Genomic DNA, 57,125 nt, shown 5'->3' with positions numbered 1-57,125 from the left:
CAAGGCGGCGCCGCCGTGCAGGATCGCAGCCTGGTCGGCACGCGCATCGAGCAGGCCGGCAAACCCGGTCACGAATTCGCGCAAGCGCCAGAGCTGCTTGCCAGCTGGATGGGGTGTGGACATGTCTTCCTTTCTCTAGGGCCTGTTCACATTAAATCTGCGAGTGCGAGAGGCCGCCAAGCGTTGGCTGCCTAGGCGCAGCGACGCGCCGTGGTGATGCCACGGCAAGGAGCTGCAACAACGGCAGGCGACGCTTGCCAGCCCGCCTTCTGGGGGCAACGCATCTCGCAGATTTAATGTGAACAGGCCCTAAAACGGATGTTGCGGCCTGCCGCGACCGGTCTGCGCCGGTTCAAAGCACGACTATAAATCATTTGCAGCGCTTTCCATGGGCCTGACAGTGTGTGTGCGCACAGCACTGCCGTCAACGAACCGCTGTGCATAACAATATGCGATGACCTCATCTTCAGCCTCTCCGTCATCACCGTCAGTGCGCGACCGCACCCAACTCACGGTGCGGGACTACAGACCGGTTCGTATGGACTTTTTACTATAAGTAATCCATACAAGGAGGACAGCATGAGCGAAACCAGACCCGAAGGCCTTCCGGCCCAGCACCAAACCCATCAACCGGGCAGCGAACAGGAGATGCAGCCGCGCCCGCACAGCGCACCGGCAGGCCAACCCGGACGGCGGCTCGCGGGCAAGGTCGCGCTCATCACGGGTGGCGACAGCGGTATCGGGCGCGCCGTGGCGCTGGCCTACGCGCGCGAAGGGGCAAGACTGGCCATCGTCTATCTCGATGAGGAAGAGGATGCGCGGCAGACACAGAAGGACATCCAGGCCATGGATGCCCCCTGCCTGCTGATCCCCGGCGACGTCGGTTCGCCCGATTTCTGCCGCAGCGCCGTGCGCGCCGTAATGGATGCCTACGGCCGCCTGGACGTGCTGGTCAACAATGCGGCCCAGCAGTACCCGGCACAGAGCATCGAACAGATCTCGGCCGAGCAGCTGGAGCACACCTTCCGCACCAACATCTTCTCGATGTTCTACCTGGTCAAGGAAGCCATGCCCTTCCTCACGCGGGGCGCGCGCATCATCAACACCACCTCGGTGACCGCTTATCGCGGCAGCAAGCACCTGGTGGACTATGCGGCCACCAAGGGGGCCATCGTGGCCTTCACGCGCTCACTGTCGCAGCAGCTGGCCCCGGCCGGCATCCACGTCAATGCGGTGGCACCGGGGCCGATCTGGACACCCCTGATTCCCGCCAGTTTCAGTGAGGAAGAAGTCGCCAGCTTCGGCAAGAACGTGCCGCTGGGGCGGCCGGGACAGCCCGATGAAGTGGCGCCGGCCTATGTCTTTCTGGCCACCGAAGGGGCCTCCTACATGACCGGGCAGGTGCTGCATCCCAATGGCGGGGAGATCGTCAATACCTGAGCATGTGTGCAGACATCACCAGGCTCAACCCATACAAGGAAAGCATCATGACCACCACACAGGACACCCGCACCGTCTTCGATACCGGCAATGTCGGGCAATCCAGCCAATCCCAAGCCGGACAGAGCCAGCAGATGGGCTCCGCATCCTCTTCCATGCTGACCTGCATGCAAGCTTGCCAGCAATGCCATGAAGCCTGTCGCAAGGCGGCCTTCGGCCTCAGCCCGGCGGCCGCCCAGGACCTGGCAGCGGACGATGTGCGCTTGTTGATGGAATGTGCCGAACTGTGCCAGCTCTCGGCGAACTGGCAATTGGCGGGCTCGCAATATTGCCGGCAGATCTGCACTGTCTGCGCCGAAGTCTGCCGCCAGTGCCAGGACCGCTGCAACGACAATGAGGGCATGCAGGAATGCGCGGCGGCCTGCCAGCGTTGCGCCGAGAGCTGCGCAGCCATGAGCAGCATGTAAGGTCGCCGGGCTCAGGAAAACCCCGATGGCGGCCATGTTGCCGCCAGCGCATGATGAGCTTGCCCCATGACTTCGCGCGAGCCCAATCATGCACAAGACCGCCCTGATCGCCACCACCCAGCCGGAAGTCAGCCGTGCGCTGACGGAATGGCTGGCCATCAACGACATCGACATCCAGATCGCCAGCAGCGGCAACGACGCCATCGAGCACATTGCCCTGGACCGCCCTGACGTGGTGCTGGCGCAACTGGCCATGGAAGGCATGAGCGGCCTGCGCCTGGCGCATTACCTCAAGGCGCAGGCGCAACTGGCCGACGTGCCGGTGATCCTGCTGTGCCGCGACGAGCGCGAGATGGATCTGGTCAAGGGGCAGTGGCCGGCCTTCCTGTGTGCAGGCTCGCTGCACCCCGCCCTCATCTCCGAATTGAAGCGCGAGCTGGTCAACTGAAGATCAAGCGACTGTCTTGGGCGCACGTCGGCGGCGCCACTGCGCTACGCCGAATCCTGTGCCCGCCACCGCCGCCAGCAACAGCGCTGCACTGAGGGCGCGATGCTGCGCCACCCAGCGACGGGTGGTGCGCCATGCCTGTAAGTACGGGAAGCGGGCCGCTGCGGCAAAATCCGGCTCCACACAATTCTGGCCGAAGTCGGCCGAGAACGGCACGGCCGCCCCTTCCTTCACGTAGCGCAGGTAGAGCTGTTCTGCGCGCGGCTGATCGTAATACACGAAATTCACCCCCTGGCACAGCACCGCCGCGAAGGCTTGTGAGCGCGCGGGCAAGGCATCGGCGGACTTCATGACGTAGTCCGCCGCGATATCCCGGTAATGGAAACGCTTGTAGGGCTTGGCTTCCGTGGCGGCATAGCGCTGGCGCTCGCCGTCGGTCACCAGCGGACCCGGGAGATCGGCCTTGGCCCTGGCTTGCGGGTTGTCCGGCAAGGGCTTGTCTTCGTTGCCATACATACCCATGCCGCGTCCGGCACCGCCCGGATAGCTGCCGCCGTAGACGGCATAGTCCGGTCCCTGTTCATAGCCCATGATCTCCATGCCCTGGCGCCGTGCAATCACGGCGGCCTCATACCAGCCTTGGGCGCGGCTGCTGGCGCGCCAGGCGTGCTTTCCACGGTCGAGCGCCTGGCCGTACTCGCGCGCCTTGGCGCGCATGCGCCAGCCGGCCGGGACTTCGCGACCCTCTGCATCGTAGGTACTCTGGATGAAGCGCTCATCGCGGTCATCCGGGAAGTAGGCCAGCGCGTCTTCCACACGCCCGTCGCGTACCAGGCGCCGCGCCAGCAGCTGGCGCAGGTTGTCTTCCACGGTGATGGGCGACAGGCCCACGGCCACCCAGCGCACCGACTGCGGCCCCCCGCCCTGCTTCTGCACCGCCTTGGCCACGGCTTCCGGTGCCGGCATGGGCGAGGCCGGGGCATGGGCATCGACGTAGGTTTTCAGTTCATCGGTGGTGAGCACGCGCTCGGCCACATAGGCCATGTCATTGGCGTAGGCATAGTCGCCGTAGTAGCCGCCGTGCGACTGTCGCGCACTTTCACTGGCGGCCTGGTGGAACTGCGCCAGGGCTTCCACGTACTGCCCTCGCGAGAGCGTCAGCACGCCCTGTTCGCCCATGAGCAAGCTGGCATTCGCCGGGTCCAGGCTGGCATCGTTGCGCGGGAAGGCTTGCGCAGCGCGCGCGTAGGCTTGCACGGCGGCGGCGGTGTCGCCACGACGCAGCGCCAGCTTGGCGCGCACCCACCAGGACAAGGCAGTCTCCTGCCGGTTCGCCAGCGTGGCAGCGAGGTCGTAGCGGCCGGTGCGATAGGCCAGCGCGGCCACGCGGTCGGCCCCTTCGATCTTTTCCAGGCCGCGCCGCTTGAGGGCATCGACCAGCGTCACCAGCACGCTGTTGGGCTTGACCTTGTGGCTGCGCGCCGCATCGGGATAGCCGGACGAACCGGAGTTGGGCGCGGACGGATCGTAGTAACTGTCGCCGTTGCCGCTGCCTTCGGCCAGGTCGCCCACGCGCGCCAGCGCATAGGCCACCAGCAGCCGCTGTGCGACCGGATCATCGATGAGCGCGGCGCTGGTGTCGGCGTGGCCCAGGCTCCATGCGGCCAGCGCCGTCAGGGAATCCCGGGCGCTGCTTGAGCCGCGTGCGGCCTGCTCTGCATACAAGCGAATGGCCTCTTTGAAATCGACCGGCGCGATGGTCTCGCCGCAATCGCGCCCTTCATTGAAATCGGACCAGTTGCAGGGACCGTTCTGCCCCACCAGCATCAGCCGCGCCTGCTCGCCGTAACTGGCCACGGCCAGCCCCAGCGGATCGGGCGCACCGCCCACGGCCAGCGCACGCGCCTTGGTGAAACTGGCGATGGCCTCGGCGCGGCGGCCCTCGATGGCGTGCAGGCGGCCCAGCATGAAGGCCGCCCACACCGCGCGTTCGCTGGCCTGTTGCGGCGGCAGCGCCAGCACCGCTTCAAAACGCTGGCGTGCCGCTGCCAGGGCGCTGGCGCGGAAGTCCTGGGCGCCGGCCGTGTAGAGACGAATGGCCGGTGGCAAGGCAGCACCGGCCGCATAGGCGGACTGGCCATCGGGCGCGGCGCGCATGGCCTGCAAAGCCGCCCACTGTGCGCCCTCCAGCTGCCCCTTCTCGATCATGCGCAGCGAGTGCGGATCGTCAGGCCGGCCCGCGGCCTGCTCGTAGCCGCTGCCTTCATCGGCTTGCAGCTTGTCGGCCGGGGTCACCAGATGGGCGGCTTCCCAGGCGAAGGAGTTGGCGGGCGTATTGCTGAGGGTACCGGCGCGGTCATCCAGCAACTGCAGCGGGAAATCCGGCCCGCAGGCCACCACCGTGGCCGCGCCCAACACCAGCAGGCTGCTGGCGGCGCAGGCGATTTTGGTCATGCGGCCCAGGCGGGGCAGGCTGCGCTGGCCCGTGGCGCGGGGGGCAGCGGCAGAAAACTTCATGTTGGTCATCAGGATCCCATTTCCAGTGTGAGTTCGGGGGCCGGCGTGCCGTCGGCACAGCGCAGCCATCCGATGGTGCGGCTGCTGCCGGCGCGCAGCAGGCCGGCTTGGCCCAGGCGCAGGTAGCGTCCCCGGGCATCGCTTTCGAGCGTGTAGCCATTGATGCCGTCACCGCTGCAGACGTTCCCTGAAGAGGCGGCGTCACGTGGCGCAAGGTTTACGCGCAATGGCAAGGGCAGGTCGACATTGCCGGCATTGTCGATACGGATATCGGCGGGAGCATTGCTCCCCTGCCCGGCGACCAGCTGCACGGCCAGGCCGCCCTTGAGCGGCTTGCGTTCCAGCACCGCCAGCCAGGTCGACAGACTCCAGGCGCGCCGATCATCCCCGGTCGGCAGGCGGAACCAGACCAGGCCGGCCAGTCCCGGCGGCGGCGCCGCTTCCACCTCGGCCACGAAGCGCGCCATCACCTGCGGTTCGGCCATCAGTTCGCGCCCCAGGCCACCGGCCAGGAGCGGACGTTCGCTTTCCACTGCGGCGACACGGCCCTGGGCATCCCAGCTCACGCGCGAGCCGTAGGCCGGCAGCGCCACGTGCCAGGGGCGGCGCGTCTGCGCGGCGTACTGGCGCATCCAGTCCCGGGCGCGCTCGCCATCGAAGAGACCCAGGCGCGGATCGAGCACGGCGTGTACCTGCAGCGTGGAGGCATCGGCCACCGCCAGCAGCGATGCCAGCTGCGGGCTGGCCAGCCAGGTCGGCAAGGCGGTCACGGTCAGGTCGGTCGGCGCAATGCGGGCCTTGAGGCTGCGCAGGAAGGCGGTGTATTCGGGCAGGCGCGCCGTGGCGCAGTCGTAGTCGATCTCCAGCGCAGCCGGTTGCAGGCCGCGCTGGCGCCAGGCGGCCAGCAGTGCGAGCAGATGGTCCTGGATCGCGGCGGCATCGAAGCGCGCCAGCTGGCCGTTGATGCGCACCGTCATGATCAACGGGCGACCGGTATTGGCCAGCGCCTCGGCATCCGGTGCGATATCGATCCAGCGGCCGGAGGCCCCCAGTTCGGCGGCCAGCACGTGCCAGCGCGCCACCTGGGCATTGGAGGCAGAGAGCGCCGTGCGCAGGGCCGGGGTCCACTGGCGCTGCCAGATGTAGACATCCTGGGAAAGCTTTTCGGCAGGCAGGGGATGGCGGGAACACGCCGCCAGCAGCAAGGCCAGCAGCATCCAGGTCAGGCACAGGCAACTGCGCCTGGCAAAGCGCGCGGGCAGGAAGACGAGGGGCATGGTCGACGCTGAGGGGAGTTCCGGTTGGCCGGCATTGTACGCGAGGCGAGGCACAAAAAAACCAGGCCCGGTACCTTGCGGTTACCGGGCCTGGTCAGCCTTGCTTTACGGGAGCGGTCAGGCCTTGTAGCCCTTGCTGCTCATCGGCACGAAGGCCAGCAGCACGCCCAGGATGGACAAGCCGATCACATACAGCGCCGGCCCCTGCGGATCGGCCTTGATCCACAGCGAGATCAGCACCGGCGTGAGGCCGCCGAAGACGGCATAGGCCATGTTGTAGGCGAAGGACAGGCCGGTAAAGCGCACCGGCGGCGGGAAAGCGCGGGTGGAGACGATGGGAGTGAGCGAGATGCTGCCCACGAACAGGCCCACCAGCGCATAGCCCCAGATCAGCGACTCGGGCGAACCCGGCAGCTGGCCGTAGAACCACCAGGTCGACAGGCCCAGGCCACCCCAGCCGATGATCATGCTGGCGCGGGTGCCGATGCGGTCGCACAGCCAGCCGATGGCCAGGCAGCCGATGGTCAGCATCAGGGTGCCGGCGCAGTTGGCCTGCATCACCAGCTTGGCCGGCAGGTGGTGCACGGTCTGCAGGTAGGACGGCGTCATCAGGATCACCACCACCACCGCGCCCGACAGGCACCAGGTCATGCCGGCGGTCAGGACGCTGGCGGCGCGGTGTTCGCGCAGCACGGTCTTGAGCGGCAGTTCATTGGACTCCTTGCGGCGCGCCGCCAGCTCGCGAAACACCGGGGTCTCTTCCAGGTAGCGGCGCAGGTACACCGACACCAGTCCGAACACGCCACCCAGGATGAAGGGAATGCGCCAGGCGTAGCCCGCCACTTCCTCCGGCGCGTAGACGCTGTTGATGAAAATGCCCATGAGCGAACCCAGCAGGATGCCGCCGGTGATGCCGGCGGTCAGCGAACCGACGCCGAAACTGTAGCGGTTGGCCGGTACGTGCTCGGCCACGAAGACCCAGGCGCCCGGCATTTCACCGCCGATGGCAGCGCCCTGCAGGGTGCGCATCAACAGCAGCAGGATGGGTGCGGCCACGCCGATGCTGGCATAGGTCGGCAAGAGGCCGATGACCAGGGTCGGCACCGCCATCAGGAAGATGGAGAGCGTGAACATGCGCTTGCGGCCGATCACGTCGCCGTAGTGGGCGATGATGATGCCGCCCACCGGACGCGCCAGGTAACCGGCGGCGAAGATGCCGAAGGTCTGCAGCATGCGCAGCCATTCCGGCATGTCGGCGGGGAAGAACAGCTTGCCGACCACCGCCGCGAAGAACACGTAGATGACGAAGTCGTAGAACTCCAGCGTGCCGCCCAGGGCGGACAGGCCCAGCGTGCGATAGTCGGAGGAAGTGAGCGGGCGGTGCTGGGACTCGTTCAGAGCCCCGGTAAATTCAGCAGATCGGGCGGAAGTGGTCATGATGGTTCACTAACGGCAAAGCGGGTCGACAGTCCGCCGCCAGCATCACCGGGACCAGGAGGTCCATGGCAATGCCGCAGCGGGCCGGGTGGCCTGCTTCAACTTGTTCGGTCGGGTGGCCGCAGAGGGCATGCCAGGAAACCACGGGGCATGTCTGCGAAGGACAGATTCAGCGGAAAACGTAAAGCGAAGAAATACGATTTAGCGTCGAAACTTGCTTAATGATACCCGAAAAGCGGCGAAGCTTCCGCAACGCAGCATTTCTTGCTGCCTTCATGCAGGGTGGCAGCATCCATGCTGGTTCGGAATGATATGAAGTTTCCTGACCTGGAAAAGCAAAGAAGCCCGCCCGGCAGCCACTGCTGCAAAGCGAGCTTCAAGGGAAGGTGAAGCAAAAGCGGGATTGCACCAGCGCCCTGCCCGCCCATGCGAGCCCGGGGCAGCGGCGCGGGTTCAGGATTCGAGCACGATATCGACCGCCGAGGAGCGGCGCAGCATCAGGAAACCTTCGCCGTAAATGTTGCGGATTTGCATGGGCGCTTCCTCCAGCGAGCGCAATTTCTGTCGCACGCGGTAGATCAGGGCATCGATGCGATGCGCATCGTATTCCTCCCCGCCCGAACGCAGCAGGTCGAACAGTTGCGTGTGCGAGACCGGATAGTTGGGGCTTTGCAGCAGCGCGGCCAGGGCGATGCTTTCCTTGTCGGTGAATTGCAGCGCCACCGAGCCATTGCTGGACAGGCGCCCCGAGCGGCGGTTGAAGGCCCACTTCTCCGACTGCGGCGAACTCTGGTGCGGCGCGGTCTTCATGCGGCGCGCCAGGGCGGTCAGCGTGGCCGAGACTTCTTCCAGCTTGACCGGTTTGACCAGGTAGTAATCGGCGCCGTCGCTCATGCAGCGCACCCGCTCCTCGCTGCGCGTAGCTGCCGTGAGGATGATGATGCCCATGGACGGGAAATTCTGCCGCAACGATGCCAGCTCGGGCAGCAGGCTGCCGTCTGGCAAGCCGATGTCGGATAACAGGATGTCGGGCTGACGACTCTTGAGGATATCCTTGGCCTGGCCCAGTGCCGAGCAGACCGAGATTTCGTAACCCAATTCCCCCACATGTGCGCTCAACGTATTACGCCAGTCGAGATCGCTTTCTACGATAAGTACTTTCATCACTCTTATGTTCCGGACGAAACCTGTTTTTATGACTGCCGGAGCATCCCCGCTCCCCGCCGGGAGGTGACCCCGGAACCATCTGCAGGCGCGGAAATGCTTTCCATAATCACAACGTTATACAGAAAATATCTGCGCATAAAATCATAAAAACTCGCAGATGCCTTACACCTGAAAACTCCACTGGGCGTGGCTTTGCGCGTGTTGGCGCAAGAGCCCCGTGACCGTTCCGAGGAGGTGGTCGACCGAACAGGGTTTGAGCAGGAAAGCGGCAATCGTTGGAATGCGCGCGCTGGCTGCCGGGAGGTGGGCGCTGATCAGCACCACCGGGATCTGGGAAAAACGTTCATGCGACTTGATGTAGCGCGCCAGCTCCATGCCGTCCATGCGCGGCATGCGCAGGTCGGTCAGCACCAGGCTGGGGGCCTGCTCCTGCATGAGCGCAATGGCATCCACACCATCGGCCGCCCCCTTGGCCTGCAGTCCGCCCTGCTGCAATATCCCGCACAGCATCTCGCGCGACTCGGCATGATCTTCCACGACCAGGACGGTCGGTGCCTTGCTGCTAGTTCCCATCACTTCTCCTCCTGCCCTCTATCCCGTACCTGATGTCACGGTGACTTGTCGTGATTGATGGTGATGGTTGGCGACAAAATGCGATATCAGGAAATTCCTGAAAGTTGGACAACATTGCGCTGGCGCAAGGCTGGTGCGCCCTGCACGCAACACAGGGGGCAGCCGGGCAAAAGCGAAGGGGGCGGCAGCACAAGTCCGCGCCCGGCCAAGGCTGAGCTTGGCCGGGCGCAATGTCAGGAAGAGGGAGGAATCAGGAACGCGGCGGCAGCAGGCGCGCAATCTCGGCCAGCAATTGCTCGAAGAAAACCGGCTTGCGCAGGAACAGGTTGTGACTGGATTGCGACAGATCGTGGCGCTCCGGGGCGCCGCTGCAGAGAATGATGGGCAGCGTGGCGCCGCCGGGCAGCGCGCGCAGGGCCGCACACAGCTCCAGCCCGTTCATCACCGGCATCATGCAGTCCGAGATGACCAGGTCGGGCCATTGCTGCTGCGCCTTGGCCAGCGCATCGGCGCCGTGCGCAGCCGTGACCACCCGATAGCCATGCAGCTCCAGCAGCATGGCATAGGTGTCGATGATATCAATCTCATCGTCGACGATCAGGAGCAGGGGCAGTGCCGCCTGCTGTGGGGGTGACACACCAGACATGGTCAACGTCCATCCGCAACCGGCGCGGCATGTGGGGTTACCAGCCCATCGATCTCGATGCCGGCATCCGAAATGTTCATCAGGCGGCTGGCGCCGTCGTAGCCGTTTTCCCGCAGCTTCATCACCGAGATCTGGCGGCGGTTGACGTTGTCCTGCACCACGTATTCCAGCAGCATCATGTTTTCGTACAGTTGCGAGGAATTGGGGTCGACCTGCGGCTGCGATTCGCGGAAATACGGCAGTTGTTCGGTGATGAAGGTGGTCACGCCGCGCGCGCGCAATTCATTGGTCAGCGCCACCAGGAAAGGCCGCATGCGCTGCTGCTGCACCACGATGCTGCGCAGGCCGTCCACGCCATCGATCAACAGACGGGTCACGCCGCGCCGCGTGATGTTGTCCAGCATGCGCTTGGCCAGGTCGTCGCACAGCATTTCCAGCGGCAGCTGCCACATCATCTGCAATGCGCCGCTGTCGATATGTTCGTCGAGCTGCATGCCGGCCTTGCGGGCCTTGGCCAGCAGGCGCTCGGGCGATTCGTAGAAGCCCAGGATCAGGCATTGCTGGCCGTCCTTCAAACCCTGTTCGATGAAGTGCAGCCCCATGAGGGTCTTGCCCACGCCGGGACTGCCCAGCAGACAGGTCAGCGAACCGCTGACTACGCCCCCGCCGATGCACTTGTCCCACGACGCAATGCCCACGCTGACATAGCGATCCGAGGTCCCCGGCACCTTGCCGGCGCGGGTGGCGGTGGCTTCGAAGCGGGGGAAGATTTCGACCCCGCTCTGGTTGATCTCGAAGACGTGCTTGCCCAGCAGGTGGTTGGCCCCGCGCAGCTTGAAGACCTTGATCTCGCGCACCAGCTGCATGCCGGACTCGAGCTGGCTCAGTTCGATGACGCCGTCGACCAGGGTGTTCTCGGACTCGGGCATGTTGCCTTCCACCGGCGAGAGCAGCAAGGTGGTGCAATTCATGGTGAACACCAGTGCATTCAGGGAATGCATGAACTCCGACAGGTTCAGGTCCGACGGCCCGGAATCGCGCACTGAACGGAAACCGTCGATGATCAGCATGGCCGGGCGATGGCGATTCAGTTCGGCGCTGATCAGGCGCAGCAGGCCGCGCAGTCCTTCGCTGGCCAGCGCGCCATAGCCGCTTAACAGCTGCATCTGGTCGCCGACCAGGTTTTCATCGAAGAAGTCAAAATTGCTCACATGATTGAGCATCTTGGCATGCGATTCGGCGATCAGCGTCAGGAGCATCACCTTGTTGCCGCTGCGCGCCTGCGCAAACCCGACCTGCGAAGCCAGCGTGGTCTTGCCGCTGCCCGCCAGCCCCTGGATCAGGTAGAGGCTGCCGGCCGGCAGGCCACCGCCCAGGATCTCATCGAAACCGGCGATACCGGTGCTGATCAACGAAATGCGACTGGGCCGCAGCGTCGACGGGGCGGCAGGTGGATGGGACGGCAGGTGATCGCTCATGTGGATGAAGGCCAGGTGTTTTTATTGTGCAAAGGTTTAGTGATTTTTCGACATTATACGATTGCCCACGGTATGACTAAGGTTGTCATACAGCGTAAAAGTTGCACCCTGGGGAGGTAAATACCGGCGCCGCGCGCAGCCTTGCAAGGCGGCACACCGCTGCACCAGCGAGCGCACTTCGGAATGATGGGGCAGATGCCTTGCTGCAACACCCTTCCTGCACCTCAAGGCAAACCCTGTTAACATGCGCACCGTTCATGCTGCAGCATCACGTCAGCGAACGGTCAGCAAACAGTGAGCAATACAGTCGCAACGAAGCACCAATACAGTACCGATACAGAAGCAATACCACCAGCAATACAGCTTAAAGACAGCTGCACGCATTCTCCACCACAATACGCATCGTCTTGGCCATCGAGGCCGCGGTCTTCGGCCCCTCCTCGCACCAGGCACATGCCAACGACGCCAATGAACCGATTTCCCCGCCAAGTCACCATGTCCCGGCGCAGCCTGCTGCTGACCGGGGTGAGCCTCTTGGGCAGCTACGTCGCCTTGTCCAGCCTGCCCTCCTGGGCCATCCCGCAAGCTGACAGCCCGCAACTGGCGCCCTTCATGCGCCTGTCCGCGCTGCTGGTCAACCACCGCCTGAATCCCGCCGTGGGTGCGCGCATGCTCGAAGTGGCCGCGCGCGAACATGCCGACCTGGACACCCTGATGCGCCAGCTGCTGGCCATCGCCGAACAGAAGCAGGCCCGCCGTGTGGAAGACTTCTTCGCCGACATCCCCGCCGGCGCGCAGCAGACGCTGGCCTACTGGATCATCTTCGCCTGGTATACCGGCTGCTCCTCACCCAAGCGCAATGCCACCGTCTTCACCTATGAAGAGGCGCTGACCTACCAGACCACGCTGGACGTGGTCGCCATTCCCTCCTACGGCATCAGCGGCCCCAACCGCTGGCGCCAGGCCACCGTGCCGCTGGCCGACATGCCGCGCTTCTGATCAACCTGGGACAATTTCATCGTATGAACAGCAACGACAAAGCCGACGTCGTCATCGTCGGCACCGGCGTGGTGGGCGTCCTGATCGCCGAACAACTGCTGGATGCAGGCATCCCCGTGCTCATGCTGGAGGCCGGCCCGCGCGTGGCACGTGCCGAGGTGGTGGAGAACTTCCGCAACCTGCCGCTGGCGCTCAAGGGCGATCCTTCCTCCTGCTATCCGCCGCGTCCGTGGGCACCGCATCCCATGCCCTCCAGCGAGAATCCGGACGACCACTACCTGGAACTCTCCGGTCCCGACAAATACGCCCAGACCTTCATCCGCTACGCCGGCGGCTCCACCTGGCACTGGGCCGGCACCTGCTGGCGCCTCACGCCGGAAGACATGCAGCTGCACACGCTCTACGGCGTGGGCCGCGACTGGGCCTTCGGCTACGACGTGCTGGAACCGTATTACACCCGCGTCGAACACAAGCTGGGCATCTGCGGCCCCTCCGACCCGGCCCTGCAATGGCCGCCGCAACGCTCGGCGCCCTACCCCATGCCGGCCCTGCCCTTCAGCCCGGGCGAGCAGCGCTTCACCGACGTGGTCAGGGAACTGGGTTACCACAACATCCCCACGGCCCAGGCGCGCAACAGCGGCATGCCCTACGATGAGCGCCCGGCCTGCTGCGCCAACAACAACTGCGTTCCGGTCTGTCCGGTCGGTGCCAAGTACGATGCCGCCACTGCGCTGGCGCGCCTCGAATCCAAGGGCGCGACCATCCTCACCGATGCCGTGGTGTACCGGGTCGAGACCGATGAGGCCAACCGCGTGAACGCGGTCAGCTATTTCGATGCCAACAAGGTCAGCCATCGCGTCACCGGCAAGATCTTCGTGCTGGCCTGCAACGGTATCGAAACCCCCAAGCTGCTGCTGATGTCGGCCAACAGCCGCAATCCGCACGGGCTGGCCAACAGCTCCGACCAGGTCGGCCGCAACATGATGGACCATCCGCAACTGACCATGACGCTCACGCTGTCCGAACCCTACTGGTCCGGTGTCGGCCCGGTGGTCAACAGCGGCATCATGGAAACCTCGCAGGGCAGCTTCCGTTCGGAACACGCGGGCGCCTACTTCCGCTACAACAATTTCGCGCGCAATCGTTTCGTCACGTTCGCCGCCTTGAAGAAGGGACTGGTCGGCCAGGCGCTGGACGAAGAAATCCGCCGCATGACCGCCTGCACCGCCGACGTCGTGCTGGCCCATGAAGTGCTGCCCGATCCGGAAAATCGGCTCACGCTGTCGGCCAAGAAGGACTGGCTGGGCCTGCCCCGTCCATCCATTCATTACGACGTGGGCGACTACACGCGCAAGTCGGCCGAGCAGTATTCGCTGCCGATCGGCCGCAAGATCGCGGCAGCGATGGGGGCGACCGACATCAAGGTCAGCCCCGCTTTTGCGCAGAGCAAGCACATCATGGGCGGCACCATCATGGGCATGGATGCGGCCAATTCGGTGGTCGATCCCGACTGCCGCGCGCACGATCACGACAACCTGTTCCTGCCCGGCGGCGGGGCCATGCCCAGCACCGCCTGCGGCAACAGCACCCTGAGCATGGCGGCACTGGGCCTGAAGGCGGCTGATGCCATCGTGCGCCAACTGCAGAAAGCCTGAGGACGAGCATGCGACCATTGAACCTCCTCGTCCTCGCCGCTGCCCTGCTGGCCACGTCTGCAATGGCGCAGACACCCGAGCCGGCGAGCGCGCCACCTGATGTACCCGCCGCAGCACAGGCCCCGACCGTCTCGCCCGAAGCGGCACTGATCGAGCGCGGCCGCTACCTGGCGGTGGCCTCCGACTGCATCGCCTGCCACACCGCGCCGCGCGGCAAACCCATGGCCGGTGGCCTGGCCATCGCCTCGCCGGTCGGTGAGATCATCGCCACCAACATCACGCCCTCCAAGTCGCACGGCATCGGCAACTACAGCGAAGCGCAATTCGCCGCCGCCCTGCGGCGCGGCGTGCGCGCCGATGGCGCCAACCTGTATCCGGCCATGCCGTACACGGCGTATGCCGCATTGAGCGATACGGACGTGCATGCGCTGTATGCGTATTTCATGAAGGGCGTGGCACCGGTCGATACCCCGACGCGCGAGACCTCCCTGCCCTTCCCGATGAATATCCGGGCGTCGATGAAAGTGTGGAATGCGCTGTTCCTGAAGGAACAGCCGCTGGCCCCGGCCCCGCAGCGTTCTGCGCAATGGCTGCGCGGACGCTACCTGGCCGAAGGCCCGGCGCATTGCAGCAGCTGCCATACACCACGCGGCTTCCTGATGCAGGAGAAAACCAATCTCGCGCTCTCCGGTGCCCAGGTCGGTCCCTGGTATGCGCCCAACATCACGCCGCATCCCACGGCCGGCATCGGCACCTGGAGCCAGGATGAGCTGGTCGCCTATCTCAAGAGCGGACGCGTGGAAGGCCGCGCCCAGGCCGCCGGCAGCATGGCCGAGGCGATCACGCACAGCTTCTCCAAGCTGACCGATGAAGACCTGCGCGCCATCGCCGTCTATGTCAAGGAGACCCCGGCCATCGGTCCGGAGTCCTCGGCACCGCCCACGTTGGGCACCCGCTTCGAACAAGGTAAGGCCGGCAACGCGCTGGCGCAGTTCCGTGGCCGCACGCTGGCCGCCGACAGTCCCGAGGAGATCCGCGGTGCGCGCCTGTTCTCGGCCAGCTGCGCTTCCTGCCACGGCTACAACGGACAAGGTACGCGCGATGGCTACTATCCTTCGCTGTTCCACAACTCGGCCACGGCGGGCGTGAATGCCAACAACCTGATCGCCACCATCCTCTATGGTGTGGAGCGCGAGACCGAAGACGGTGGCCATGTCTTCATGCCACCCTTCGGCGACCAGCCCAATGCGCTCAACAAACTCTCCAACGAGGATGTGGCAGCGCTGTCGAATTATCTGCTGAAGTATTACGGCAACCCCGACCTCAAGGTAAAACCCGAGGACGTGGCCGTGATCCGCCAGGGCGGCCCGCGTTCGCCGCTGCTGCTGGTGGCGCGCATCGGCATGGGCGTGGGCGCGGTGGTGGTGGTATTGCTTCTGTTGCTGGGCACACTGATGCTGTTGCGACGCAAGCGCATCGACCCCGAGCACGACTGGAAATAATTTACCTGCAATACAAAAAAGCGCTGTTCCCCTCACAAGGAACAGCGCTTTTTTTACTTCTTTTCTACAGCCAGACCGGATCAGGACTTGGCGTAACGCCCTTCCAGATCAGCCTGCGCACGCAGACGCTCATACTCGTTGAGCGGCATCGGCTGGGCATCACGCTCGCCCAGCTTTTCCAGCGGAATGCGATAGGTCTCGCGGGCGGACAGCGCTGCCAGTGCCGACACGATGGTGATGCCGAAGGCGATGCCGCCCACGGTCAGCCAGATGTTGCTGGAGCCCGGAGGTGCCACGGCGGTAAACAGGGCCGGCAGCATCGCCGTGATGGCCGTGCCCACGTTCTGCGCAATGGCCATGGCCGAGACGCGCGAACGGGCCGGGAACAGTTCCGGATAGAAGCTGGGGAAGACCGCGTTGTAGCCCTGGTAGACCACGCCCCACATCAGGATCGACATCACGAAGGCAAGCTGCACGTTGCGGATGCTGATCGCATACAGGTAGGCGAAGGCGAACAGGCCCGCCAGCAAGGAACCCACGATGATGGGCGGACGGCGGCCAATGCGGTCCGACAGCTTGCCCACATAGGGAATGACCAGCACTGCCACGATATTGCCCACCACCGGGATCCACAGGTAGACGTCCTTGGCGAAGCCGATGCCATAGGCCGGCTGCACCGCATAGGCTGCGCCGAAGATGGTGGCCACCACCGGGATCACGTTCATGAGCGCCATGCAGACCACGCGCAGCATGTTGGGCGAACTGTCGCGGAAGGCTTCCACCACCGGCGAGCGGCGCTTGAGTTCATTCTTGTCGGTGGCCTTGAACAGCGGCGTCTCATCCACGGTGCGGCGAATGATCCAGCCGGCGATGATGACCAGGAAGCTCAGCAGGAAGGGAATGCGCCAGCCCCACACATTGAACTGCTCGGTCGGCATGTAGTGCGCAAGCGGCAGGAACACCGCGGCCGCCAGGATCTGCCCGGCCTGCACCCCTTGCAGGGTGAAGCTGGAATAGTAGCCGCGCCGTCCGAAGGGAGAGTGCTCCAGGATCATGGAACTGGCCCCGGAGATTTCACCGGCCACGGCAAAGCCCTGGGCCAGGCGCATGATGACCAGCAGTGCAGGTGCCCAGAGGCCGACCTGATCGTAGGTTGGCAACAGCCCGACCCCGATGGTGGAAAAGCCCATCAGGAACATGCACCACAGCAGCACCTTCTTGCGGCCGTGGGTGTCGCCCAGGTGGCCCAGCACGAAGGCGCCGATGGGGCGCGCCACATAGCCCACCCCATAGGTGGCCAGTGAGGCGATGATGGCGGTGGTCGGATCGCCTTTGGGGAAGAACAGCTGCGGGAAGATCAGCGAAGCGGCCGTGGCATAGATGAAGAAGTCATAGTATTCGAGCGCCGAGCCGATCCAGCCGCTGGCGGCGGCCTTCTTGCTCTGCTGCGAGTGATCGCTGGAATGAGAGGATTGCATGGTGTCTCCGTGGTGTTGCCGGGCGGGCCGTCATGCTGATGCGATGACGGCCCGCCGAAATTAAGAAATGGCTGGCTCGGGGCGAACTCAGAAGCGATGCAGGATGCCCATCTGCAGCCCGATCAGGCTCTTGCCATTGACGTCGGCCCCGGCGAGGTTGCTGCCGGGTCCGGCCGAACCGCTGAAGCGCCAGCCGGCATTGGCCTGGTTCTTCATGTAGTTGGCGAATCCATAGAGCGTGGTCCGCTTGGAGAGGTCGTAGTAGGCGCCCACGTTGCCGCCCTGTGCACCACCGTCCTTGTGGGAGGTGTCGACCATCACGCCATACAGCGCGCCGATGCGCAGCTGCGGGGTCAGGCGATAGTCCGCCGAGACCTGGTAGACGTTGTAGAAGCGCTGGATATTCGCATCGTTACCGGCGAAGAAATTGTTGGGATTGCTGACATTGTTGAGGATGGTCGCGGCATTGTTGCCATTGGCGTTGGCGGTGGTGTTGTTGCTCCGTACGTAGGCCAGGTAGATCTTGCCCGGGCCGTAGTCGTAGTCGGCATACACGTTATGGTATTGCACCGTATTGCTGTAGAGGCCGCCGGCATTGGGTTTTGCCACCAGGCCGGCATAGCCTGCGCGATACGGGCCGTTAGTGTAATCCAGACCGAACTGATAGACACCACGGCGGCCCAGTCCCTCGCCTGCGGTCTCCGGCATGGCGTAGTGGATATCGAACTGGAAACCGGCCCAGCGCGGCGACTTCCACGACAGGTCATTGTCGAAACGCGACGGTACGCCGAAGGTATTGATGATGGAGCCGTAGGTGGTGCGCTCGGTGTAGTCGATGGCGCCGCCGATGAAGAAGGGCACGCTGTTCTGGCGGCCCACGCGGAATTCACCTGCGGCCGGGGTCTTGATGCCGACCCAGGACTGGCGGTCGAACAGGCGCGTGCTGTCGGCCAGGCCGCCGGTGTCGCCGGCAAATCCGTTTTCCAGCGTGAATGTGGCCGCATAGCCGCCGCCCAGATCCTCATAGCCTTTGAGGCCGATACGGCTGCGCAGGATGGCGCCATCATTGAGCGCCCACAGGCTCTTGCCGCTGCTGCTGTGCATGTAGCCCAGGTACTGGTCGACGGTGCCATACAGGGTGACGTTGCTGCTGCTCTGCGCCAGGGCCGTGGTGGAGGCGGCCAGCAGCAGGCCCATGGCGACGGGCGTGCGCAGTGCGCTCGATGGGCGGGTGGATCGTGTTGTCATGTCTCGGATCTCTGTTGTGGTTGTGATGTTGTCGGTATTGGAGCGACTCCCGTTACACGCAATGCGTCCCCTGCCGGCGCGATGCGGCATGTTCGGATCGGGAGGAAAACGTGGGCCCGCTGCTCCCCTGCGTGTTCAGGGATGGGGCGGACGGATCAGGATGAAGGGCGCTGCGGTGTCATGGGGTCTCCTCTGTTGTCGTCATGCGCTCCGCGCCCTGAAGGGGCGGCGACGCATCGTCAAACCCGCTCGCTATGGTTTTGTTGTGGCGAGCTGTTGGTGCTGCTGATTGCCAATTGCTGATTTTCAGATTGTTGACTGCAGGTTAAAGGTCGCGCTGCGCGTTCACGCGGCCACCGCTTCGCGCACCCGCAGGCCGCGCCGCAGCACCTGGTCGGTGACCCACTTGGCCGAACGGCGCGCACGCTCGGCCACCACGGCCGGCGACATCTGCAGGTAATCATCGTTGAACACTTCAAAGCTGTAGTCGCCGCGATAGCCGCCGCGATGCAGGCGCCGCACCATGTCGGAGAGCTCCAGCGAATGCTCGCCCTCGCCCGGGAAAACCCGCAGATGGCGCGCCGTCTCCAGCCGTTCTTCGGGCGTGCGGATCTCGCGCCACATGAAATCCGACAACTGGACCATCACGATGCGACGGCCGGGAATGGCATCCAGGTCTTCCAGCGCGCCGCGATTGGCGAGGATGTGGAAGGAATCGATGACCACGCCCAGGTTGGCGTGATCGGCCATCTCCACCACTTCCCAGGCCTGCATGTATTGGTTGATGTGACGTCCCCAGGACAAGGCCTCGAAGCCCACGCGGATGCCCAGCGGCACCGCCAGGTTGGCCAGCTTGGCGAGGTCGCGCGCGATGTGGCGCGTATCGCCGCTGGCATGCTGCGAGGTCGAGGAGCACACCATCAGCAGCGGTGCGCCGACCGCCTTGCAGATCTGCAGCAGGTTGCGGGCCACGTCCACCTTGTAGTCGTGCAGGCTGCCCTGCAGGCCTTCGTAGTCGCGCATGACCTGGATGCCGGTCACGCGCACGCCGCTCTCGCGCACCAGCTTCACGGCCGCCTCCAGCCCGCCGGGATAGCCCACCAGGTCCTTGGACCACAGCATGAGCTGCGAGAAACCGGCCGCCTTGGAAGCAGCCAGCTTGGATTCCAGCCCACCCGGCAGGGTGATGGTATCCATGCCGAAATTGTCGAGGTTCACAATGCCCCCAGTGTACGGAAGTCGTCCGCGGCCACGCCGGGCCAGCCGAACAGCTCAAGATACAGCGGCGCCTGCTCGATCAGCATTTCTTTGCCCTTCTGGATGCGGCAGCCCTTGGCCTGTGCCTGTACCAGCAGCTGGCTCATCTCGATCTTCATGCCGCAGTCGGCGACGATGGCCTGCGCACTCACCCCCTCCAGCGCGAAGGGCATCGGATCACCCACGTGCATGCCCAGCGGCGTGCAGTTCACCAGCAGGTCGACGCCGCTCGCATCGGGCTGGGCAAAGCGCACGCGGGTCGCCGGATAGGCGGCTTCCACGCGCGCCAGCAAGGCTTCGGCGCCGGCACGATTGGTATCGAACACGCTGATCTCGGCCACGCCCTGCGCCGCCAGCGAGGCGACGATGGCGCAGCCCACGCCCCCCGTGCCGACCACCAGGGCGCGCGTCTTGTTCCACACCAGCGGACGGTCGGCGGCGGTGCGCGCCAGCGCGCGGATGAAACCTTCGCCGTCGATCAGGTCGCCCCAGATGACACCCTCGGCATCGCGGTAGACCGCATTGCAGGCGCCGGCCACGCGGGCGCGCAGGGTGGCTTGTTCGACTGCATCGAGCGTCATGGGCTTGTGCGGGATGGAGACGAAGATGCCGCCGACGTTCTCGGTCTTCATGAACATGCGCACGGCCTCGCAATAGCGCTCCGGTTCGATCTTGAACGGGATGACCCGCGCATCCAGGTCGTGGCGCTTGAAGTAGGCATTGAAGAGCGTCGGTGCCTTCACCTGTTCCACCGGCCAGCCGATGACGGGGAAGATGCGGGTAGTGCCTGTGATTTCCTTCATGGTCTCAGTTCTTGTCTTTCTGGCTGCGCACCAGTTCGAAACTGACGCCGCCCTTGTAAAGCTGGGTGAGCGCACCGCGCTCGCTGATCTGGGTAGGCGCGCGGTCGACGAAGATCACGCCGCGCTCCTGCAATTGCCGCACCGCCTGCAGCACGTCGGGCGTGCCCAGGCCGAGACGCAGCCACTCTTCTTCCCACTGGATGTCTTCGGTGCCTTCGGGCGGTTCCACCAACTGGATGTAGAACTGGCGGCAAGGGCTGGCCAGCAGGTTGCCCTTGGGCAGGATGCCGAAGAACTGCCCCTCGGGCAGCACCGAAAATCCCATCAATGAAGAATAGAAGTCGATCCATTCACGCGTGCGCTCCGGTCCCACGGCCTGCACCAGGCCGAAGAAATGCATGCCCGACAACGCCGTGGTCTTGCGCCGCTCCTGGCTGGAGGGCTTGAAGTCGACGTCGTAGATGGAGAAGTCGCGATAGCGGTCGACGAAGTAGATGATGGAGTCGCCGCAGCCATGCACGCCCGGGATGTTCAGTTCCATGGCCCCGGCGCGGGTGGGGATGGGCCAGGCCCCCAGTTCGGTGACGCGGCGATAGGCCTCGTTTGCATCACGCACGCGCAGCGCGATGGCGCTCAGGTTGGTGGCCTGCACCTCATGGTCGAAGCCGGACCAGGCCGACACGTCGGCGTTGACGATCACGTTCATCTCGCCCTGGGTGTAGAGCACCACTTCGCGCGAGCGATGGCGGCCGACCTGTTCGAAGCCCATGCGCTCCAGCACCGCACCCAGCGCCAAAGGCTCGGTGGTGGCGTATTCGATGAACTCGATGCCGTCGATGCCCAGCGGATTGGTGGGGACAGGATTGTTTTCTATGGTGTTCATCATGATCCCGATGATTTGTCTCGGAGCCGAGTATAGCCAAGCCCACCCCCTGCAAAAAGGTCGATATGAAGCAAAACGTGCGATAATCGCGCAACTTGTTCGCCAATCACTCATTTCTGGAATTTTTTTACGATGATCGACCAAAACCCGGTAGAACTGGACATCCAGAAGCGTGACCTGATCGAGGGATTGATGAAGGGTTTTGACGTCATCACGGCCTTCACCAGCGAGTCGCCGCAGCTGACCGCCAGCGAAGTGGCCGAGCGTGTGGGCCTGACCCGCAGCGCTGCGCGCCGCTACCTGTTGACGCTGGTGCATACCGGCATGGCGGCTTCGGACGGCAAGAAGTTCTGGCTCATGCCGCGCCTGCTGAACCTGGGCCAGTCCTACCTGGAATCGGCCCGCGTGCCGCGCGCGGTGGTGCCCTTCCTGCAGCGCTTGACCCAACAGCTGCAGGAGTCCACCAACTTCTCGCTGCTCGATGGCGACGAGATCGTCTACGTCACCCGCGTCACGGCCGCGCAACTGGTCAATGCCGGTTTCGAACCGGGCACGCGCCTGCCGGCCTACACCACCACCGCCGGCCGGGTGCTGCTGGGCATGCGCGAGGATGCGGAGATCACCGCCTATCTCGACCGCGTCACCCTGATCCCGCACACCCACATGGCCATGACCGACAAGGCGGCACTCTTTGCCGAGATCGTCACCATGCGCAAGCAGGGTTACGGCATCACCGAGAACCAGTTCGAGATGGGCATGCGCGGCATCGCCATCCCGGTCAAGAACCGCAATGGCCGCGTCATCGGTGCCCTGAGCGTGACCTCCAACATCGCCGCCTGCTCGCGCGAGGACGCCATCGCGCGCGGCGTGCCGGCACTGCAGACCACGGCCAATACCCTGATGATGTGGGTATGAGGACCGTGCACAAGAGGAGTCCGCGATGAGCGATGTGGAGAGAATCGACTTGCCGGAAGACAGCAGCGAGGCTGGCGAGGGCGGCCTGGCCCGGCGCGACTGGATTGCCGGACTGGAGAAGGGATTGCTGATCCTGGAAGCCTTCGACTACGACAACCAGCGCATGACCTCGGCGCAAGTGGCGGCCCGCACCGGGCTGTCGCGCACGGCGGCGCGGCGCTACCTGCTCACGCTGGAGCACCTGGGCTACCTGCACAGCGAAGGCAAGACCTTCGCCCTGACGCCCAGGGTGCTGAAAGTGGGCTGGTCGTATTTCGATTCGGCACCGTTGCCGCGCATCCTGCAGCCGCACCTGCAGCAGATCACCGGGCAGACCGGCGAGGCCGTCTATGCCAGCGTGCTCGATGGCTGGGACCTGGTCTTCATCGCGCGCAATGGCACGTCGCGCGTGATGACCACCGGCTTCGTGCTGGGCGCGCGGGTGCCGGCGCAGCTGGCTTCACCGGGCATCGTGATGCTGGGCGCGCTGCCCGAGCAGCAGGTGCGCGAGTGGCTGTCCACCTGTGCCATGACGCCCTTCACGCCCCATACCATCACCGATCCGGATCGCCTCTACGAATTGATCGCGCAGGCGCGCCAGCAGGGTTATGCCCTGGTGGAGCAGCAATTGCAGACGGGGGTACGCGGCATTGCGGTGCCGCTCAAGAATCGGCATGCCAAGGTGGTGGGCGCGCTCAGCCTCAGCTTCCCGCTGGCAGTGGAATCGCAGGAACAGACGCTGGCGCGCGTGCTGCCCGCCTTGCAGCAGGCAGCCAATGCGCTGATCCATCAGGTGTGAGGGACCAGCGCGTGATGCCGATGCGTGATGCCGATGCGTGATGCCGATTACAGGTCGGTGAAGACAGTCTCGGCCGCCAGGCGCGACTTCGGCAGCTTGGCGTTGAAGTCATCTGCACCGCTGTAGCCCAGGCCAACCAGCACGACGCTGGTGAAGCCCTTCTCGCGCAGACCCAGTTCTTCGTCCAGCACCTTGGCATTGAAACCTTCCATCGGCACCGCATCCACTTCCAGTTCGGCCGCGCCCAAGAGCAGCGTTCCGAGGGCCAGGTAGACCTGCTTTTCCATCCAGTGCTGGGCATCCTTCAATTCATAGCGATGCAGGTTGCTGTAAAGCAGGCGCGAACCGCGCTGGCCGGCCTTGGCATCGGCGTTGACGAAGCGGCCGTCGGCTTCTTCTTTCTCCAGCAGGGCCTCCAGGTGCGGCTCGCTGATGCCGGTGCGGGCGCACAGCACCAGCACGTGCGAGGCGTTGAGGATCTTGGGCAGGTTGTAGGGATAACCGGCTTCGGCGGCCTTGCCGATGCGGGCCTTGGCGGCATCGCTGGAGGCCACCACGAAATGCCAGGGCTGCGAGTTCACCGAGGACGGGGCCAGGCGCAGCAGCTCGCGCAGTTCGGCAATGATGTTTTCGGGGATCTTGCGGCTGGGGTCGAAGGCCTTGGTGGAGTGGCGTTTGCGGGCGGCTTGGAGCAGGCTCATGGGGTTTCCTTGCGTTTAATGGTTTGGCGTTGAGCATTAAATTGCGCTTAATGCTCCTGAATTGACTGGTGCGGCTTGAATGACATCATCGGGCAGGATGCGGTTTCAAAAAAGAGGAGCGTGGCAGAAACATTTTCAAAAATAATTTGAAAGTAGAATGAGCGCTTTGATTCGTCTTCGTCCTCGTTCCCGCTCATGATCCGCCTGGAAGACCTCGCCATCTTCGTCTGCGCCGCTGACAACGGCAGCCTCTCCGCCGCTGCCCGCCAGCACGATGTCACCCCGGCGGTGGCCAGTGCCGCGATGAAGCGCCTGGAAGGCGAACTCGGCGCGCGCCTGCTGGCGCGCTCCACCCGCAGCCTGCGCCTGACGCCCGACGGCGAACGCTACCTGCAATACGCCCGCAACGTGCTGGCCGAAGTCAATGCCGGACGCGATGCCGTGGCCCATGGCCGGCGCGTGGTCGGCGGCAACCTCTCGCTGTCGGTGCCCTCCGATCTCGGGCGCAACCTGATGTGCCAGTGGCTCGATGAATTCCTCGCCCAGCATCCGGCCGTGAGCCTGCAGGTGCGCATCAGCGACCGCGTGGCCGACATGTTCCGCCAGCCGGTGGAGGTGGCCATCCGCTACAGCCCGCCGGAAGATTCCAGCCTGGTGGCCCTGCCCCTGGCCCCGGACAACCGCCGCGTGCTGTGCGCCTCACCTGACTACCTGGCGCGCCACGGCCGCCCGCGCACACCGGCCGATCTGCGCCAGCACAATTGCCTGCGCTATCTGCTCTCGGACATGCTGCATTCGCAATGGACCTTCTTCAAGGACGGCACGCCAGTGCAGGTGCAGGTCAGTGGCGACCGCGTCTGCGACGATGGCGAACTGGTACACCGCTGGGCCGTGGAAGGCCGCGGCATTGCCTACAAGTCGCGGCTGGACGTGCTGGCCGACCTGCGCAACGGAAAACTGGAAGCGCTGATGGAGGATTACCAGGGTGAGGCGTCGCCGCTGAACCTGGTCTGCACGCATCGCATGAGCCTCTCGCCCACGGTGCGTGCCCTGCGTGAATTGCTCGGGGAGCGCGTGGCGCGTTATCTCACCGATCGCTAGCCAGAAAACATCAAGCCTTGCTGAGCACGCGGCGCAAACCCAGCGACGGCAGCGCCGGCAACACCAGGCCCAGGCACAGCAGGCCCATGCCCAGCAGCAGGTCCGCCGAGAGCTTCTCGCCGAAGACCAGCGAAGACAGCGTCAGTCCCACCACCGGCACCCCCAGCATGCACACCGACACCGTCACCGGCGAGAGGCGCTGGGTCATCTGCAGCACGATCAGGAAGGTCAGCGCAGTGGCCAGCGGACCGGTGTAGGCGATCACGCCCCAGGAGTGCGGATCGGCCAGGAACGTCGGCGCGCCATCCACCAGCAGGGCCAGCACGCACAGCGGCACGGCGGCCACCAGGGTCTGCCAGGGCAGGAGGTCAAAGTCCAGCTTCACGCCCGGCGTCATCTTGATCTGCAGGATGTTCATGGCCCAGGAAAGCGAAGCCGCACCCAGCATCAGGTAGCCGATCATGCTGTGCATGTCCGCGTGCAGCAGCGCCGGCAGCACGATCACGGCCATGCCCGCATAGCTGCAGACGGTGGCCAGCGATTGCTGGGTACTCAGCTTGTGCTTCAGCACCAGTGCTGCGCCCGGCACCACCCAGATCGAGGTGGCATAGGCGATCAGCGAGGCGCGCCCCGGCATGACGAAGTGCAAAGCACCGGTCACCAGGGCCGTGAAGAGGCCCATCTGCAGCACGCCCACGCCAGCCACCACCGGCCACTCCTGGCGCGTGGGCAGACGCAGCTTGCCGAGCGCTGCGGCAATGATGAAACTGAGGATCGCCGCCGACAGGAAACGGCTGGCCGCAAACCACAGCGGCGGGATGAACTGGCTGCCGAATTTCATCACCGGCCAGTTGCCACCCCAGATGCAGATCGCTACCACCACGCACACCAGGAACAGCCGGCTCATCGGCTGTGGCCGGGAGGCAGGGATGCTGGCGGATCGGGCGGGTGCGGCAATGGCGGTGGACATCAGGGGCTCCAGAGGGGAAACGGCGCGCCGCAGCAGGCATGCTGCAGCGCATCCAAACGGCTCCCATGGTAGAGAAGAGGCGGCAGATAGTGCTGCCGTATTTGACGGGAGGAAACTCCCTGCACAGCACTTCATGCCGCGAAATTGCTGATTTGAAGATTATTTATCCGCGATAACGGATTTGGTGCAGCATGCACCACTCCGGACCCATCGTCGCCCCAAGCAAAAAGGGCGGCCTGCCGTCCCGCAGCAACCGCCCCGTATTTGGTCGAGTTGAAAGAAAATGCGGCCAGGCGGCCGCCAAGCCTCAGCGCACGGCCAAGCCCGCCTGCCCCTGTCGATCCAGGGTGAAGATCCCGACCAGATTGACCAGCTTGTCCGCCTGCTCCTGCAGCGACTGCGCGGCGGCCGCAGCCTGTTCGACCAAGGCGGCATTCTGCTGGGTGGTTTCATCCATCTGGGTGATGGCTTCACCGACCTGTTCGATACCGGCGCTCTGCTCGTGGCTGGCGGTGGCAATCTCGCTGACGACCGTGGAGACGCCCTGGATGCTGGCCACCACTTCCTGCATGGTCTGTCCGGCCTGCTGCACCAGGTGCGTACCGGCATCGACCTTGCCCACCGAATCATCGATCAGCTGCTTGATCTCCTTGGCGGCGGCAGCCGAACGCTGCGCCAGCGAGCGCACTTCGGAGGCCACCACGGCAAAGCCGCGTCCCTGCTCACCGGCGCGTGCCGCTTCCACGGCGGCATTCAGGGCCAGGATATTGGTCTGGAAGGCGATGCCGTCGATGACGCTGATGATGTCCACGATCTTGCGCGAGGAGGCATTGATGGAAGCCATGGTCTGTACCACCTGGCCCACCACTTCGCCGCCCTGGATCGCCACCTTCGCAGCCCCCGAGGCCAGTTCATTGGCGTGCTGGGCATTGGCGGCGTTCTGCTTGACGGTGGAGGTCAGTTCTTCCATTGCGGAGGCGGTCTCCTCCAGCGAGCCGGCCTGTTGCTCGGTGCGGTTGGAGAGATCCATGTTGCCATTGGCGATTTCGTCGACCGAGGTCTTGATGGAGGTGGTCGCGCCCTGGATGCCTTGCACGGTATCGACCAGGCGGTCGCGCGTGTAGGCGACGGCCGCCACCAGGCTGTGCTGGTCGCCGCCGTTGGTGCGGATGGTGCCGGTGAGGTCGCCGCCGGCGATCTTGCGGGCCATCTCGGCCGCTTCGGCCGGCTCGCCGCCGATGGAGCGGAAGATGTTGCGCGAGACCAGCCCGGCGATGATGGACAGCAGCACGCCCAAGGCGACCAGCACCACCACGGCCTGCACCAGGGCGCGGCGGAAGTCGGCCTCGATGTCATCGGAATAGACGCTGCAGATCAGGTCCCAATTCCAGGGCTTGAAGCGCTTGACGAAGCCCATCTTGGGACTCGGTTTGTCACTGCCGGGGCGCGGCCACCAGTATTCGAGAAAACCCTTGCCGGCCGGCGAGGCACCGGTGGCGGCGATCATCTTGTAGAGCTCGTTGCCCTTGGCATCCTTGAAGGACAGCATGTTGCGGCCATCGAGCTTGGTGTTGATGGGATGCATGACGATGGTGGAATCCGCACCCACCAGGGTGGCATAGCCGTCGCCGGTGTAGCGCTGGTCGCGCACGCGGGCGATGGCGCCTTGCTGGGCGTAGGCGCGGGAGAGCTTGCCGTCGGCCTCCAGCTTGGCGAAACCGGCCACGGTGGTATAAGCCATTTCGGTCACGTCCTCCAGGCCGCGCTGGCGTTCGGCGATCTGCAGGTCACGCGTCTGGTACGCGTGCCAGACGGAGAGGAACAGCAAGGCTATCCAGGAAAACACCAGGGGCAGCCAGAGTTTTTTCTTCAGCGAGAGTCGATTCATCATGGGCGTGGAGGCGTGGTCGTTATGGGAATGGCGAACGGAACGTCATTGGCGGGAATGACACGACCACGCGGCCCCAGCTTGCCGCCAGGCAATGCATGGCGATCCTCCCCCCCATGCAGGTTACGGCTGGCAACACGCCCGCTAAAGGCCAAACTGACAATTAATCGATAAATTGTTTATAAATTCCTGTTAGACAGGAATTTGCACCTTGGGCCGGGCCGGATCCGGCAAGCCGCAGGGGAGGAATTGCCCGCGCCCAGGGGTGCCCAGCACCTCGCCATCGCGCCAGACGATCTCGCCGCGCGAGAGCGTGAGCACCGGCCAGCCGGTCAGCGACATGCCCTCATAGGGCGTGTAGTCCACATCGTGATGCAGCATGCTGTTGCGGACCGTGACCTGGCGATGCGGATCCCAGATGGCGATGTCGGCATCGCTGCCGATGGCAATGGTGCCCTTGCGCGGATAGAGGCCATACATCTTGGCCGGGTCGGTGGCGGTCAGCGCCACGAAACGGTTGAGATCGATGCGGCCGCGGCCCACGCCTTCGGAAAACAGGATGGGCATGCGCGTCTCCAGTCCCGGCGTGCCATTGGGGATGTAGCGGAACGGTACCTCCTTGCCGCCCGGCTTCTTGCCTTGCGGATCTTCGTAGCGGAAAGGCGCGTGGTCGGAAGAGAAGACCGTGAACAGGCCGCTGGCCAGGCCATCCCATACGTATTGCTGGTTGGCCTTGTCGCGCGGCGGCGGGCTGCAGACGCACTTGGCGCCGTGGTAGCCGTCATCGAGATGATCAGCCGTCAGCACCAGGTATTGCGGGCAGGTCTCGGCGTGGATGCGCAGGCCGTGACCGTGCGCCCAGCGGATCTGCTCGATGGCTTCACGACCGGAGACATGCACGATCAGGATGGGCACATCCACCAGCTCCGAGAGCGCAATGGCACGATGGGTGGCTTCGCGCTCGACCATCATCGGGCGCGAGTGGGCGTGATACTTCGGCGCGGTCAGGCCGGCCTCTTCCAGCTGCTCGGTGAGCCAGCCGATGCAGTCGGCATTTTCCGCGTGCACCATGACCAGCGCCCCTTCCCTGCGGGCCAGCGCCAGCAGGTCGAGGATCTGGCGGTCATTGAGCTTGAGATCGTCATAGGTCATGTAGATCTTGAAGGAGGTATAGCCCTCGCGCACCAGTTGCGGCAGTTCGTTCTTGAGCACCTCTTCGCTGGGGTCGCTGACGATCATGTGGAAGGCATAGTCGATCACCGCCTTGCCCTCGGCGCGGCGATGATAATCCTCCACGGCCGCGCGCAGTGAGCCGCCCTTGGCCTGGGCCGCAAAGGGGATCACGGTGGTGGTGCCGCCGCAGGCAGCAGAGATGGTGCCGCTCCTGAAATCGTCGGCCATGCGCAGGCCCTCTTCCATGGGCTGGTCCAGGTGGCAATGCGCATCCACGCCGCCGGGCAGCACCAGCTTGCCGCTGGCATCGATCTCCTCGCGTCCGGGCGGCAGGCCCCGTCCCAGCATGGCGACCTTGCCGTCCTTGATGCCGACGTCGCATTGCATGATGTCGGAGGCCGTCGCAACGGTGCCGTTGCGGATCACCAGGTCAAAGCTGTCCATCCGTATTCCTTTCGAACGAGCGTGTATCACCCCGCGCCACCGGCATGCGTCGGGGCGTGGGACTGAAAATGAAAATGGAAGAGGCCGCCGATGCGGCCGGTGCCTGGTTTGGTGCTAGCGCACGTCGCGGAACAGGCTGCCCCAGCCGCGAATGCGCGAAGGATCGGCACCGGCCTGCTGCAGCGATTTCCACACCACGGTGGAGATGGTGTCGTAGATCGGGATGCCGACCTCGCGCTCCAGTTCTTCCACCAGCGGTGCACCGCGCAGGTTGGTGCAGAAGATGGTGATGGCCTGCGGTTTGTCCTTGGCCACTTCATGCACCATGGCGCGCAGCTCTTGCGCCCCCACTTCGGAGAAGGAGAAATTGTCCTGCTTGCGCAGGTGGCGTTCGGACACGCATTCCAGCCCCGAGGCCGCGTAGTTCTCGATGATGGCGGCCTGCACCTCGTCCAGGTAAGGGGTGACCAGCCCGAAGCGCTTCACGCCGGTGAGATCGAAGATCTCGTTCAAGGCCAGCACGGAAGTACAGGCCGGGATGCCGGTGGCTTCGGTGATGCGGCGGCACAGGCGTTCATCGGCATCGAAACCCAGCCAGCCCGAGGAGGTCCCGTTCCAGGCGATGCTGCCGACCTTGGCATGCGAGAGCAGTTCGGCGGCGCGCAGGATTTCGCTGTCATCGAACTGGGCCAGCGCCTGGTTGGACAGCGCGATCTCGGTCACGCGGAAGCGGCCGAAGTGGGCGCTGGCTTCCGGGATGTCGGCCAGCATGGCGGTGGTGACCGGCTCCAGCGTGGTGTTGGAGGACGGCGTGAGCATGCCGAGCAGGGTGCGGGGGATCATGGGTTTTCCTTTCAGGCTGCCAGCAGGGCAGCGTCGGCATGGGCCAGCGCCGATTCCTCGCGGATCAGGCTCAGCACGTGGCGTTTGTACTGGTTGAATTCGGGCGTGGTGGTATCGCGCGGACGCGGCAGATCGATGTCGATCAGCTCGCGCATGCGGCCCGGGCGATGCGTCATCACGGCCACCTTGGTGGCCAGGATCAGGGCTTCGTCGACGCTATGGGTGACGAAGACGATGGTGCCTTCGTAGCGCTGCCACAAGGCCACCAGTTCTTCCTGCATCTCCATCTTGGTCTGTGCATCGAGTGCGGCGAAGGGTTCGTCCATCAGGATCACCGAGGGGTTCTGCAGCAGCGCGCGCGCAATGCCCACACGCTGTGCCATGCCGCCCGAGAGTTCGCTCGGATAGTGGTTCTCGAAACCCTTGAGCTTGACCGTCTCGATGAAAGGCTGCGCCGCCGCGCGCCGCTCGGCTGCGCTCTTGCCCTGCAGCTTGAGCGAGAAGGCGACGTTGTCCCATACCGGCAGCCAGGGCATGAGGTTGGCCTGCTGGAACACCATGCCGCGATCGGCACCGGGGCCGGTGATGGGCTTGCCGGCGACCGTGACCACGCCGCTGGTCGGGAACTCGAAGCCGGCGATCATGTTCAGCAACGTGGACTTGCCGCAACCGGAGGGGCCGAGCAGGCAGAGGAATTCCTTCTTCTCCAGGCGCAGGCTCACGTGGTCGATGGCCAGCATGTCGGTGCCGCGCTTGCGGTCCTTGAAGACCTTGACGATATCGTTCAATTCGATGAATGCCATGATGCGATGTCCTTGAGGGTTGAATACGTGCTCAGGCCTTGCCTTGCACGGTGGCCACGTGCTGCCAGCGCAGCATGGAATGCATGATCTGCTTGAGGATCCAGTCCGCCAGGAAACCGAGCAGGCCGATGCTGATCATGGCCGCGATCACCAGGTCATAGCGCAGGAAGTAATACGAATCCCACAGCGCATAGCCGAGCCCGCTCTTGACGGCCACCATCTCGGCGGTGACGGTGAGCATCCAGGCGCTGCCGATGCCGATGCGCAGGCCCGCAAAGATGCTGGGCATGGCCGCCGGCAGGATCACGAAGCGCAGCAGCTGGCCCTGCTTTGCACCGGCCATGGCGGCCGCGCGCAGCAGGTTGCGGTCGGCGGTTTTGACGCCGTGGACGGTATTCATCAGGATCGGGAAGAACGCCCCCAGGAACACCAGGAAGATGGCCGGCTTGTTGGCGATGCCGAACCAGATGATGGCCAGCGGAATCCACGACACCGGCGGAATCGGCCGCAGCATCTGCACCGTCGGTTCGATGGTGCGCTCGACCCAGCGCCACCAGCCGATGGCCACGCCCAGGGCGATGCCCGAGAGCGCGGCGATGAGGTAGCCGGCGGTCACGCGCAGGCAGCTGGCCATGGCGTCGTAGATCCATTTACCGCTGCTGTCCTGGGCGGCTTCGTTGATGCCGAAGATCCAGTCCATCCAGGTGGCGAACACCCGCGAGGGTGCCGGCAGCAGGGAGGCCGGAATCACGCCCGAGCGGGAGAAGGCCTCCCAGAACAGCACCAGCAACAGCGGCACCGCAAAGCGCCACTTGGCTTCCGACAGGGATTGTTTCCATCCGCTCATGTTGATTCCTTCAATACTGGTGGGGTGCTGGATCAATAACCCAGTTCGGTCTTGGGCTTGCCGGTCACGCTCATCAGGAAGCTGTAGTCCATGTTCTTCTCGGCCAGCGCAGACACGTCGGTAGAAACGTATTTCAGGTCTTTCATCATCCCGGCGATGGCCTTGGTTTGCGTGCGGTACATGCGGTAGTCGGGATAGGCATTGTTGAGGGCTTCGGTGGCGATCTTGGGATCCAGGCCGGTGCCCTTGACGATGCTGTTGATCCAGCCCTGCTTGTCCTTCTGCAGGCCATCCACCAGCTTGACCACTGCCGCCACCGTTTCCTTGACCGCAGCCGGCTGCTCCTTGATGACATCCGAACGGGTGACGATCAGGTTGGTCAGGCGCCCGGCCGCCTGGTCATACGGATACGCAAAATGCTTGCCAACCCCGGTCATGCGGATCTGCGACGCGAAGGGTTCGACCGAACAGATCAGTTCCACTTCACCGCGCGAGAGTGCAGCGGCGTGATCGGAAGGATTGGGGATGTTGACGAACTGCACGTCCTTGGAGGGATCGATGCCGTGACCGGCCAGTTCGCCCCGCATGTGCAGGTCCTGCGCATTGCCGCGCGAGGCGGCGATGCGGAAGGGCTTGCCTTCGGCCTTGTATTGCGCGATCAGCTTCTTGAGACCGGCCCAGTCATCCGAGGCCAGCTTGCTGTCCTTGCCCACCAGCATCTCCGAGCCGCCATTGACCTGGCCCGACACGGCCACCAGGTCAAAGCCCTTGTCCAATCCGCTGACATAGGCCAGGTAGGTGACCTGGGCGATGTCCACGCTCTTGGACACCAGCGCGGTCAGCGCATCGCTGCCGGCGGTGAAGTTGATGCCTTCGATCTCCACGTTCTGGGCCAGCCCCGGCACCATGGCCATGGACATGCAATGCGCACACTTGGCGTAGGCCAGCTTGATCTTGGGCTTGGCCTGGGCCATGGCCGAACCGGCGCCCAAGGTACTGCAGGCCACGAGGCCGGCCAGGGCAAGCGCCTTGAAGAACAGGCCGGAGGGGGACTTGCGGACTTGCTGTTGCATGGTTTTCTCCCAGGTGGACAATCGGAATGAATTATTTTGTGACAATCCTGATTTCTATTGCCACCGTTTATGCAAAGCCTGTGCCAGCCGTGAAAGCGGATGTCGCAGCGCTTGGGAAATCGCCTCAAACCCCCTTCGCATGGCGGCTTCCCGCAATTTTCCGCGATTGTCATTGCCGACGAGAAACAGGGGAGTCCGCACCAAAAGCAAGCCAATTCCGCCAAGCCGGGGCACAACTTCGCCCCGCAAGAGTGCAACATTAGGCAGCCAATTTTGTGACAATCAAATCCCACAATTTTCCGCTATCATGACGGGCAAACCAATGCCACTACAGAGACCCATGCGCCCGACTCCCGCCAGCAGCCCTCGCAAGAAACACAGCAAGCACGAGCATCCGGACAACAGCCCCCTGCCCGGCCAGGCCTTCAGCGTGCGGCCGCTGGCGGGGGATGCGATCTATGAGCGCATCGTCGGCGCCATCATGGAACACCGCCTCACGCCCGGCACCAAGCTGGTCGAGGAGAAGCTGGCCGGCATCTTCGGCGTGAACCGTACGCGGGTGCGTGAGGTGCTGGCGCGGCTGGCGCATGAGGGCCTGATCACGACCATTCCCAATCGCGGTGCCTTCGTGGCCAGCCCGACGCCGGAAGAGGCACGCAACATCTTTGCCGCGCGCCGCATGCTGGAACCGGCTCTGCTGCGCCATCTTTGCGAGCACACGCGTCCTGAACACATCGCGCTGCTGCGCGCCCACGTGGCCGAGGAAGCGCAGGCGCGCGCCAACAACGACCGCCGCGCCATCATCCGGCTGTCGGGCGAATTCCACATCCGCATCGCCGACATGGTGGACAACCCGGTGATGAGCAAGATGATGCGCGAGCTGGCATCGCTGACCTGTCTCATCATCGTGCTGTACGATTCGCCGACGGTGCCGGCCTGCACCCACGACGACCATGGCGACATCATCGATGCCATCTCCGCCGGCCGTACCGAGGAGGCGGTGGAGACCATGCTGGCGCACCTGCACCACATTGAAAGCGTGCTCGACATGTCCGCGCCGCAGGGTGAGGATGAAGACCTTGAGGCGCTGCTGGGGATGGTCTAGCGCCTTCGTCCTGCACGCGGGGCTCGCTTGAGTTAGTCTTCCGAAAAAGCCCGGCGCGACCATGACACGGGCGCCCATCACCTGTGGAGGAGACACCATGCAAGACGCAAGCCAGGACCTGCTGCTGCGCCAAGACGCGCAGGGCATCACCACCCTCACCCTCAACCGGCCGGCGCAATTCAATGCGCTCTCTGAAGCGATGCTGGCGGCGCTGCAGGCGCAGCTCGATGCACTGGCGCAGGACCCGCAGGTACGCTGCGTGATCCTGGCCGCCAGCGGCCGCGCCTTCTGCGCCGGCCACGACCTGCGCGAGATGCGTGCCACGCCCGAGCAGGCGTATTACCAGCAATTGTTTGATCGTTGCAGCCGCCTGATGCAGTCCTTGCGTGCGCTGCCGGTACCCGTCATCGCCAAGGTGCAGGGACTGGCCACGGCGGCCGGCTGCCAGCTGGTGGCTGCCTGCGACCTGGCGGTGGCCAGCGAGGGGGCGCGCTTTGCGGTCTCGGGCATCAACGTTGGCTTGTTCTGTTCCACCCCGGCGGTGGCCTTGACGCGCAACCTGCCGATCAAGCGCGCCTTCGAGATGCTGGTCACGGGCAAATTCATCGATGCCGACACGGCCGCGCAATGGGGGCTCATCAACCAGGCGGTGCGCGCGGACGAACTCGATGCGGCCACCGAAGCGCTGGCGCGGGAGATCTGCAGCAAGCCTGCCATCTCGATTGCGCGCGGCAAGGCCATGGTGTACCGCCAGCAGATGATGGCGCTGCCTGATGCTTACGCCCATGCAGCCGAGGTGATGGCCTGCAACATCATGGATGCGGAGGCGATGGAGGGGATACAGGCGTTTCTGGAAAAGCGGGCGCCCAACTGGGCTGGACGGGGAGATTGATCAGGTCTTCATCAGATACCAGAAGACGGGCCTATCCTGCGCGTCCACTTCGGGCAAGGGCATGGTATCGCCTTCCCGCAATTCGCACTGCCGTTGCTCCAGTCGCCTTGCGAGCCAGCGGCCCGTGCGCGGGCAGGGCTGCTCAGGATACGCGGCCAGCGCCGTGCAGCTCTGCCGGAGCTGGCGATAGTCTTCGGAAAGGCGCAACGCGCGTAGGTCCAGTGTTGCCAGGAGGCGGCGCAAATCGTCGAGGGCATCGTCATCGTAGAAGCCGTCGCGCACCAGCAGGAATTTCTTCTTGCCCAGCGGGGTCATGGCGATGGCACCGGGGCGTTCTTCCACCATCTCGATCAAGCCGGCTTCCTGGGCTGCCGACAGGGCTTCGTTGACCAGGTCGATGGGGAGGCCCTGCAGTACATCGGAATCCGGCACCGCACCCAGGCGGATGGCTTGCTCGCCGTCGTAGTCGGCCATGGCGAAGGGGAAGAGGACGGCGCGGATAAAATCGTCGGGGATGGATTCGATGTCGGGGTTCGGTGGACTGAACATGAAGAACTTCCTTGTCGTAGTCAGGGAGATTGGGGCGAGAGTCGAGTGCAGTTTCTGAAGGCGGCCGCGCTACTCCACAGACATGATCTGAGGAATTACCTTTCCGTCACGCACGCGCAAAAACTCCACTGGTTCCCCGACATGATTCACCTCATAGCCGAGTGGTTTTCCATCCATCACCATCGAGTAACCTGTGTCGCAGCCAAGCATGTTGCGATGAATGATGTCCACCTTGGACTTGGTCAGTTTGAGAAGATAAGCCTTCTTCTCCGGATCGCCACTGGAGCAGCGCGAATAGGCCTCGCTTTGTTGTGCCGGAGGCGCGATGGTCATGACGACGTAATGTGTCTTGCCTGATCGGATGAGACTATCGTTATCGATTTCCAGGACGAACTTCTTCCTGAACAAGGCATTGATCTCTTCCGAAAACAGCAGCTCAAGAGGCCCATAGACCAACAGGTTAAGCAAATACACCGGCTTTAGCGGCGGCATCTCGCAGCAGTTACCACCGTCTTCATACACGAAGGCGTATTGCGGAAGCCCATCACTACGCAAGAAATGCGATTTTCTTATTTTCGCCAATTTCTCTTCTGGAAACACGACCGCAGCACAAGCGCTCGCCATTCCCAAAAAGAAGACCATCCCAAAACACATCATCTTGAAACTGATCCGCATACAAAGCTCCTGTCCCGTAGTTCTAAAATTATTTATTGAATTTCCAAGCATCCATATCCATGCTGCGCAGACAGGATTGAGTTGAAAATCCATGAATCAGGTTTCGAGAGGGCAGGTTCATTTGGAGCCGCCTGTCTTGTAATAGTCAGGCTCCCTGACGACGTTATCGCCACGCAACATGTATCGCACCGTTCGGCGTGTCTGTCCCTCCTCGATAACACGGTATCCAAGATCAGCGCCCTCTTGAATCAGCTCATAACTGGTTGCACAGCCTCCAAAGAATCGGTTGACGACCTTGAGCATCCCCGCAGAAATGGCCAACAGATAGGCACGATCCTCGCCAGCGCCGATCATGCAGGGGACATAGCGCGGGTTGTTTTGTGCAGGTCGTGACATGGCAAGAACGATGTAGTCCGTCTGGCCCTGACTCAGGAGGATGTCGGATTGAAGTTCCAAACTGAACTCCCCCTTGATGAGCTTGTCGATCTCGGGTGAAGAAATCAGCTTGCTCACAGGGTCAGCGCTGATATTGAGCAAATAAACTGGCCGCGCCGAACTACCGGTTTTCGCCTCAGATCCGTCCGCATGAACCAGTACATATTTCCCTGGCGGGTTTCCCTTTTTGGATTGCTCGCGATATTGGGAAAGGATCTTTTCACTGATCTTGGGAAGCTCTCCGGCAAAGGAAGACCATGGCAACACCAGCAAGAGAACAAGAAATTTATTCCCCTGCGATATGGTCCGCATAACAGACTCCCGAATATTTCCAAGCATGTTCTTCATCTTGCCCCGCCTTCATCTTTGAATAAGTCACTTTATCTCGGTCATGCAGTTCACTTTCCGTTTTTCCGGAATTGGACTCCAGTGTCATATCCCATCCAATGTTTCCTGTCTTCGTATCACACAGGATGCTCTTCTGACGAACCCACTTCTTCTTGTCTTGATCCCATTCGTGGTACTTTCCCCCATTCCACCGCGTGATAGTTTCTATATCCAGCATCTCCTCCGTGTACGAAACAGGCTTTTCTTTCTCAAAATCTTTTTTTGCAGCAGCCCGCTTCTTCCGGAGCAGTGCAATCCCGGCATCAACGTTATCTTTCCAGCTCCATATTTGGGTATAAGTCGGCATTGGATTGGTAAGCTGAACGACACCAAATCCCCTGTCTCCGGCAACGATGGGCTCCAGGTCCTTGTTGATTACATGCTTGAACCGGGACTCCTGTTGGATCAACTTTTCCATTAGCGGCTCATCGCGAGTCCGAATGTAGGCTTTGATCCGATCCGCACCGGGCTGCTTTGCCAACACCTTGACCGTTCGGATGAACTCCCTTTGACCGACCTGTACTACTACCCTCAGCGTGCCGCCAATAACAGCGCCAATTCTTCGGGCATTCCAGTGTCTTTCGTCCTGCGTGAATGCTCCAGACTTGCTGAGATTCTTGACAGTTTTCCCTCTCGCCTTTTCGCTCAAGCTGCTTACCTGAGCACTCCAGGTCATCACCCATTTCCACACATAAGGTCCCGGGACATCAGTCGTGAATTCAAACTCCACATCCGGAAATAGCGCATCCTCATCGATATAAAAAATTTCCCCGGTCACCGGCTTGATCCATTCGCCGACGTCATCCTTGTGTACGATCACCTCAACGCCAGACCCCACCGTCCGATTCGTTGTCCCTGCGCTCTTGGCGACCTTGCGGCTAAGCCTCCTTTTCTTCCTCTTCTTTCCTTGCTTCAACGGCTGCATCATCTGTCTCCTCTTCTACCTCATGCAAGATCTCGATCTCCAGATTTTCTGGTCGATCAGTAGCGAAATACGGTGTCCATCCTTGGACATCGCTCCTTCCCTCCCAGGTTTTTCCACTGCTGCTGCGAGCGCGATAGCGGACGTTCTTCAGCGGACGTTTGAGCTCATCGACCAACCTGAAACGCTCGTCAAAAATCGCCATCCCCTCCGCTTCCACCTGCGGCACCGGCATCGCATTCCCGCCTTCAAAATGCTTCACGCTCGCCCGCACCTGAAACTGTCCTCGCGTCCCCAGTTCTATCCCTTGCGCATCCAGCCGCACATAACTGCCGCCACCATTGAGCAGGATGCGCTGACGCGCGCTGAGGACGATTTCATCGGAGGTCTGCGTGATCTTCAGCTTGGCCAGCAGATGAATGCCGTCCGATAGCGCGCGCAAATCAATGTCCCCGGCAGCCGCCACCATGCGCAGCCCGGCCTTCTGCACGAACAGCCGCAGGCTCTCGCGCACGCTGGCAAAGAAGCCTCCGCCTGCACTGAGGGCAATGTGGCGGCCAGCCGTGACCGCCGTGTCTGCGGTACTGGCCAGATGCGTGTCCTGTCCACTGCTGGCCGCGATACCGGCCGGACTGGCCAGCACTAGCAGCGGCGTAGCCAGTTCCGGGAAAGCCTCCTCCTCATCCGGCCCATCGTTGCCACGCAGGGCCTGGTTCTGCGCATGCACGGCGGCGGCCACCTGCGCCTGCTGCGCCTCGGCCTCCTGCGCCGAGGCCTGCCGTGCAAGACGCGCCAGTGCCTGCTGCTCCTGGCGAGCACGCACCAGGCGCGCCAAGGTCTCGCCCAGGTCCTTGGCATGGCGGCGCGCGCGGGGTCGGGCTTCGGTGGTGACCAGCATGCCGCGTCCGGCCCGCAGCACGCCCCATGCATCAGTGCGCAGTTCCCATCCCTGGCCGCGTGCCTCCTGGCGGCCTTGCTGGTCCTCGATGCGGCACAGGTGCCCCAGCGACAGCTGGCTGTCGTATTGATCGCTCCTGAGCTGCACCTGCAAGCGGCCCGCCGTGTCGTCGAGAATCAGATGGTTGCTGCGTCCCAGTGCGCCGTTGCCACCATCGTCGGTGAGCTCGCGACTGCGCAGGCCGGTCAGTGCGCGCTGTGCAGGCAGCGCCCATGGCGGCAGATGGTCAGCGTTGAAGAGGCCGCCCACGATGACGGGCCGGTCGGGATTGCCATCCAGCCACTGCACCAGCACTTCCGCGCCAACCCGAGGCAAGGCCAGCGCGCCAAGCTGCGCACCTGCCCATGGACTGACTACGCGGATCCAGGCAGAACTGCCACTGTCAAGCCGGCCTTCCCGGTCCCAGTGGAATTGCACCCGTACGCGCGCATACTCATCGGTGTGCAGCGCAGGCTGCCCGGGCAAGCCCACCACGGTCGCCGTCTGCGCGCCGCGCGCGGTGGGTAACTGGCTGTTGTATCCGGGAGCGGGGCGCCAGGGAACCTGGCGACGCATGCAACTGAATTGGTTACGATACGGACGCGCATCGTCGCCCTCTGCCGCAGGAAGATAGTTGTTGCGCACGCGATGGCGCACCGCCAGGACCAGGAACTCATCCCTGCCCTGCGCTGCCTGCCGCCCCAGGCGCTGACACTCAAAATGTTCCACCAGCCGGAACCAGCGCCCCGGCATCAGGGCCCGACAATTGCCCTCTCCCTCCACCTGGCGCGCGCGGGCTTCGATCTCCTCGATACGCAGGCGGCTCTGGGCATCGCCGTCGTCCCGGTTGCGGTAGCCATAGTGGCCGGTGAACACATAGTGCTCGAGTGACGGCGCCACGCCCTGCCGGTTCAACGTCGGCACCGCCATCCAGCGCGGCGTGGGCGACTTGAAATCGAAGCTGCCCAACACCACGCTGCCGGCCGTCATCTCGCGCTGAGGCGACCAGCGATCGATGGCGTCGTCTTCACCGCTACCGCCTTCGCCGTGGAAGCGCACGCTGTCATCGCCCTCGATGGCGCTTTGCTGCCGGCTGTCGCTGCCCACGACCAAGGTGTGGCCGGTGGCGTCATGCTCGTACCAGTAGTGCCAGCCGGCGGCTTCCCAGCGGCGACTGAGGTAGTTGTGATCGCTTTCCCCGTACTGGCAGGCGTCGGTCATGACGGCGTCGCCGCTGCTGACCTGCCACTGCCAGCGCGCATGCAGCGGGTAGTCGGCGAAGATCTCGGCTGTCTGCTGATGCAGGGTCTTGTCATGGAAGAGATAGTGATCGCGCCGCAAGGAGAGCATCCTGAACCACGGCCCCAGCTGCGCTTCATAGACGACGATGGCGCCATCGGCGCGTTGGCGGGAGAACCCGAACACGTAGCCGGAAAAGTAACGCAATTGACCATCTTCGCGCACCAGCTCGACCACCAGCAGCTTGCCCATCAAGGCCTTCAGCGGCAGGTGCGGATCATCGCTGAGCAGTTCCACCACAAAGCTGAAGTCGCGCGAGAGCAACTCCTCTGCATCGAGCCGTTGGACCAGCAAGGGCGCCTCCGGTCCATCCCCATGGGGAAAGTGCAAGCGCATGAGGCGCCGATGCTGCGGTTCCTGCCCCCATCGCGCGAACGCCTCAGCAGAGGTCGGAATGGATGTCCGGATTGATGTCGGTGATGCGTCCATACAAGCTCCTGCCATGACAGCGCCTGCGGCATGCAGGTGCAAAGGCAGGACTGTGCCGCCTTACCGCACCGAAAAGATCAGTCACGCGGACAAATGAAGGGAATGTAGAAATTCGTCCATGTCCGGGACAAAAAAATTCTAGGCGGTGCACAGCTCTTTTGATGTATGGCAAAACACCGATCTACTTCCATGCAACGCACTTCCGGAAATTGGGCGCTTGTTTTCTTTATGAGATGTTTACAAGCGGGCGGCAAAGTTTTATCCGGATTAAACACGTCAAAACCTAAGCTTGCGGCTCTTCAACCCACGGAGCCACCAGCATCATGAACCGCCACACGCCACAACACATCGACTATCCCGCACAGCAAGACATGGCACCGCCGGGCCAGCGTCGCCTGCGCCATGCGCAGCTGGCGGGCCTGGCCACGCTGGCCGCCGCAGGCGCGCTGCTGGCCATCGCCGTGGTCGCACCGGCCCAGGCGCAGGAAGCAGCACCCGCCACGCCGGATGCCAACGCCTCGCCGCTGCACCTGGCCGGCAACATCGGCATCGTCAGCCAATACGTCTTCCGCGGCACCACCCAGACCAACCAGAAACCGGCCCTGCAAGGCGGCTTCGACCTGACCCATGACAATGGCCTCTATGCCGGTGTCTGGATGTCCAACATCAGCTGGATCTCGGACACCAATCCGGCCGCCTCGGCCAGCCTCGAAGCCGATGTCTACGGCGGCTGGAAACCGGCCCTCACCGATTGGCTCACCGGCGACATCGGCGTGCTGCACTACGCCTATCCCGGCAGCTACCCGGCCGGCATGACCAAACCCGATACCACCGAGGTCTACCTCGGCGTGGATGCCAAGTGGATCGCCTTCAAGTATTCGTACAGCACCGGCAATACCTTCGGCAATGCCGATACGCGCGGCAGCACCTACGCCGACCTGTCGGTGAACCATGAACTCTTCGCCGGCATCACCGGCCTGGCCCACATCGGCCGCCAGCGCTACACCGGCCCCAATGCCGCCAACCTCTCCTACACCGACTGGAAACTGGGCCTCTCGCGCGACTTCTCCGGTTACGTGCTGGGCCTGGCCTGGACCAGCAGCAATGCGCCCGCTGCCGGCTACACGCTGCGTGGCAAGAACATCGGCAGCAACCAGTGGACCGCGTCGGTCAACAAGAGCTTCTGAGTCCTGCCCGTCGCCTGACAAAAAGAATCATCACAAGGAGGTGCATCATCATGCGTAGCCGTCTGCACTGGAAACGTGGCGAGGATCGCCTCCACCCGCTCTCGCCGCGCCATCTCTTCCTGCGTACCGCCCAGCGCCGCCGCTATCGCTGCGTGCTGGTAGCGCTGCTGATCTTCGTGCTCTGCGCCAGCATGGCGCCCCTCACGCAGGCCGTGGCCCCCTATCGCTCGCCGGAAGACTACGGCCCCTCGCCGCAAGCCCTGCAGCATCGCAACGAATGCCGACAGCAGATCAGCGACTCCATGCCCGGGAAGATCGAGAGCGAGGAATTCGTGGCCCGTACCGACCACGAATACTTCCGTTACGTGGTGCGGCATGCCCTGCGGGAAGTTCTCTTCATCTGCGATGCGCGTACCGGCCAGATCCGCCGCCAGATCGATATCTGGGGGGATCTTTAGGTTCATATCGCGCTAGAACCGCCGTCCGGCGGGCATTCCCGTCTGGGCACACAGCCGGGCTGGACAATCGGGCGAGCTGACGGCAAGATGCGGCATCCTTATCCATGCCCCACTTGACCGACCTGCCCATGCAAGCCGACTACGCCACCATCCTGCAGTGGATCTACCTGTTCAATTCCCTGGCCCTGGCCCAGCTGGCCCTGAAGCAGCTGGGACGCCGCCGCAAGGCGCGCGCGCTGGAACAACGCTTTCGCGCTGCCCAGACCGCCGAATGGCGCAACACCGCACCGGACTTCATGCACGCGCGGCTAGGCACGCCCCATGCGCAGGAAGCGCGCGAAGACGGTGCCATGCTCTATCGTTGGCGCGGCGAACGGCACTGGCTGGAGGCGCTCTATCGCGAGGGTCGCTGCGAGAGCGTGGAGGTGTCCGACCATCTGGAAGAAAGCTTCCCGACCGTCAATACCTATTTCAACTGCGCCGTGCTGGCCGCACTGGTCTGCGCCTGGAAATTCTCGGGATTGGCCGATGCGCCGGAGCTGCCGGTGGCAGCGGCGGGCAAGCAATACCTCGCCAACTTCATCGTCTTCCTGGCCGGGGCCTGGCTGCTCTCCTTCGTGCTCAAGCGCCAGCGCATGCTGTTGAACCTGGGCTGCATCGTGATGGTGGTACTGGCCCTGCCGCTGCTGAACTGGCCTTGAGGCCGGTTCACTCCAGTTTCATTCGGCCACCACATCGGCCACCCGATAGCCCACGCCGATCTCGGTGAGGATGTGTACCGGCTGGGCCGCATCGCGTTCCAGTTTCTGGCGCAGGCGCTGCATGTAGATGCGCAGGTAGTGGCCATCTTCGGCATGCGAGGGGCCCCATCCGGCCACCAGCAACTGGCGGTGCGTGATGACGCGCCCTGCATCGCGCAACAAGGTGGCCAGCAAGCGATATTCAATCTGCGTCAGGTGCAGCGCCTCGCCATTGCGGCTCACGCTGCGCGCCGGCAGGTCCACCACCACGTCCCCAAGACGATAGCGGCCGCTGGACTGCCCTGCGCCTGACGCGCGCGCATGGCGGCGCAATTGCGCACGCATGCGGGCCAGCAGTTCGGGCATGCCGAAGGGCTTGACCAGGTAGTCGTCGGCACCGGCGTCGAGGGCTTCCACCTTTTCTGACTCCTGCGTGCGCGCCGAGAGAATCACGATGGGCACGCTGCTCCAGTTGCGGATTTCGCTGATGACCTGCTTGCCGTCGCCATCGGGCAAACCCAGGTCGAGGATGATGAGGTCGGGCTTGCGGGTCCCGGCTTCGGTGACGCCTTCGCGCGCGCTCTTGGCTTCATGGACGATGAAGCCCTCCTGTTCGAGCGCACTCCTCACCAGTTTGCGGATGTGCGGGTCATCTTCGATGAAGACGATGTTGCCTGCGTGTTCTTGCATGGGGTGTCCTTATTCTTCCGGCAGGGCGGGTTGCGTTTCCACCGGCAGCATGAAGCAGACGGTTGCGCCCTGCCCGGCTTCCTGCGGCGCGATCCAGATGCGGCCCTGGTGCGCCTCGATGATGGCGCGGCAGATCGCCAGGCCCAAGCCGACGCCGGGGGTGGACGATTCATTGTCGCCGCGCGTGAATTTTTCAAAGGCATGCTGCGTCATGGCCGGCGGGAAACCACGCCCGTGGTCGCTCACGCAGACCTTGACCTGGGGCTGGCCATCGCTGTCTTCCACATGCGCGCTGATGGCAATGGCGCTGCCGGCCGGGGAATACTTGATGGCGTTTTCCACCAGGTTGGCCAACACCCGTTCAAGCAGCACGGCATCGACCCGCAACAGCGGCAGGTCGGGCGCGATGCGCGTTTCCACCTGGCGTCCTTCCAGTGCCTTGGACAGCAGGCGCAGGGCCGAACCGGTCAATTCCTCCAGCGCATTCCATTGGCGATTCAAGGTCACCACGCCCGCCTGCAGGCGCGCCATGTCCAACAGGTTGTTCATCAGCCCGACCATCTTCTGCGATTGTTCGCTGATGGTACGCGCCATGGCGCGGGCGTCCTCATCCAGGCGCTCGTTGGCGGCCAGCACGTCGGCACTGCCCACCAGCGAGGTCAGCGGCGTGCGCAGGTCATGCGAGATGGCCGAGAGCAGCGAATTGCGCAGGCGTTCCGATTCCATCGTCACCAGCGCATCCTGGGCTACCTCGGCATAGTGCAGACGCTCGATGGCCATGGCGATCTGCGAGCAGAAAATTTCCAGCATCTGGCGATTCTCGGGCAAGGCCAGTTGAGCGGCAGCCAGTTGGCGCTCCTCTTCACTGGCGCCCTCGATGGCAAACGCCAGCACGCCGCGCGTGCGCATGGTCGCCGTCAGCGGCAGGTAAAGCGCCGCAGCCGAGGGCAAGGTCGCCGTGCCCTTGCCGGCGGCCTGGCCGTTGTCATAGACCCATTGCGCCACGCCCGCATCCACACTTTTGAGGACGTGCGGACCACCGCTGTCCTGCTCGGGCTCGGCCAGGCGCAACTGGTCGGCGCTATCAGGCAGGAAGAAGGCGATGCGCGCACCGAACACGGCGGCCAGGTGACGGCGGCCGATTTCCAGGATCTGGTCCAGCGTCAGCAGCGCCGACAATTCCTTGCCCAGCATGTAGAGATTGGCGGCCCGTCCTTCACGCTGCATGGCCACGCTGGCCTGGCGGCGCAGGCGCGCGGTGAGCGAGCTGATGAACAACGACACCGCCAGCATCACCGCCAGCGTCAGCAGGTACTGCGCATCGGAGACCGTGATCGAGAAGCGCGGATCGACGAAGAAAAAATCAAAGGACAGTACCGACAGCACCGACACCAGCGCCGAGGCCGCACGGCCATAGCGCATCGCCACCAGCATCACGCCGACGAGGTAGAGCATGATGACGTTGGCCGGATGCAGCTTGCCATCGAGCACGAAGGCCAGCGTGGTGGTGACGGCACAACTGGCCAGCGCCCACATGGTGCCGCGCGTGCGGCGGCGACGCGTGAGCAGGGCTTCGGCGGCGCTGGCGGCACTGTCGGTACGGGTCTGTTCCTGCTGCACCCGGGTGCGGCTGCGGGCGATGGTGTAGAGGTCGATCTCGCCGCCGCTGCGGGCGATGCGCTGGGCCAGGGTGCCACGCGGCCAGCGCAGCAGCTGGCGCAGGCCGCCCTCCTCCTGGCCGATCACCAGCTTGCCGGCATTGCGGCTGCGGGCGAATTGCAGCAGCGCGGCGGACAATTCCTCACCGCTGATGCTGGCCGTTTCTGCGCCCAGGGATTGCGCCAGTTTGAGATAAGAGACTACGCGCTCGCGCGCTTCCATCGCCTGGCGCTGGCCCGGCAGGTCCACGTGGACTGCCAGCCATTCGGCCTGCAGTTTGGCGGCCAGGCGAGCGGCTTCGCGGATCAGGCGTTCCTCGCCGGCACCGCTGCCGACGGCCACCACGATACGCTCGCGCGCCTGCCACAGCTGGGCAATGGAGCGGTCGGCGCGGTACTGTCGCATGTCCGCATCGACGCGGTCGGCGGTACGGCGCAAGGAGATCTCGCGCAGCGCGATCAGGTTGCCTTTGCGGAAGAAATGGCGCCCGGCCTTTTCGGCCTGCTGCGGCAGGTAGACCTTGCCCTGCTGCAGGCGGGCCAGCAATTCATCGGGCGGGATGTCCACCAGCATGACGTCGTCGGCTTCATCGAAGACATGGTCGGGCACCGTCTCGAAGACGCGGATGCCGGTGATCTGGCCGACCACGTCGTTGAGGCTTTCGATGTGCTGCACGTTGAGGGTGGTGTAGACATCGATGCCGGCGCGCAGCAGTTCATCGATGTCCTGCCAGCGTTTGGCATGGCGCGAGCCGGGCACGTTGGAGTGCGCCAGTTCGTCGACCAGGATCACGCCGGGCTGGCGTTCCAGTGCGGCATCCAGGTCGAACTCGGGCAACTGCCGATCGCGGTACGGCACCATGCGCATGGGCAGGCGCGTGAGACCGGCGAGCTGGGCCTCGGTCTCGGCGCGGCCATGGGTCTCGACCACGCCGGCGATCACATCCGTGCCTTGCGCAGCCAGCGCCTGGGCGGCTTCCAGCATGGCGAAGGTCTTGCCGACACCGGCCGAGAAGCCGAAGAAGATCTTCAGGCGGCCGCGCGCCTGGCGCTCTTCGTCGCGCATCACGCGTTCCAGCAGGTCGTCGGGGTCGGGGCGGGTGTTCATGTCAGGCGTTCAGGGTTGGAGCATTGTAGTGGCAAAAAGCCGGTGGCACGCGGGTTGCGTACCACCGGCCATGCTGCAGGCAGCAGGGGATTACTTGACCGCGTCCGCCTTGGGCAAGGGCGCCGCCGCATCCAGCGCCAGGTTCAGCTTGAGCACATTGACGCGCGGTTCCCCGAACAGGCCCCATTGCGGCGCCTCGCTGTTGACGCGCACCAGGGCACGCACCTGCTCCAGGGTGATGCCGCGCGCACGGGCCACGCGCCCGGCCTGGTACTCGGCAGCAGCCGGGCTGATCTGCGGATCCAGGCCGCTGGCCGAGGCCGTCAGCAGGTCGATGGGAATCGCCCCCTTGTTGTCGGGGTCGGCTTCCTGCAAGGCCTTGGCGCGGTCTTCAGCGGCTTGCTTCAAGGCCGGGTTGGTTGGTCCCAGGTTGCTGCCGCCGGAGGCCATGCCATTGTTGGGGAAGGTACCGGCCGCCGAAGGACGGCCCCAGAAGTAGGCCGGGCTGGTGAAGTTCTGGCCGATCAGTTCCGAACCGACCACCTGGCCTTGCCGTTCGATCAGGCTGCCATTGGCCTGCTGCGGGAAGAAGGCCTGTGCCAGCGTGGTCACCAGGAGCGGATACAGGCCGCCCAGCAGCACACCCAACAGGAGGAAGAGCGTGATGGCCGGACGCAGCGGATGGGGAGTCGAGGTTTTCATGTGACTTTCCTTGAGAGTCGTAATCAGGTTCAGACCAGGCCGAAGGCGGTGAGCAGCAGGTCGATCAGCTTGATGCCCACGAACGGCACCACCAGGCCACCGACGCCATAGATCAGCAGGTTGCGGCGCAGGAGCACGGCCGCGCCCAGGGCGCGATAGCGCACGCCACGCAGGGCCAGCGGGATCAGTCCCACGATCACCAGCGCATTGAAGATCACCGCCGACATGATGGCCGAATCGGGACTGGACAGATGCATCACGTTGAGCGTGCCCAGCTGCGGATAGCTGGCCACGAACATGGCCGGAATGATGGCGAAGTACTTGGCCACGTCATTGGCGATGCTGAAGGTGGTGAGACTGCCGCGTGTCATCAGCATCTGCTTGCCGATCTCGACGATCTCGATCAGCTTGGTCGGATTGGAGTCGAGGTCGACCATGTTGCCGGCTTCCTTGGCCGCCTGGGTGCCGCTGTTCATGGCCACGGCCACGTCGGCCTGGGCCAGCGCCGGGGCGTCATTGGTGCCGTCGCCGGTCATGGCCACCAGCTTGCCTTCGGCCTGGTGCTGGCGGATCAGGGCCAGCTTCTGTTCCGGCGTGGCTTCGGCGAGGAAGTCATCGACCCCGGCTTCGGCGGCGATGGCCGCGGCCGTCAGGCGGTTGTCGCCGGTGATCATGACGGTCTTGATGCCCATGCGGCGCAGTTCGCCGAAGCGTTCCTTGATGCCGCCCTTGACGATGTCCTTCAACTCCACCGTACCGAGGATACGGATCGGTGCGCCCTGGTTGATCACGGCCGCCTCGTTGTTCCATTCGATCACCACCAGCGGCGTGCCGCCACGGCGGGCAATGGCTTCCACATCGCTTTCCACCTGGGCCGGCAGGCGCTGGTCGGCCGAACGCACCAGCTTGCGGATGGCGTCGGCTGCGCCCTTGCGGATGCGGCGCGTGCCGATGTCGATGCCCGAGACACGGGTCTGCGCCGAGAAGGGAATGAACTCCGCGCCCAGGTTGGCCATCTCGCGTTCGCGCAGGTTGAAACGGTTCTTGGCCAGCACCACGATGCTGCGGCCTTCCGGCGTTTCATCGGCCAGCGAGGCCAGTTGGGCGACGTCGGCCAATTCGCGCTCGGCCACGCCGGGAGCCGGCATGAAGGCGGCGGCCTGGCGGTTGCCCAGGGTGATGGTGCCGGTCTTGTCCAGCAGCAGTACGTCGACGTCACCGGCAGCTTCCACCGCACGGCCGGAGGTGGCAATCACGTTGGCCTGCATCATGCGGCTCATGCCGGCCACGCCGATGGCCGATAGCAGGCCGCCAATGGTGGTCGGGATGAGGCATACCAGCAGGGCGATCAACGCCGTCACCGTGACCGGCGAACCGGCACCGGCGGCGGTGACCGAGAAGATCGAGAACGGCAGCAAGGTCACCGTCACCAGCAGGAACACCAGCGTCAGCGCCACCAGCAGCAGGGTCAGCGCCAGTTCGTTGGGAGTCTTCTGGCGGCGGGCGCCTTCGACCATGGCGATCATGCGGTCCAGGAAGGCTTCGCCCGGATTGACCGACACACGCACCACGATCCAGTCCGACAGCACGCGCGTGCCGCCGGTGACGGCCGAGAAGTCGCCGCCGGATTCGCGGATCACCGGCGCCGATTCGCCGGTGATGGCGCTCTCGTCGACAGTGGCCACGCCTTCGATGACGTCACCATCGGCGGGCACCGTATCGCCTGCTTCGATGAGCACCAGGTCACCCTTGCGCAGGCTGCCGCCTTCGACGACTTCACGCTGGGCGGCGGCCGCAGCTACGCCGCCGCGTGTCTGGTCGCTGCTGCGCAGCTTCTTGGCCATCACGCTCTTCTTGACGCCGCGCAGGGCAGCGGCTTGCGCCTTGCTGCGGCCTTCGGCCAGCGCTTCGGCGAAGTTGGCAAAGAGCACCGTGAACCACAGCCAGGCAGCAATGGCGAAGATGAAGCCAGCCGGGGCCTCACCCTTGCCGGTGACGGCCTGGATGAACAGCAGCGTGGTCAGGATGCTGCCGAGGTAGACCACGAACATCACCGGATTGCGCCATTGCACGCGCGGCGACAGCTTGCGGAAGGAATCGGCCAGGGCCGGCTTGACGATCTTGGGATCGAACATCCAGCGCGCAGTCTGCGCGGCGGAAGGAAGGGCATCGGCCGGCACGGCTTGGGTGCTGGCAGCCGGAGTATTGCTGGAAGGGGTAGTCATAAGGGTATCCGTTGCGGGTTGCTCTGCCGGGCGCAGCGCCCGGCAGAATCCATCCAATCATTTACATCGCCATCATCTGCAGGTGCTCGACCACCGGTCCCAGCGCCAGCGCCGGCACATAGGTCAGGGCACCGACCAGGATCACCGCACCGATCAGCAGCGCCACGAACAGCGGGCCGTGCGTGGGCAGGGTGCCGGAGGTAGCGGCCAGGCGCTTCTTGCCGGCCAGCGAACCGGCCATGGCCAGCACCGGCACGATGATGCCGAAGCGGCCCAGCCAGGTGCAGAGGCCGGTGGTGATGTTGTAGTACGGCGTGTTGGCCGAGAGCCCGGCGAAGGCACTGCCGTTGTTGTTGGCGGCCGAACTGAAGGCGTAGAGGATTTCCGAGAAACCGTGCGCCCCCGGGTTGGCGATACCGGCCAGGCCCGCTTCGACCATCACCGAGATCGCCGTGAAGATGAGCACCAGCGCCGGGGTCATGAGGATGGCGATGGACATCATCTTCATGTCGAACACGCCGATCTTCTTGCCCAGGTATTCGGGCGTGCGGCCGATCATCAGGCCCGCGATGAACACCGCCAGCACCGCAAAGATCAGCATGCCGTACAGGCCCGAACCCACCCCGCCGAAGACCACTTCACCCAGCTGCATCTGCAGCATCGGCACCAGTCCACCCAGCGGCGAGAGCGAGTCATGCATGGCATTGACGGCACCGCAGGAGGCGGCCGTGGTGACGGAGGCGAACAGCGCCGAGGCCGGGATGCCGAAGCGGGTTTCCTTGCCTTCCATCATGCCGGGACCGGAAGCGTGCAGCGAGGCCAGCATCGGGTTGGGTTGCGACTCCGCAACCATCAACACCAGCGTCAACACCACGAACAGGAGTGTCATCGAGGCCAGGATGGCCCAGCCCTGGCGACGGTCGCCAACCAGCACACCGAAACTGGTACAGAGGGCGGCCGGGATGATGAGGATGGCCAGCATCTGCAGGAAGTTGGTCAGCGGCGTCGGGTTCTCATACGGGTGCGCCGAGTTGGCGTTGAAGAAGCCACCACCGTTGGTACCGATCATCTTGATGGCTTCCTGGGACGCCACCGGCCCCATGGGCAAGGTCTGCTTGTCGGTGCTTTGCGCTTCGGTCACCGGTTCGCCCTTTGCATCCTTCAGGGGCTGGCCTGCAGCATCCAGCTTGGGCACGGTGTAGTGGGTTACTTCCAGCGTCTTCACGTCCTGGTAGGAACGGAAGTTCTGGATACTGCCCTGCTGCACCAGCACCAGCGCGAACACCACCGACAGCGGCAGCAGCACGTAGAGCGTGCTGCGGGTCATGTCGACCCAGAAGTTGCCGATGCCCTTGCTGCTGTGGCGGGCAAAGCCGCGGATCAGGGCGAAGGCAATCGCGATCCCGGTGGCGGCCGAGAGGAAGTTCTGCACCGCCAGTGCAGCCATCTGGGTCAGGTAGCTCATGGTGGCTTCACCCGCATAGCCCTGCCAGTTGGTGTTGGTGACGAAACTGAGCGCCGTGTTGAAGGACGAATCCGGGCTGACGTTGGCCAGTGCGGCCGGGTTCAGCGGCAGCCATTGCTGCACGCGTTGCAGCAGGTAGACCACGATCAGGCCCAGGAAATTGAACAGCACGGCCGCGATGGCGTACTGCTTCCAGTCCATCTCGTGCTCGCGGCTGATGCCGCAGAGGCGATAGAAGACGCGCTCGACGCCGCCGAAGAGCCGGTTCACGCGCGACTTGCCTTCCATCACGCGGGCCATGTACCAGCCCAGCGGCAGGGAGAGCACCAGCAGGACGGCCAGGTAGAGGCCGAGCTGGAGATAATTGTTGCTGTCCATGTCAGAAATCCTCCGGCTTGATCAGGGCGTAGACCAGGTACAGCAGGAGGGCGATGGAGACCACCAGCCCCAGCAGGGTCATGAGGTTCATTTCTTCTCCCCTTCCTGCCGTTCCAGACGGCTGCACAGGGCGATGAAGCCCCACATCGAGAGGCCGCAGACGAGCAGCATGCCTATGTAGAGAAAATCCGTTTGCAACATTTCCCACTCCATTGTTGACGTTGTTGTTCGCTTCCAGGGACGGAAAACGAGACAGTCGAACGATAGGGAAAGCCGTATCAAATCCCGGTAAATGTTTGGCGCGGGAGCGTAAACAAACCGTAAATGAGACGGTGCGCCTCGTCAGCAATGACGCAGCGGCAGAGGAAGAAAAAAGGAAAGGAAAACGGAAAGGAAAAAGCCGGGCGGGATTGCGCCCGGCGGATCAGGCGTCGCCTGCGCGCCCCAGTTCAACGCGGTTCTTGCCCAGGCGCTTGGCGGCGTACATGGCCTTGTCGGCCATGGACAGCAGTTCCTCGGGGCCGACTTCGCCATCCAGGTTGGGCTGGTAGACGGCCACGCCGATACTGCTGGAGATGTTGACGGTGGAGTGCGTCAGCTGGAAGGGTTCGCGGATGGTCACCAGGATCTTCTCGGCCACCATCACGGCATCTTCCTGGGTCTGCAGGTTCTCCAGGATCACCACGAACTCGTCACCGGCCAGGCGCGCCACGGTATCGACATCGCGCACCGAACGCTGCAGGCGGCGCGCGAACTCGATGAGCAGCTCATCGCCTGCTTCGTGGCCATAGCGGTCATTGACCCCCTTGAAGCCGTCGATGTCCATGAAGAACAGGGCCAGCAACTGGTCGGCTCGGCGCGCCCGCATCATGCCTTCGGGCAGGCGGTCGCTGAAGGCACGGCGGTTGGGCAGGCTGGTCAGCACGTCGGTCAGGGCCAGTTCGCGCATCTGGTCGCGGAAGGCCAGGCGCTCGGTGATGTCGTGCAGGAAGGCGATGAACAGGTGGCCGCTCTGGCGCTTGACATGGCCTACCGTGATCTCGATGGGCAGCTCGTGGCCGTCGTGATGCAGGGCCTGCAGCTCGATGCGGTTGTTGATGACCACGCTGGTGCCATCCTTGAGGAACTGCGCCATGCCGCGATTGTGGGCGCCGCGCATGTCGGGCGGGATGATCAGTTCGGCCATGTCGCGGCCCATCACCTGGTCGCGCGGCCAGCCCAGCAGCAGCTCGGCCTGGCGGTTCCACTCGACCACGTGGCCGTGCTCGTCGGCGGCGATGAAGGCATCCTGGGCGTTTTCCAGGATGGCGCGCAGTTCGGCCGCGCTTTCTTCCAGCTGGATCTGGTTGGCCTGCTGCTGGTCCAGTGCTTCCTGCAGGGCGCTGGCGGTCTCGTGCAGGCGGCTGGTGCGCTCGGCCACGCGCTGCTCCAGGCTCTCGTTGAGGGAGCGCACTTCGCGCAGGTAGGTCTCTTCGCGCTCGACCATGTTGACCAGGGTCGAGGAGAGCAGCTGGATTTCGCGGTAGCTGTTGATCTGGGGGATAGGCACGTCGGGTCGGCCGGCCGCACGCAGTTCCAGTGCCGCCGACAAGGCATTGATGGGCCCCACCAGGCGCCGCGTGAGCAGGATGGCCAGCAGCACCAGGACCACGCCGGAGAGCGCACCCACCACGATGACGCGCTTTTCCAGGTCGCGGAAGGCTGCCAGGGCCACCGTCTCGGGCTGGCGCACGATCACGCTCCAGTGCAGCTTCATGCCGCCCTTGACGCCCGTGCGGGCGTAGCCGCTGACGTAGCGGCGGCCATCGGGTCCGGTCTCGATGAGCGAACCACCGTTGTCGGCCGCCTGCGCGGCGCGCACGCTGGGCGTGTCGAGCTTGGTCTCTTCCATGCCCTTGGGGCCGAGGATGACGGTGCCATCATCGCGCACGATGATGACCTCGACGTCATAACGATTGCCGGCCGGGTCCAGCAGCTTGGCGGCGATGTCGCGCGCCCACGACCAGGACAGGTGCAGGCCGACCACCCCGAGGTAATGGCCGTCCAGGTCATGCACCGGGGCCGACAGGTCGACGAAACGCCAGGGATTGGATTGCGGCGGGAGCTTCTGCGCCAGCAGCACGGCCGGATGGAAATCGGCAGCGTATTCGCCCTTGCTGCCTTCCTGGAACCAGGGACGCTGGGCTACGCTGGCGCCTTCGAGCAGGCCATTGGTGGCCACCATCACGGTGCCCTCCGGATTGGCCAGGCCGATCCAGGCGTAATGCGGCACATTGGCCTGCAGTTCGTTGAAGACCCGGCGCACCCGCGGCAAGTCGCGGCCGGCACGCACCGACGGCCGCTGCACCAGCAGGCGCAGGTCGATTTCGCGCTCCCGCATGCCGCGCTCCAGCGCGTCCTGCATCTGCCAGGCCAGCTGCTTCATGCGCGTTTCGCTTTCCGAACGCGCATAACCGCGGGTGAACTGATCCACCAGGATCAGTACCGACACGGTCGTGATGAGCACGGTAATGACCACCCCCAGCGTAATCAGTGAAGACAGATTGGGCGGGGATGGGGCTTTATTCTTGTTCAATTCAGACAAAATTGCGACGCGGCTTGATGCATGACGGCTCCCCTGTGAACCGCATAGGTTTACGGCATCTTGCCAGAACAGCTATGGTTTTTCATCGCATTTCCCGAAAAACTTCGAGAATTTTTTTCTACGGCAAAAAACTCACCAATCCTCGCGATTCAAACCCGAGACAAACGCGGTAAAAGAGCGCAATAAGCGTCATTTCCTGTCAAACGGGAAATGCAAAAAGACAACGGAGGGCGAGTCTTGGTGAGGATCTGCCCTGCGTCAAAGGTGACAGGCAAGCCGGCAGTGCCGGCTGCGCAGGGAAAGGCAATGCGGATTGGCAGGGCTGGTGCTCAGACGCCGGCACAAACGCCATCGGCACGCGGATCGGTAGCCCCTTCGATCAGGCCATCCGGATGCACGCACACGGCGCCGGCGTGACCCATCATGTCGGTGTAGTCCTCCACCACCTGCACTTCATGGCCGGCATTGCGCAAAGCCTCGATGGTGGCCGCCGGTACCCGACCTTCGACCTTCAGGTTGGTGGAAACATCGCCCCATGTGCGGCCCAGCAGCCAGCGCGGCGCACTGACAGCCGCCTGCAGGTTTTGCCCGAACAGCACATGACGCGTGAAGACCGCTGCCTGCGTCTGCGGCTGCCCTTCCCCGCCCATGGTGCCGTAGGCCAGGGTGCGGCCATCGTTGAGCCGTGCCAGCGAGGGGTTCAGCGTATGGAAGGGCAGCTTGCCCGGCTGCAGCTGGTTGGCACCGTCATCCAGCGTGAAGCTGGCGCCACGGTTCTGCCACACGATGCCGGTGTCGGGCACGACCACGCCGCTGCCGAACTCCCAGAAGATGCTCTGGATGTAGCTCACCACGCGGCCTTGCGCGTCGGCGGCACCCATCCAGATGGTGTCGCCAGGCTTGGCCGGATGCGGCCAGGGCGCGGCGCGCTGCATGTCGATCTGTTGGGCCTCCTGGTCCAGCGCCTCGGCCAGCAGCCAGTGCGCGGCATCCACGCTCATGTGGGCGGGATCGGTGACGTGCTGGTTGCGCAGGATGAAGGCGCGCTTGGTGGCCTCCACCAGGCCGTGGATGTGTTCGAAGCCTTCCGCCTGCGCGATGCCGAGCCGGTCGAACAGGCCGATGATCATCAGGGCCGAGACACCCTGTGTCGGCGGTGGCAGGTTGTAGACGCGGCCTGACGTTAACTGCACCATCAGCGGTTTGACCACCTGGGCGCGGAAGGCCTCCAGGTCGCCGCGGCGCAAGGGGCTGCCGGCCGCTTCCAGGCCTGCAGCAAGGCGTTGCGCGAGGTCGCCGCGATAGAAATCATCGAGTCCGGCCTCGGCCAGGCGCGACAGGCTCTCGGCCAGGGCTGACTGTTTCAGCACCTTGCCCTGGGCCGGGATGCCGTCGGCGGCATAGGTGGCGGCAAAGCCGGGCTGGTCTTTGAGCTCGCTCCATTTGTCGCGGGTGAGCTCATGTTGCGAGCGGGTGACGGGCACGCCGTTCTTTGCATGGCGGATGGCATCGGCCAGCAGCACCGGCAAGGGCAGCGCACGGCCGAAGCGGCGCGCATGGTCCAGCGCTGCTGCCCAGCCACCGACCGCACCGGCCACCGTCAGCGCCGCATGGGGCCCGCGCGTGGGCACGGCGCTGTGGCCGTGCTGCGCATAGAAATCCTTGGTCGCCAGCGCCGCCGAGGGACCGCAGGCGCGGATGGCCACCGGCTCCTGGCCGGGTTCGCTGATGACCCAGAAGCCATCGCCGCCGATGCCGTTCATGTGTGGATAGACCACGGCGATGGTAGCCGCGGCCGCGACCATCGCTTCGACCGCATTGCCACCCTCGCGCAGGATCTGCGCGCCCGCCTGCGCGGCCAGGTGATGGGGAGCGGTGACCATTCCGCCCAGACAGGTCTTGCTGTACAACATGGCTGACTCCTGATGTTCTTGTCGAGATGAAAAAACTGCTGCGAGGATGATACCTGCGGATGGCCAGGCTTTCAGGAGGCCGGCGCCTTGGGCGCATCCATCCATGAGACGTGCGCGGCCACGATGCGCCAGCCTTGCGGACAACGCAGCCAGGTATGGCTCTGGCGGCCGATGCGCGCCTCGCCCTCGCGGGTGAATTCGGTATCGGCCACGGCATAGTCCTGGCCATAGGTGGTGATGACGGTAGCACGCAGCTTGCGCATGAGGTTCTTCGGTGAACGTCCCTGGCGGAAGGCGCGGATGGCCTCGGTGCCCACCAGGTTCTCGGTGGCGCCGTAGCGCACCGTCTGGGGACTGTCCAGGAACAGTTCATCGAGCACCTCGACCTGGTTGGTGGTGAGGGCCACTTCGTAGCGTTCAAAAGCGCGGCGCACTTCGTCCACCACGTCGGGCAGGTTGATGGCGTAAGGCTGGGTCGATTCCATGTTCAATCCTTGCAGTGACCCGGCGTCAGTGCGCGCCGAGATAGGCCTTGGCCAGCGCATCATTGGCAGCGATCTCGGCCGCCGTGCCTTGCGCCACCACGCGTCCCGCTTCGATGACGTAGGCGCGGTCGGCCAGCGACAGGGCCAATGCGGCCATCTGGTCGACCAGCACGATGGTCATGTTTTCGCGGCGCAGTTGATCGAGGGCGGCAAACAATTCGGCGATCACCTTGGGGGCCAGGCCCAGCGATGGCTCGTCCAGCAACAGCACGCGCGGACGCGACATCAGGCCGCGCGCGATGGCCAGCATCTGCTGCTCGCCACCGGAGAGCAGCCCGGCACGGTGATGCAGGCGCTCGCGCAAGCGCGGGAAACGGCCCAGCATCTCTTCCACGCGGGCCTCCACATCCTGCGGATAGAGGAAAGCACCGAGTCGGATATTGTCCAGCACCGACAACTCCGGAAACACCTGCCGCCCTTCCGGCACCAGCACCACGCCCTGGCGCACGATCTGTTCGGCGCGCAGGTGCATCAGGTTCACGCCACCGGCGTGGATACCGCCTTGGACAGGCCGATGCAGCCCGGCCAGCGACCGCATCAGGGTGGACTTGCCGGCGCCGTTGGCGCCCAGCAGCGCAATCATCTCGCCTTGCCGCACCTGCAGGTTGATGCCATGCAGGACCGGTTCGGCACCATAGCCGGTGACCAGCTCACCCACGCCCAGCAATTCGTCGGCGCCGCTGACGGCAGCGCGCACGGCCGCCACGGCCTGCTGCGTGCCCTCGCCGAGATAAGCCTTGCGCACCGCCGGATCGTTCTGCACTTCCTGCGGTGTGCCGATGGCCAGTCGCTGGCCGGCATCGAGCACGACGATGCGGCGCGAGATCTGCATGACCAGTTCCATGTCGTGCTCGACCACCACCACACTGATGCCGGCATCGGCGATCCTGGTCAGCAGCTGCGCGAGCATGGTCTTGTCTTCGCGCGAGAGGCCGGCGGCAGGTTCGTCGAGTAGCAGCACATCGGGATCG

At 64.1% G+C, this 57,125-nt stretch carries 50 protein-coding genes (2 of these 50 cut by a window edge); 14 read left to right on the top strand and 36 right to left on the bottom strand.

Features of this window, described 5'->3' with window-relative positions; all coding sequences use genetic code 11:
- A protein-coding gene (locus FYB76_RS05180) for a cysteine dioxygenase (RefSeq protein WP_154132896.1) crosses the window boundary here: on the bottom strand, positions 1–123 show its start. 504 nt of this gene lie to the left of the window's left edge; the window shows 123 of its 627 coding nt (coding positions 1–123); its start codon is at positions 121–123; its stop codon lies off the left edge, out of view.
- A 456-nt stretch (positions 124–579) separates the two neighbouring features.
- Between FYB76_RS05180 and FYB76_RS05175 the strand changes: the two genes are divergently transcribed.
- The 3 genes from FYB76_RS05175 (at position 580) to FYB76_RS05165 (ending at position 2,355) form a co-directional block, all read left to right on the top strand.
- Positions 580–1,440, top strand: a complete 861-nt coding sequence (locus FYB76_RS05175; protein ID WP_154132895.1) for an SDR family oxidoreductase — start codon at positions 580–582, stop codon at positions 1,438–1,440.
- 47 nt (positions 1,441–1,487) lie between these two features.
- A complete protein-coding gene (locus FYB76_RS05170) occupies positions 1,488–1,907 on the top strand; it encodes a four-helix bundle copper-binding protein (protein WP_154132894.1) in 420 nt (139 codons plus the stop codon).
- An 88-nt stretch (positions 1,908–1,995) separates the two neighbouring features.
- Complete coding sequence (locus FYB76_RS05165) at positions 1,996–2,355, top strand: PleD family two-component system response regulator (RefSeq protein WP_088755626.1); 360 nt, start codon at positions 1,996–1,998, stop codon at positions 2,353–2,355.
- 3 nt (positions 2,356–2,358) lie between these two features.
- Here FYB76_RS05165 and FYB76_RS05160 read toward each other — a convergent pair whose 3' ends face one another.
- The 7 genes from FYB76_RS05160 to FYB76_RS05130 all read right to left on the bottom strand — a co-directional run bounded on the left by FYB76_RS05160 (position 2,359) and on the right by FYB76_RS05130 (position 11,450).
- Complete coding sequence (locus FYB76_RS05160; protein WP_154132999.1) at positions 2,359–4,872, bottom strand: hypothetical protein; 2,514 nt, start codon at positions 4,870–4,872, stop codon at positions 2,359–2,361.
- Between the two features lie 8 nt (positions 4,873–4,880).
- Positions 4,881–6,149 (bottom strand): DUF3142 domain-containing protein, encoded by a 1,269-nt coding sequence (locus FYB76_RS05155; RefSeq protein ID WP_195724572.1) that lies wholly within the window; start codon positions 6,147–6,149, stop codon positions 4,881–4,883.
- A 117-nt stretch (positions 6,150–6,266) separates the two neighbouring features.
- Positions 6,267–7,586 carry an MFS transporter gene (locus FYB76_RS05150; RefSeq protein WP_088755627.1) on the bottom strand — a complete coding sequence of 440 codons (1,320 nt, stop codon included), beginning with the start codon at positions 7,584–7,586 and terminating at the stop codon, positions 6,267–6,269.
- A gap of 453 nt (positions 7,587–8,039) precedes the next feature.
- Positions 8,040–8,750 (bottom strand): response regulator transcription factor, encoded by a 711-nt coding sequence (locus FYB76_RS05145; protein ID WP_088755628.1) that lies wholly within the window; start codon positions 8,748–8,750, stop codon positions 8,040–8,042.
- 165 nt (positions 8,751–8,915) lie between these two features.
- Positions 8,916–9,326 carry a response regulator gene (locus tag FYB76_RS05140; protein ID WP_088755629.1) on the bottom strand — a complete coding sequence of 137 codons (411 nt, stop codon included), beginning with the start codon at positions 9,324–9,326 and terminating at the stop codon, positions 8,916–8,918.
- Between the two features lie 250 nt (positions 9,327–9,576).
- Positions 9,577–9,972, bottom strand: coding sequence for a response regulator (locus FYB76_RS05135; RefSeq protein WP_154132893.1), 396 nt, complete (start codon positions 9,970–9,972; stop codon positions 9,577–9,579).
- A 2-nt stretch (positions 9,973–9,974) separates the two neighbouring features.
- Positions 9,975–11,450, bottom strand: coding sequence for an ATPase domain-containing protein (locus FYB76_RS05130; RefSeq protein WP_154132892.1), 1,476 nt, complete (start codon positions 11,448–11,450; stop codon positions 9,975–9,977).
- Between the two features lie 468 nt (positions 11,451–11,918).
- Between FYB76_RS05130 and FYB76_RS05125 the strand changes: the two genes are divergently transcribed.
- From FYB76_RS05125 to FYB76_RS05115, 3 genes are read left to right on the top strand one after another with little or no spacing between them, the layout of a single operon-like run.
- Positions 11,919–12,449, top strand: coding sequence for a sorbitol dehydrogenase family protein (locus FYB76_RS05125; RefSeq protein WP_195724571.1), 531 nt, complete (start codon positions 11,919–11,921; stop codon positions 12,447–12,449).
- 23 nt (positions 12,450–12,472) lie between these two features.
- Positions 12,473–14,104 (top strand): GMC family oxidoreductase, encoded by a 1,632-nt coding sequence (locus FYB76_RS05120; protein WP_154132890.1) that lies wholly within the window; start codon positions 12,473–12,475, stop codon positions 14,102–14,104.
- A gap of 8 nt (positions 14,105–14,112) precedes the next feature.
- The gene (locus FYB76_RS05115) at positions 14,113–15,606 is read left to right on the top strand and encodes a cytochrome c (protein ID WP_154132889.1); all 1,494 of its coding nucleotides are present in this window, start codon (positions 14,113–14,115) and stop codon (positions 15,604–15,606) included.
- 80 nt (positions 15,607–15,686) lie between these two features.
- Here the strand turns inward: FYB76_RS05115 and FYB76_RS05110 are convergent, their stop codons facing one another.
- The 5 genes from FYB76_RS05110 to FYB76_RS05090 form a co-directional block, all read right to left on the bottom strand.
- The gene (locus FYB76_RS05110; RefSeq protein ID WP_154132888.1) at positions 15,687–17,084 is read right to left on the bottom strand and encodes an MFS transporter; all 1,398 of its coding nucleotides are present in this window, start codon (positions 17,082–17,084) and stop codon (positions 15,687–15,689) included.
- A gap of 87 nt (positions 17,085–17,171) precedes the next feature.
- Entirely contained in the window at positions 17,172–18,281 is a 1,110-nt protein-coding gene (locus tag FYB76_RS05105) for a porin (protein WP_195724580.1), read from the bottom strand.
- 396 nt (positions 18,282–18,677) lie between these two features.
- Positions 18,678–19,550, bottom strand: a complete 873-nt coding sequence (locus tag FYB76_RS05100) for a sugar phosphate isomerase/epimerase (RefSeq protein ID WP_034330567.1) — start codon at positions 19,548–19,550, stop codon at positions 18,678–18,680.
- On the bottom strand, positions 19,547–20,392 hold the full coding sequence (locus FYB76_RS05095) for a shikimate dehydrogenase (RefSeq protein WP_154132885.1): 846 nt from the start codon (positions 20,390–20,392) through the stop codon (positions 19,547–19,549). The genes FYB76_RS05100 and FYB76_RS05095 overlap by 4 nt, the downstream gene beginning before the upstream one ends.
- A gap of 4 nt (positions 20,393–20,396) precedes the next feature.
- Positions 20,397–21,278 carry a 4-hydroxyphenylpyruvate dioxygenase gene (locus FYB76_RS05090; RefSeq protein ID WP_088755638.1) on the bottom strand — a complete coding sequence of 294 codons (882 nt, stop codon included), beginning with the start codon at positions 21,276–21,278 and terminating at the stop codon, positions 20,397–20,399.
- 129 nt (positions 21,279–21,407) lie between these two features.
- Between FYB76_RS05090 and FYB76_RS05085 the strand changes: the two genes are divergently transcribed.
- Together FYB76_RS05085 and FYB76_RS05080 are read left to right on the top strand one after the other, a co-directional pair.
- Positions 21,408–22,190 carry an IclR family transcriptional regulator C-terminal domain-containing protein gene (locus FYB76_RS05085; RefSeq protein WP_088755639.1) on the top strand — a complete coding sequence of 261 codons (783 nt, stop codon included), beginning with the start codon at positions 21,408–21,410 and terminating at the stop codon, positions 22,188–22,190.
- A gap of 25 nt (positions 22,191–22,215) precedes the next feature.
- Positions 22,216–23,028: an IclR family transcriptional regulator C-terminal domain-containing protein gene (locus FYB76_RS05080; RefSeq protein WP_154132884.1), complete on the top strand. Its 813-nt coding sequence runs from the start codon at positions 22,216–22,218 to the stop codon at positions 23,026–23,028.
- A gap of 47 nt (positions 23,029–23,075) precedes the next feature.
- Here FYB76_RS05080 and nfsB read toward each other — a convergent pair whose 3' ends face one another.
- Positions 23,076–23,729, bottom strand: coding sequence for an oxygen-insensitive NAD(P)H nitroreductase (nfsB, locus tag FYB76_RS05075; protein WP_154132883.1), 654 nt, complete (start codon positions 23,727–23,729; stop codon positions 23,076–23,078).
- Between the two features lie 195 nt (positions 23,730–23,924).
- Between nfsB and FYB76_RS05070 the strand changes: the two genes are divergently transcribed.
- Positions 23,925–24,830 carry a LysR family transcriptional regulator gene (locus FYB76_RS05070; protein WP_034330560.1) on the top strand — a complete coding sequence of 302 codons (906 nt, stop codon included), beginning with the start codon at positions 23,925–23,927 and terminating at the stop codon, positions 24,828–24,830.
- A gap of 10 nt (positions 24,831–24,840) precedes the next feature.
- Here the strand turns inward: FYB76_RS05070 and FYB76_RS05065 are convergent, their stop codons facing one another.
- The 7 genes from FYB76_RS05065 to FYB76_RS05035 all read right to left on the bottom strand — a co-directional run bounded on the left by FYB76_RS05065 (position 24,841) and on the right by FYB76_RS05035 (position 32,871).
- Positions 24,841–25,800: a DMT family transporter gene (locus FYB76_RS05065; protein ID WP_154132882.1), complete on the bottom strand. Its 960-nt coding sequence runs from the start codon at positions 25,798–25,800 to the stop codon at positions 24,841–24,843.
- Between the two features lie 307 nt (positions 25,801–26,107).
- The gene (locus tag FYB76_RS05060; RefSeq protein ID WP_304599215.1) at positions 26,108–27,691 is read right to left on the bottom strand and encodes a methyl-accepting chemotaxis protein; all 1,584 of its coding nucleotides are present in this window, start codon (positions 27,689–27,691) and stop codon (positions 26,108–26,110) included.
- 189 nt (positions 27,692–27,880) lie between these two features.
- Positions 27,881–29,305, bottom strand: coding sequence for a dihydropyrimidinase (hydA, locus tag FYB76_RS05055; protein WP_154132881.1), 1,425 nt, complete (start codon positions 29,303–29,305; stop codon positions 27,881–27,883).
- Between the two features lie 114 nt (positions 29,306–29,419).
- Entirely contained in the window at positions 29,420–30,148 is a 729-nt protein-coding gene (locus FYB76_RS05050; protein WP_088755645.1) for an aspartate/glutamate racemase family protein, read from the bottom strand.
- Positions 30,149–30,159: 11 nt separating this feature from the next.
- The gene (locus FYB76_RS05045) at positions 30,160–30,951 is read right to left on the bottom strand and encodes an ABC transporter ATP-binding protein (protein ID WP_034330555.1); all 792 of its coding nucleotides are present in this window, start codon (positions 30,949–30,951) and stop codon (positions 30,160–30,162) included.
- A gap of 31 nt (positions 30,952–30,982) precedes the next feature.
- Positions 30,983–31,798 carry an ABC transporter permease gene (locus tag FYB76_RS05040; RefSeq protein WP_088755646.1) on the bottom strand — a complete coding sequence of 272 codons (816 nt, stop codon included), beginning with the start codon at positions 31,796–31,798 and terminating at the stop codon, positions 30,983–30,985.
- Between the two features lie 32 nt (positions 31,799–31,830).
- Positions 31,831–32,871 carry an ABC transporter substrate-binding protein gene (locus FYB76_RS05035; RefSeq protein ID WP_195724570.1) on the bottom strand — a complete coding sequence of 347 codons (1,041 nt, stop codon included), beginning with the start codon at positions 32,869–32,871 and terminating at the stop codon, positions 31,831–31,833.
- 340 nt (positions 32,872–33,211) lie between these two features.
- On the opposite strand from FYB76_RS05035, the gene FYB76_RS05030 reads away from it, so the two are divergent.
- Together FYB76_RS05030 and FYB76_RS05025 are read left to right on the top strand one after the other, a co-directional pair.
- Positions 33,212–33,976 carry a GntR family transcriptional regulator gene (locus tag FYB76_RS05030; RefSeq protein WP_088755648.1) on the top strand — a complete coding sequence of 255 codons (765 nt, stop codon included), beginning with the start codon at positions 33,212–33,214 and terminating at the stop codon, positions 33,974–33,976.
- A gap of 97 nt (positions 33,977–34,073) precedes the next feature.
- Complete coding sequence (locus tag FYB76_RS05025) at positions 34,074–34,868, top strand: enoyl-CoA hydratase (protein WP_154132879.1); 795 nt, start codon at positions 34,074–34,076, stop codon at positions 34,866–34,868.
- Here FYB76_RS05025 and FYB76_RS05020 read toward each other — a convergent pair whose 3' ends face one another.
- The 5 genes from FYB76_RS05020 to FYB76_RS05000 all read right to left on the bottom strand — a co-directional run bounded on the left by FYB76_RS05020 (position 34,869) and on the right by FYB76_RS05000 (position 40,366).
- Positions 34,869–35,417: a hypothetical protein gene (locus tag FYB76_RS05020; protein WP_154132878.1), complete on the bottom strand. Its 549-nt coding sequence runs from the start codon at positions 35,415–35,417 to the stop codon at positions 34,869–34,871.
- Positions 35,418–35,486: 69 nt separating this feature from the next.
- A complete protein-coding gene (locus FYB76_RS05015; RefSeq protein ID WP_229296882.1) occupies positions 35,487–36,185 on the bottom strand; it encodes a hypothetical protein in 699 nt (232 codons plus the stop codon).
- Positions 36,186–36,209: 24 nt separating this feature from the next.
- Positions 36,210–36,875, bottom strand: coding sequence for a hypothetical protein (locus tag FYB76_RS05010; protein ID WP_229296881.1), 666 nt, complete (start codon positions 36,873–36,875; stop codon positions 36,210–36,212).
- Entirely contained in the window at positions 36,814–37,842 is a 1,029-nt protein-coding gene (locus FYB76_RS05005; RefSeq protein WP_229296880.1) for a hypothetical protein, read from the bottom strand. The genes FYB76_RS05010 and FYB76_RS05005 overlap by 62 nt, the downstream gene beginning before the upstream one ends.
- Positions 37,793–40,366, bottom strand: coding sequence for a type VI secretion system Vgr family protein (locus FYB76_RS05000; RefSeq protein WP_229296879.1), 2,574 nt, complete (start codon positions 40,364–40,366; stop codon positions 37,793–37,795). Before FYB76_RS05000 ends, FYB76_RS05005 begins: the two co-directional genes overlap by 50 nt.
- A gap of 458 nt (positions 40,367–40,824) precedes the next feature.
- Between FYB76_RS05000 and FYB76_RS04995 the strand changes: the two genes are divergently transcribed.
- From FYB76_RS04995 to FYB76_RS04985, 3 genes are all read left to right on the top strand, one after another.
- A complete protein-coding gene (locus FYB76_RS04995; RefSeq protein ID WP_154132876.1) occupies positions 40,825–41,688 on the top strand; it encodes a TorF family putative porin in 864 nt (287 codons plus the stop codon).
- A gap of 50 nt (positions 41,689–41,738) precedes the next feature.
- On the top strand, positions 41,739–42,146 hold the full coding sequence (locus FYB76_RS04990) for a hypothetical protein (RefSeq protein ID WP_088755651.1): 408 nt from the start codon (positions 41,739–41,741) through the stop codon (positions 42,144–42,146).
- A 104-nt stretch (positions 42,147–42,250) separates the two neighbouring features.
- Positions 42,251–42,847, top strand: coding sequence for a hypothetical protein (locus tag FYB76_RS04985; protein WP_229296878.1), 597 nt, complete (start codon positions 42,251–42,253; stop codon positions 42,845–42,847).
- Between the two features lie 18 nt (positions 42,848–42,865).
- Here FYB76_RS04985 and FYB76_RS04980 read toward each other — a convergent pair whose 3' ends face one another.
- The 10 genes from FYB76_RS04980 to FYB76_RS04935 form a co-directional block, all read right to left on the bottom strand.
- Positions 42,866–43,576 carry a response regulator gene (locus FYB76_RS04980; RefSeq protein ID WP_039787013.1) on the bottom strand — a complete coding sequence of 237 codons (711 nt, stop codon included), beginning with the start codon at positions 43,574–43,576 and terminating at the stop codon, positions 42,866–42,868.
- 9 nt (positions 43,577–43,585) lie between these two features.
- Entirely contained in the window at positions 43,586–46,342 is a 2,757-nt protein-coding gene (locus FYB76_RS04975; RefSeq protein WP_154132875.1) for a sensor histidine kinase KdpD, read from the bottom strand.
- Between the two features lie 90 nt (positions 46,343–46,432).
- Positions 46,433–47,044: a potassium-transporting ATPase subunit KdpC gene (kdpC, locus tag FYB76_RS04970; protein WP_154132874.1), complete on the bottom strand. Its 612-nt coding sequence runs from the start codon at positions 47,042–47,044 to the stop codon at positions 46,433–46,435.
- 29 nt (positions 47,045–47,073) lie between these two features.
- Positions 47,074–49,269 carry a potassium-transporting ATPase subunit KdpB gene (gene kdpB, locus FYB76_RS04965; RefSeq protein ID WP_154132873.1) on the bottom strand — a complete coding sequence of 732 codons (2,196 nt, stop codon included), beginning with the start codon at positions 49,267–49,269 and terminating at the stop codon, positions 47,074–47,076.
- 61 nt (positions 49,270–49,330) lie between these two features.
- Positions 49,331–51,112, bottom strand: a complete 1,782-nt coding sequence (gene kdpA, locus FYB76_RS04960) for a potassium-transporting ATPase subunit KdpA (protein WP_154132872.1) — start codon at positions 51,110–51,112, stop codon at positions 49,331–49,333.
- 1 nt (position 51,113) lies between these two features.
- Positions 51,114–51,203 carry a K(+)-transporting ATPase subunit F gene (gene kdpF / locus FYB76_RS04955; protein ID WP_088755657.1) on the bottom strand — a complete coding sequence of 30 codons (90 nt, stop codon included), beginning with the start codon at positions 51,201–51,203 and terminating at the stop codon, positions 51,114–51,116.
- Positions 51,204–51,536: 333 nt separating this feature from the next.
- A complete protein-coding gene (locus tag FYB76_RS04950; RefSeq protein ID WP_229296877.1) occupies positions 51,537–53,687 on the bottom strand; it encodes a diguanylate cyclase domain-containing protein in 2,151 nt (716 codons plus the stop codon).
- Positions 53,688–54,025: 338 nt separating this feature from the next.
- On the bottom strand, positions 54,026–55,609 hold the full coding sequence (locus tag FYB76_RS04945) for a gamma-glutamyltransferase family protein (RefSeq protein WP_154132871.1): 1,584 nt from the start codon (positions 55,607–55,609) through the stop codon (positions 54,026–54,028).
- A gap of 71 nt (positions 55,610–55,680) precedes the next feature.
- Positions 55,681–56,094: an oxalurate catabolism protein HpxZ gene (gene hpxZ, locus FYB76_RS04940; protein ID WP_088755660.1), complete on the bottom strand. Its 414-nt coding sequence runs from the start codon at positions 56,092–56,094 to the stop codon at positions 55,681–55,683.
- 25 nt (positions 56,095–56,119) lie between these two features.
- Positions 56,120–57,125, bottom strand: the end of a protein-coding gene (locus FYB76_RS04935) for a branched-chain amino acid ABC transporter ATP-binding protein/permease (protein ID WP_154132870.1). It continues 1,574 nt past the right edge of the window; the window shows 1,006 of its 2,580 coding nt (coding positions 1,575–2,580); its start codon lies beyond the right edge, outside the window; its stop codon occupies positions 56,120–56,122.

The organism is Herbaspirillum sp. CAH-3, from assembly GCF_009668275.1.
Classification (GTDB): Bacteria; Pseudomonadota; Gammaproteobacteria; order Burkholderiales; family Burkholderiaceae_D; genus Herbaspirillum; species Herbaspirillum aquaticum.
The sequence above is the reverse complement of the archived record's forward strand: the minus strand, read 5'-3'. Positions and strand labels throughout refer to the sequence as shown.

What these genes read in the sequence shown, in the direction of transcription:
- FYB76_RS04995 (WP_154132876.1), top strand. Translation starts at nt 40,825, where the DNA reads ATGAACCGCCACACGCCACAACACATCGACTATCCCGCACAGCAAGAC.
- FYB76_RS05035 (WP_195724570.1), bottom strand. Translation starts at nt 32,871, where the DNA reads ATGCAACAGCAAGTCCGCAAGTCCCCCTCCGGCCTGTTCTTCAAGGCG.
- FYB76_RS05020 (WP_154132878.1), bottom strand. Translation starts at nt 35,417, where the DNA reads ATGTTCAGTCCACCGAACCCCGACATCGAATCCATCCCCGACGATTTT.
- FYB76_RS04945 (WP_154132871.1), bottom strand. Translation starts at nt 55,609, where the DNA reads ATGTTGTACAGCAAGACCTGTCTGGGCGGAATGGTCACCGCTCCCCAT.
- hpxZ (WP_088755660.1), bottom strand. Translation starts at nt 56,094, where the DNA reads ATGGAATCGACCCAGCCTTACGCCATCAACCTGCCCGACGTGGTGGAC.
- FYB76_RS05125 (WP_195724571.1), top strand. Translation starts at nt 11,919, where the DNA reads ATGAACCGATTTCCCCGCCAAGTCACCATGTCCCGGCGCAGCCTGCTG.
- FYB76_RS05005 (WP_229296880.1), bottom strand. Translation starts at nt 37,842, where the DNA reads ATGATGCAGCCGTTGAAGCAAGGAAAGAAGAGGAAGAAAAGGAGGCTT.
- FYB76_RS05090 (WP_088755638.1), bottom strand. Translation starts at nt 21,278, where the DNA reads ATGATGAACACCATAGAAAACAATCCTGTCCCCACCAATCCGCTGGGC.
- FYB76_RS05115 (WP_154132889.1), top strand. Translation starts at nt 14,113, where the DNA reads ATGCGACCATTGAACCTCCTCGTCCTCGCCGCTGCCCTGCTGGCCACG.
- nfsB (WP_154132883.1), bottom strand. Translation starts at nt 23,729, where the DNA reads ATGAGCCTGCTCCAAGCCGCCCGCAAACGCCACTCCACCAAGGCCTTC.
- FYB76_RS05165 (WP_088755626.1), top strand. Translation starts at nt 1,996, where the DNA reads ATGCACAAGACCGCCCTGATCGCCACCACCCAGCCGGAAGTCAGCCGT.
- FYB76_RS05155 (WP_195724572.1), bottom strand. Translation starts at nt 6,149, where the DNA reads ATGCCCCTCGTCTTCCTGCCCGCGCGCTTTGCCAGGCGCAGTTGCCTG.
- FYB76_RS04975 (WP_154132875.1), bottom strand. Translation starts at nt 46,342, where the DNA reads ATGAACACCCGCCCCGACCCCGACGACCTGCTGGAACGCGTGATGCGC.
- FYB76_RS05120 (WP_154132890.1), top strand. Translation starts at nt 12,473, where the DNA reads ATGAACAGCAACGACAAAGCCGACGTCGTCATCGTCGGCACCGGCGTG.
- FYB76_RS05040 (WP_088755646.1), bottom strand. Translation starts at nt 31,798, where the DNA reads ATGAGCGGATGGAAACAATCCCTGTCGGAAGCCAAGTGGCGCTTTGCG.
- FYB76_RS05015 (WP_229296882.1), bottom strand. Translation starts at nt 36,185, where the DNA reads ATGGATTTTCAACTCAATCCTGTCTGCGCAGCATGGATATGGATGCTT.
- FYB76_RS05025 (WP_154132879.1), top strand. Translation starts at nt 34,074, where the DNA reads ATGCAAGACGCAAGCCAGGACCTGCTGCTGCGCCAAGACGCGCAGGGC.
- FYB76_RS05170 (WP_154132894.1), top strand. Translation starts at nt 1,488, where the DNA reads ATGACCACCACACAGGACACCCGCACCGTCTTCGATACCGGCAATGTC.
- FYB76_RS05080 (WP_154132884.1), top strand. Translation starts at nt 22,216, where the DNA reads ATGAGCGATGTGGAGAGAATCGACTTGCCGGAAGACAGCAGCGAGGCT.
- FYB76_RS05095 (WP_154132885.1), bottom strand. Translation starts at nt 20,392, where the DNA reads ATGAAGGAAATCACAGGCACTACCCGCATCTTCCCCGTCATCGGCTGG.
- kdpC (WP_154132874.1), bottom strand. Translation starts at nt 47,044, where the DNA reads ATGAAAACCTCGACTCCCCATCCGCTGCGTCCGGCCATCACGCTCTTC.
- FYB76_RS05050 (WP_088755645.1), bottom strand. Translation starts at nt 30,148, where the DNA reads ATGATCCCCCGCACCCTGCTCGGCATGCTCACGCCGTCCTCCAACACC.
- FYB76_RS04980 (WP_039787013.1), bottom strand. Translation starts at nt 43,576, where the DNA reads ATGCAAGAACACGCAGGCAACATCGTCTTCATCGAAGATGACCCGCAC.
- FYB76_RS05160 (WP_154132999.1), bottom strand. Translation starts at nt 4,872, where the DNA reads ATGAAGTTTTCTGCCGCTGCCCCCCGCGCCACGGGCCAGCGCAGCCTG.
- FYB76_RS05130 (WP_154132892.1), bottom strand. Translation starts at nt 11,450, where the DNA reads ATGAGCGATCACCTGCCGTCCCATCCACCTGCCGCCCCGTCGACGCTG.
- FYB76_RS05060 (WP_304599215.1), bottom strand. Translation starts at nt 27,691, where the DNA reads ATGATGAATCGACTCTCGCTGAAGAAAAAACTCTGGCTGCCCCTGGTG.
- FYB76_RS05085 (WP_088755639.1), top strand. Translation starts at nt 21,408, where the DNA reads ATGATCGACCAAAACCCGGTAGAACTGGACATCCAGAAGCGTGACCTG.
- FYB76_RS05140 (WP_088755629.1), bottom strand. Translation starts at nt 9,326, where the DNA reads ATGGGAACTAGCAGCAAGGCACCGACCGTCCTGGTCGTGGAAGATCAT.
- FYB76_RS04985 (WP_229296878.1), top strand. Translation starts at nt 42,251, where the DNA reads ATGCCCCACTTGACCGACCTGCCCATGCAAGCCGACTACGCCACCATC.
- FYB76_RS05070 (WP_034330560.1), top strand. Translation starts at nt 23,925, where the DNA reads ATGATCCGCCTGGAAGACCTCGCCATCTTCGTCTGCGCCGCTGACAAC.
- FYB76_RS05150 (WP_088755627.1), bottom strand. Translation starts at nt 7,586, where the DNA reads ATGACCACTTCCGCCCGATCTGCTGAATTTACCGGGGCTCTGAACGAG.
- kdpB (WP_154132873.1), bottom strand. Translation starts at nt 49,269, where the DNA reads ATGACTACCCCTTCCAGCAATACTCCGGCTGCCAGCACCCAAGCCGTG.
- FYB76_RS05175 (WP_154132895.1), top strand. Translation starts at nt 580, where the DNA reads ATGAGCGAAACCAGACCCGAAGGCCTTCCGGCCCAGCACCAAACCCAT.
- FYB76_RS04990 (WP_088755651.1), top strand. Translation starts at nt 41,739, where the DNA reads ATGCGTAGCCGTCTGCACTGGAAACGTGGCGAGGATCGCCTCCACCCG.
- FYB76_RS05030 (WP_088755648.1), top strand. Translation starts at nt 33,212, where the DNA reads ATGCGCCCGACTCCCGCCAGCAGCCCTCGCAAGAAACACAGCAAGCAC.
- FYB76_RS05110 (WP_154132888.1), bottom strand. Translation starts at nt 17,084, where the DNA reads ATGCAATCCTCTCATTCCAGCGATCACTCGCAGCAGAGCAAGAAGGCC.
- FYB76_RS05145 (WP_088755628.1), bottom strand. Translation starts at nt 8,750, where the DNA reads ATGAAAGTACTTATCGTAGAAAGCGATCTCGACTGGCGTAATACGTTG.
- FYB76_RS05010 (WP_229296881.1), bottom strand. Translation starts at nt 36,875, where the DNA reads ATGAAGAACATGCTTGGAAATATTCGGGAGTCTGTTATGCGGACCATA.
- kdpA (WP_154132872.1), bottom strand. Translation starts at nt 51,112, where the DNA reads ATGGACAGCAACAATTATCTCCAGCTCGGCCTCTACCTGGCCGTCCTG.
- FYB76_RS05135 (WP_154132893.1), bottom strand. Translation starts at nt 9,972, where the DNA reads ATGTCTGGTGTGTCACCCCCACAGCAGGCGGCACTGCCCCTGCTCCTG.
- FYB76_RS05045 (WP_034330555.1), bottom strand. Translation starts at nt 30,951, where the DNA reads ATGGCATTCATCGAATTGAACGATATCGTCAAGGTCTTCAAGGACCGC.
- hydA (WP_154132881.1), bottom strand. Translation starts at nt 29,305, where the DNA reads ATGGACAGCTTTGACCTGGTGATCCGCAACGGCACCGTTGCGACGGCC.
- FYB76_RS05105 (WP_195724580.1), bottom strand. Translation starts at nt 18,281, where the DNA reads ATGGGCCTGCTGCTGGCCGCCTCCACCACGGCCCTGGCGCAGAGCAGC.
- FYB76_RS05065 (WP_154132882.1), bottom strand. Translation starts at nt 25,800, where the DNA reads ATGTCCACCGCCATTGCCGCACCCGCCCGATCCGCCAGCATCCCTGCC.
- kdpF (WP_088755657.1), bottom strand. Translation starts at nt 51,203, where the DNA reads ATGAACCTCATGACCCTGCTGGGGCTGGTGGTCTCCATCGCCCTCCTG.